Source organism: Phocaeicola coprophilus DSM 18228 = JCM 13818 (assembly GCF_000157915.1).
GTDB classification, from domain to species: Bacteria; Bacteroidota; Bacteroidia; order Bacteroidales; family Bacteroidaceae; genus Phocaeicola; species Phocaeicola coprophilus.
In genome coordinates this window covers 201,280-255,679 of record NZ_EQ973632.1, presented here as the reverse complement: position 1 = coordinate 255,679, position 54,400 = coordinate 201,280, and the positions used below count along the sequence as shown (strand labels likewise).

General features: G+C 49.0%; 41 protein-coding genes and 2 pseudogenes. 17 read left to right on the top strand and 26 right to left on the bottom strand.

Features of this window, described 5'->3' with window-relative positions:
• The 4 genes and pseudogenes from BACCOPRO_RS17960 to BACCOPRO_RS02670 all read right to left on the bottom strand — a co-directional run.
• The coding region (locus tag BACCOPRO_RS17960) for a DUF8426 domain-containing protein (protein ID WP_008140681.1) at positions 1–1,518 on the bottom strand (1,518 nt) is incomplete at its 3' end.
• A gap of 1,041 nt (positions 1,519–2,559) precedes the next feature.
• Complete coding sequence (locus tag BACCOPRO_RS18260; protein ID WP_258460219.1) at positions 2,560–2,952, bottom strand: (deoxy)nucleoside triphosphate pyrophosphohydrolase; 393 nt, start codon at positions 2,950–2,952, stop codon at positions 2,560–2,562.
• Positions 2,953–3,699, bottom strand: a pseudogene (locus tag BACCOPRO_RS18455) (MBL fold metallo-hydrolase); the annotation flags it as partial. It lies immediately after the preceding gene.
• A 14-nt stretch (positions 3,700–3,713) separates the two neighbouring features.
• Positions 3,714–4,232, bottom strand: coding sequence for a pyridoxamine 5'-phosphate oxidase family protein (locus BACCOPRO_RS02670; RefSeq protein ID WP_008140675.1), 519 nt, complete (start codon positions 4,230–4,232; stop codon positions 3,714–3,716).
• 249 nt (positions 4,233–4,481) lie between these two features.
• Here BACCOPRO_RS02670 and bamJ point away from each other — a divergent pair, with 249 nt between their 5' ends.
• Positions 4,482–4,913, top strand: coding sequence for a BamJ family beta-barrel-assembly machinery protein (gene bamJ, locus BACCOPRO_RS02665; RefSeq protein WP_008140673.1), 432 nt, complete (start codon positions 4,482–4,484; stop codon positions 4,911–4,913).
• Here bamJ and BACCOPRO_RS02660 read toward each other — a convergent pair.
• The gene (locus BACCOPRO_RS02660; RefSeq protein ID WP_008140671.1) at positions 4,872–5,720 is read right to left on the bottom strand and encodes a TrmH family RNA methyltransferase; all 849 of its coding nucleotides are present in this window, start codon (positions 5,718–5,720) and stop codon (positions 4,872–4,874) included. The two genes, bamJ and BACCOPRO_RS02660, sit on opposite strands and share 42 nt — an antisense overlap.
• A gap of 124 nt (positions 5,721–5,844) precedes the next feature.
• On the opposite strand from BACCOPRO_RS02660, the gene BACCOPRO_RS02655 reads away from it, so the two are divergent.
• From BACCOPRO_RS02655 to BACCOPRO_RS02635, 5 genes are all read left to right on the top strand, one after another.
• Positions 5,845–6,870, top strand: a complete 1,026-nt coding sequence (locus tag BACCOPRO_RS02655) for a threonine aldolase family protein (protein WP_008140669.1) — start codon at positions 5,845–5,847, stop codon at positions 6,868–6,870.
• A gap of 173 nt (positions 6,871–7,043) precedes the next feature.
• Positions 7,044–7,484 (top strand): MarR family winged helix-turn-helix transcriptional regulator, encoded by a 441-nt coding sequence (locus BACCOPRO_RS02650; RefSeq protein ID WP_008140667.1) that lies wholly within the window; start codon positions 7,044–7,046, stop codon positions 7,482–7,484.
• Positions 7,465–8,781 carry a TolC family protein gene (locus tag BACCOPRO_RS02645; RefSeq protein WP_008140665.1) on the top strand — a complete coding sequence of 439 codons (1,317 nt, stop codon included), beginning with the start codon at positions 7,465–7,467 and terminating at the stop codon, positions 8,779–8,781. The genes BACCOPRO_RS02650 and BACCOPRO_RS02645 overlap by 20 nt, the downstream gene beginning before the upstream one ends.
• 33 nt (positions 8,782–8,814) lie before the next feature.
• On the top strand, positions 8,815–9,885 hold the full coding sequence (locus tag BACCOPRO_RS02640) for an HlyD family secretion protein (protein WP_008140663.1): 1,071 nt from the start codon (positions 8,815–8,817) through the stop codon (positions 9,883–9,885).
• On the top strand, positions 9,882–11,486 hold the full coding sequence (locus BACCOPRO_RS02635; protein ID WP_008140661.1) for an MFS transporter: 1,605 nt from the start codon (positions 9,882–9,884) through the stop codon (positions 11,484–11,486). The genes BACCOPRO_RS02640 and BACCOPRO_RS02635 overlap by 4 nt, the downstream gene beginning before the upstream one ends.
• A gap of 106 nt (positions 11,487–11,592) precedes the next feature.
• On the opposite strand, the gene BACCOPRO_RS02630 is transcribed toward BACCOPRO_RS02635, so the two are convergent.
• The 6 genes from BACCOPRO_RS02630 to tilS all read right to left on the bottom strand — a co-directional run bounded on the left by BACCOPRO_RS02630 (position 11,593) and on the right by tilS (position 20,486).
• Positions 11,593–12,693, bottom strand: coding sequence for a TlpA disulfide reductase family protein (locus tag BACCOPRO_RS02630; RefSeq protein ID WP_040311113.1), 1,101 nt, complete (start codon positions 12,691–12,693; stop codon positions 11,593–11,595).
• A 44-nt stretch (positions 12,694–12,737) separates the two neighbouring features.
• Positions 12,738–13,436 carry an AbgT family transporter gene (locus tag BACCOPRO_RS02625; RefSeq protein ID WP_008140656.1) on the bottom strand — a complete coding sequence of 233 codons (699 nt, stop codon included), beginning with the start codon at positions 13,434–13,436 and terminating at the stop codon, positions 12,738–12,740.
• Positions 13,426–14,148, bottom strand: coding sequence for a DUF5932 domain-containing protein (locus BACCOPRO_RS02620; RefSeq protein ID WP_008140653.1), 723 nt, complete (start codon positions 14,146–14,148; stop codon positions 13,426–13,428). Before BACCOPRO_RS02620 ends, BACCOPRO_RS02625 begins: the two co-directional genes overlap by 11 nt.
• A 132-nt stretch (positions 14,149–14,280) precedes the next feature.
• A complete protein-coding gene (locus BACCOPRO_RS02615) occupies positions 14,281–18,738 on the bottom strand; it encodes a DUF5112 domain-containing protein (protein WP_155819042.1) in 4,458 nt (1,485 codons plus the stop codon).
• A gap of 110 nt (positions 18,739–18,848) precedes the next feature.
• Positions 18,849–19,025 (bottom strand): BF3379 family histone-like protein, encoded by a 177-nt coding sequence (locus BACCOPRO_RS02610; protein WP_008140650.1) that lies wholly within the window; start codon positions 19,023–19,025, stop codon positions 18,849–18,851.
• A gap of 147 nt (positions 19,026–19,172) precedes the next feature.
• Positions 19,173–20,486, bottom strand: coding sequence for a tRNA lysidine(34) synthetase TilS (tilS, locus tag BACCOPRO_RS02605; protein ID WP_008140648.1), 1,314 nt, complete (start codon positions 20,484–20,486; stop codon positions 19,173–19,175).
• 88 nt (positions 20,487–20,574) lie between these two features.
• Here tilS and BACCOPRO_RS02600 point away from each other — a divergent pair, with 88 nt between their 5' ends.
• The gene (locus BACCOPRO_RS02600; RefSeq protein WP_008140646.1) at positions 20,575–20,970 is read left to right on the top strand and encodes a DUF2721 domain-containing protein; all 396 of its coding nucleotides are present in this window, start codon (positions 20,575–20,577) and stop codon (positions 20,968–20,970) included.
• 35 nt (positions 20,971–21,005) lie between these two features.
• Here the strand turns inward: BACCOPRO_RS02600 and BACCOPRO_RS02595 are convergent, their stop codons facing one another.
• The 7 genes and pseudogenes from BACCOPRO_RS02595 to BACCOPRO_RS02565 form a co-directional block, all read right to left on the bottom strand.
• Complete coding sequence (locus BACCOPRO_RS02595) at positions 21,006–21,962, bottom strand: tetratricopeptide repeat protein (RefSeq protein WP_008140644.1); 957 nt, start codon at positions 21,960–21,962, stop codon at positions 21,006–21,008.
• Between the two features lie 181 nt (positions 21,963–22,143).
• The gene (locus BACCOPRO_RS02590) at positions 22,144–22,818 is read right to left on the bottom strand and encodes an ABC transporter ATP-binding protein (RefSeq protein WP_022277441.1); all 675 of its coding nucleotides are present in this window, start codon (positions 22,816–22,818) and stop codon (positions 22,144–22,146) included.
• A gap of 112 nt (positions 22,819–22,930) precedes the next feature.
• Entirely contained in the window at positions 22,931–25,243 is a 2,313-nt protein-coding gene (locus BACCOPRO_RS02585) for an ABC transporter permease (protein ID WP_008140638.1), read from the bottom strand.
• A 322-nt stretch (positions 25,244–25,565) separates the two neighbouring features.
• A complete protein-coding gene (locus BACCOPRO_RS02580; protein ID WP_008140635.1) occupies positions 25,566–27,971 on the bottom strand; it encodes an ABC transporter permease in 2,406 nt (801 codons plus the stop codon).
• Between the two features lie 26 nt (positions 27,972–27,997).
• On the bottom strand, positions 27,998–30,373 hold the full coding sequence (locus BACCOPRO_RS02575; RefSeq protein WP_008140633.1) for an ABC transporter permease: 2,376 nt from the start codon (positions 30,371–30,373) through the stop codon (positions 27,998–28,000).
• A gap of 25 nt (positions 30,374–30,398) precedes the next feature.
• Positions 30,399–31,649, bottom strand: a complete 1,251-nt coding sequence (locus BACCOPRO_RS02570) for an efflux RND transporter periplasmic adaptor subunit (protein WP_008140632.1) — start codon at positions 31,647–31,649, stop codon at positions 30,399–30,401.
• Between the two features lie 26 nt (positions 31,650–31,675).
• Positions 31,676–33,132, bottom strand: a pseudogene (locus tag BACCOPRO_RS02565) (TolC family protein).
• Between the two features lie 194 nt (positions 33,133–33,326).
• Here BACCOPRO_RS02565 and BACCOPRO_RS02560 point away from each other — a divergent pair.
• The 3 genes from BACCOPRO_RS02560 to BACCOPRO_RS02550 are packed head-to-tail and all read left to right on the top strand — an operon-like array spanning position 33,327 to position 37,323.
• Complete coding sequence (locus BACCOPRO_RS02560) at positions 33,327–34,694, top strand: sigma-54-dependent transcriptional regulator (protein ID WP_040311075.1); 1,368 nt, start codon at positions 33,327–33,329, stop codon at positions 34,692–34,694.
• Complete coding sequence (locus BACCOPRO_RS02555; protein WP_008140624.1) at positions 34,691–35,974, top strand: sensor histidine kinase; 1,284 nt, start codon at positions 34,691–34,693, stop codon at positions 35,972–35,974. Before BACCOPRO_RS02560 ends, BACCOPRO_RS02555 begins: the two co-directional genes overlap by 4 nt.
• Positions 35,971–37,323, top strand: a complete 1,353-nt coding sequence (locus BACCOPRO_RS02550; RefSeq protein WP_040311074.1) for an MATE family efflux transporter — start codon at positions 35,971–35,973, stop codon at positions 37,321–37,323. Before BACCOPRO_RS02555 ends, BACCOPRO_RS02550 begins: the two co-directional genes overlap by 4 nt.
• Here the strand turns inward: BACCOPRO_RS02550 and BACCOPRO_RS02545 are convergent.
• The 7 genes from BACCOPRO_RS02545 to BACCOPRO_RS02515 form a co-directional block, all read right to left on the bottom strand.
• Positions 37,295–38,002, bottom strand: coding sequence for a murein L,D-transpeptidase catalytic domain family protein (locus BACCOPRO_RS02545; protein ID WP_008140620.1), 708 nt, complete (start codon positions 38,000–38,002; stop codon positions 37,295–37,297). The two genes, BACCOPRO_RS02550 and BACCOPRO_RS02545, sit on opposite strands and share 29 nt — an antisense overlap.
• 229 nt (positions 38,003–38,231) lie before the next feature.
• Positions 38,232–40,097, bottom strand: coding sequence for a ribosomal protection-like ABC-F family protein (gene abc-f / locus BACCOPRO_RS02540; RefSeq protein ID WP_008140617.1), 1,866 nt, complete (start codon positions 40,095–40,097; stop codon positions 38,232–38,234).
• Between the two features lie 78 nt (positions 40,098–40,175).
• Positions 40,176–41,000: a DUF3805 domain-containing protein gene (locus BACCOPRO_RS02535; protein WP_008140614.1), complete on the bottom strand. Its 825-nt coding sequence runs from the start codon at positions 40,998–41,000 to the stop codon at positions 40,176–40,178.
• A gap of 62 nt (positions 41,001–41,062) precedes the next feature.
• The gene (locus BACCOPRO_RS02530; RefSeq protein WP_008140612.1) at positions 41,063–41,440 is read right to left on the bottom strand and encodes a VOC family protein; all 378 of its coding nucleotides are present in this window, start codon (positions 41,438–41,440) and stop codon (positions 41,063–41,065) included.
• 13 nt (positions 41,441–41,453) lie between these two features.
• Entirely contained in the window at positions 41,454–42,191 is a 738-nt protein-coding gene (locus BACCOPRO_RS02525) for an MBL fold metallo-hydrolase (RefSeq protein WP_008140610.1), read from the bottom strand.
• Positions 42,192–42,197: 6 nt separating this feature from the next.
• A complete protein-coding gene (locus tag BACCOPRO_RS02520) occupies positions 42,198–43,403 on the bottom strand; it encodes a hypothetical protein (RefSeq protein ID WP_008140608.1) in 1,206 nt (401 codons plus the stop codon).
• Between the two features lie 115 nt (positions 43,404–43,518).
• Positions 43,519–43,896 (bottom strand): RidA family protein, encoded by a 378-nt coding sequence (locus BACCOPRO_RS02515; protein ID WP_008140607.1) that lies wholly within the window; start codon positions 43,894–43,896, stop codon positions 43,519–43,521.
• Positions 43,897–44,222: 326 nt separating this feature from the next.
• On the opposite strand from BACCOPRO_RS02515, the gene rho reads away from it, so the two are divergent.
• Positions 44,223–46,199 (top strand): transcription termination factor Rho, encoded by a 1,977-nt coding sequence (gene rho / locus BACCOPRO_RS02510; protein ID WP_008140606.1) that lies wholly within the window; start codon positions 44,223–44,225, stop codon positions 46,197–46,199.
• Between the two features lie 278 nt (positions 46,200–46,477).
• On the opposite strand, the gene BACCOPRO_RS02505 is transcribed toward rho, so the two are convergent.
• Complete coding sequence (locus tag BACCOPRO_RS02505) at positions 46,478–46,861, bottom strand: DUF3127 domain-containing protein (protein WP_008140602.1); 384 nt, start codon at positions 46,859–46,861, stop codon at positions 46,478–46,480.
• Between the two features lie 186 nt (positions 46,862–47,047).
• Here BACCOPRO_RS02505 and dnaN point away from each other — a divergent pair, with 186 nt between their 5' ends.
• Genes dnaN through BACCOPRO_RS02475 form a run of 6 tightly spaced genes read left to right on the top strand, consistent with a single transcriptional unit; the run spans position 47,048 to position 54,372 of the window.
• Complete coding sequence (gene dnaN / locus BACCOPRO_RS02500; RefSeq protein ID WP_008140600.1) at positions 47,048–48,172, top strand: DNA polymerase III subunit beta; 1,125 nt, start codon at positions 47,048–47,050, stop codon at positions 48,170–48,172.
• Between the two features lie 34 nt (positions 48,173–48,206).
• Positions 48,207–48,983, top strand: a complete 777-nt coding sequence (locus BACCOPRO_RS02495; RefSeq protein ID WP_008140598.1) for a 3'-5' exonuclease — start codon at positions 48,207–48,209, stop codon at positions 48,981–48,983.
• A 5-nt stretch (positions 48,984–48,988) separates the two neighbouring features.
• Complete coding sequence (gene coaBC, locus BACCOPRO_RS02490; protein WP_173585527.1) at positions 48,989–50,179, top strand: bifunctional phosphopantothenoylcysteine decarboxylase/phosphopantothenate--cysteine ligase CoaBC; 1,191 nt, start codon at positions 48,989–48,991, stop codon at positions 50,177–50,179.
• 28 nt (positions 50,180–50,207) lie between these two features.
• Entirely contained in the window at positions 50,208–51,887 is a 1,680-nt protein-coding gene (gene recN, locus BACCOPRO_RS02485) for a DNA repair protein RecN (RefSeq protein WP_008140594.1), read from the top strand.
• A 10-nt stretch (positions 51,888–51,897) separates the two neighbouring features.
• Complete coding sequence (gene rlmB / locus BACCOPRO_RS02480) at positions 51,898–52,650, top strand: 23S rRNA (guanosine(2251)-2'-O)-methyltransferase RlmB (RefSeq protein WP_008140592.1); 753 nt, start codon at positions 51,898–51,900, stop codon at positions 52,648–52,650.
• A 27-nt stretch (positions 52,651–52,677) separates the two neighbouring features.
• On the top strand, positions 52,678–54,372 hold the full coding sequence (locus BACCOPRO_RS02475; protein WP_008140590.1) for a serine protease: 1,695 nt from the start codon (positions 52,678–52,680) through the stop codon (positions 54,370–54,372).
• Positions 54,373–54,400: the final 28 nt, after the last annotated feature.

Sequence of the window (54,400 nt, the reverse complement as noted above, 5' to 3'; positions counted from 1 at the left end):
ACTACCGTTCGGATTTACCAAGAATTCCATATTTGCAAGTTCCGGCATTGACTTAACTTCCGATAGATCCACAGGCGAAGCTAATGTCTCTATCTTCCGGAAACAAATTCTTTCACCATCACTTTCCTTTGAGATAACTGCCAATCCGGAAATCTGTTTGGTAGGATTTGCTTCATAACAAATCACCTTATCTCCTACTCGTGCATCCAGAAAATGCTGGAATACCCGTCGCTTATTCCCCGCTGTATTATAAAGAGTGTAGTCCTGTTCTTCACCGACCATCCAGCCTGTCATACTCCAGATTTTCGGATTGGCACATAGCCACCAATAATTAGAGGCCGTTTCAGGTTCCGTTCTACTTTCCAGCATCTTATTTAAATTTTCTACATAATTCGCATAAGACGTCACATTTGTCAACGTCTTCATTGCAAGAGGTTCCTTTAAAGTCCATTCCCCCACTTTGTCCCATTTTACACTTCTGACATGTCTGTATTCATCTCGGCTCTTGTCATATTCATAATCGCCTGTGACTATTCCCCGCCCGATAATACACCCCCGGCCTTTCTTGGCAAACACCACATCGCCTATATTCATTTCACTGGTAAATTCCCAGGTAGCCAGACTATCATTCCTGTAATCCTTTTCTTCGCCGTATAATTCCTTCATCCGGGTCCTCATATCTTCACGGGTCTCATACAAATCAAAATCACCCATATCATCCCAGCCTAGATACATCTTATTCTTGGCTACACACTCATCCCATTTACGGGCTCCTTCTCCAGGGGAATAAATCCAAGTTTGCACCTTCGTTCCTGGTTCTGGCAACATTTTCGGTTCCGGGTGATAATACCGACCAACAAAATACGCCAAATCCACAACAGCAGTTCTCAGATTTTTATCGGGATAACAATCTTCGGTCAAAACATTATCCAACATTTTTCTGATATCAGCATCCTTCTGCAACACCTTAGCAATCTCATCATATAATTTAAAGACCTCACTCACTTCCTCTGCTCCACTTCCCTTCTTAAGTACCATTGAAGGCATCAGCTCCCTCACCATTTTCCGTGCACAAGAATACTTATAGATATAATATTTATCCGGATATCGAAGCCAAAGGTATGTGGTAATTGCATTTAACGTCTGATAATGTTGCTTACCCTTCCCCCATAGCCTCAATAACTCATCTGCATTTTTTCGAAACTGATTTATCCGAAAGACAACATTCTGATTCTCATCAAATAGCTCTCTAAACATTTCGCGTACTTTTGTTTCATCTAACTCACAAAACTCTTCTAACATATTCCTCGGATAATTATTCATTAAAGTCAGCAAATTTTCCGTCTTACTTAATGCCTGTTTCAGCATACCCTTAAAATTAACAGCTTCAATGTCCCAGTAAGCAAGGAAACACCTTACAGCTTTCCATTTGTAAAGTTCAATAGAAAAATACTCTTTAAAATAGACTTTATACGCTTCAATGATTTTAGCAAGATTGCTTGAACTTATGTTTATCATAATTACTAGGCCTTTAATCCATTACTCTCAGAAATTCTCAAGTCAATATATTCTCCCGAAATTCAGGAACAAAGCAAGCTCCATTGATCTCCCAATAGCAGATTCAAGAAAAACATTCCAGATATACGGTGTAAAATATTCATGATTCAGAATCTATTTTTGCGAATTTAAAGAATAAAAAGCAAATACCCAAACTATTTCTTCTTCTCCGGTTACATACTGGTAAAGAAAGACTTTTGTTGACATTCTAATTTTGCTTATTAAACGCCGATTCATAGCCATAGGAAAGACATATCACATTTGTCAGCCTTATGAACTCCATTTCAATTTGTCATTATGTTAATTCCACCCTTCTAAATATCCCCTATTCATAGAACTTTATTACACATGTTACATATTTTGAATTCTCACAAGTCCGCGAAATATCATTCAGACATATAAAATACAAAATCCGCAACATGCAGATTACAAAAGCCTGCCTTATCAAAACCAGAACAATACATTTTCGCGTAAAAAGCAGAAACAGGAACACTGATTTGGAGTCTGTTTTTTCCCGCTTCCAGCTTTAAAATCCCTTTATTTCAGCTTCCCTCAAAAATGTCGAAGCGTTTTATCCAATATAACGAAAGGGTTATGTAAAACAATTAGGCGCATAGCCACATTTATCTCAGCGTTTTTCATCAAAAGATTCGGCTCGTTACGTTAATAAAGGACTATGATTTAACACAGGAAAAGATTATAACTGTCTTTTTCATCATTTCAAATAAAAGAGCATTAACCTTTTCATCCCGAACGAAGAATCCAAGAGAAATCAAAGTCAGCATTTTTACCTGCATCATCAAATAATGTCAAATTTTCGCTCTCATTTATAGCAAAATAACATTAGTATAACCAACTATTTCTATACTACTTTCAGATATCGCGGCATCACAGGTTTCTCCAGTTTTCAAGTGATGTTCACAGGAAAATCACCATGTGAGGAAACATAATCTACCAGACTATATTCGTCTTTCTTTAACATTGCTTGCTGATTTCAGAATTTCATGCTCCCCTTTTCTTAATCTCCTTCACCACTTCCACATCTGCCGGAAGCCACGCCACACGATCCAGTTCGTCCGCACCCAGCCAGGCAGCACTCTCATGCTCCTTCAGTACCAGACTGCCCGAAACTACGGTACACAGATAACAATGCATCGTAAGGTGGAACGAAGGATAGTCACACTCCACCGTCGTGAGAAAGGCATCCACCCGGATATCCGTATCGAGTTCCTCGCGGATTTCACGCATCAGAGCCTCTTCCCGGCTCTCACCCGGCTCCATCTTTCCACCGGGAAATTCCCAGTAGTCCTTAAACTCGCCGTAACCGCGCTGGGTAGCGAAATACTTCCCGTCGCGGCTCATCACCGCAGCTACAACTTCGATGCGTTTCCTCACCTCACGGCTTTCTCCTTCTCCCGCAATGCTCCAGAATGGGACAGACTTCGCATCGGCAAATTCCTTCATCCGCCAGGCTGACTCGAAACCGCTGGCCACAAAGTGCATGGGAACGAAAAGTCCGACCTGAAACCTGTCAAGAAACTGACGGGCTCCGCGGGTATATCCGTTGCCGATGCGGCCGTCCACGGGAAACATCACCACATCGAAACGGCCGGCAAGTTTACGGATATCTTTCAGCTCGCCCAGAAAACGCTTTTCTTCCCTGGCCGGATCAATATCAACGCCGAAATCGGGACTATAAACCAGCCCTCCCTGATAGTCGTCGGTCAAAAAACGGGCATACCAGTTGTTCAGGTCGCCGGCATGAAAAAGACGCATGCCGCCGGTTTCCACCACCCACGACACACCGCTATCGTTACTTCCCGTAGCCGTCACGCGGAGATGTTCGTTTTCCCACACGGCTCCTTTGCCCAGCCAGGCATCAGCTTCTTCCTTTCCGGCCCGTCGGTGCTTCAGAATGTCTTTCGAAAGAATGTAGCACACGTTTGCTTTCCGGGTTCGCCAGGAAAAGATCTCCCGGTTGAAATGATCTTCGTGGAAATGGCTGGAAAAGACATACAGAGGCTTCGATGACTCCAGGTACCGGGACATGGCACCCGCCGGATCCATCCAGTAATCAAACACGAGAATGCAGCGGTCAGTCTCGAACACGAAACCGCTATGAAACAGATAGGTAAGTTGCATAAGCTGACTGTTTTTTATTCTTCCATGCGTCCATATTTCATTTCTTCCCCCTGCTTGTCATATTGCTTGCGCTTACCCACAGGAGGATCTGTAAGCGTGATACGCACCACCGCCGTACGATGAAGACTCCGGCGAACCGCATCATCGAATGCATCCATGTGTTGCGGCAGGAAACGCTGGCTGATGATACGGAGAGCTTCAATCTTTTCCGCATCCCCGGTCACCAGTTCCGCTCTTCCGAACGCAATAGCCGAACGATACTGGAGAGTGAACGATCCGTCTTTGGGCCCTACCGTAGGAGCACACTTCGTTACGGCCGACAGACATACTTCCGGATGAACGGCAAGAGCATCCAGCTTGTCCCCTTCCGGAGCACAATGGAAATACCAGATGCGGCCGTCCGCACTTGCCAGTGAAAGAGGTACCCCATAAGCCGTTCCGTCAGGCCGGGTGAAACTGACCGTTATATAAGGAGCCTTGCGCATGACTTCCAGCGCCCAGGCACTGTCCATTTCTCTACTTACTTTTCGCATATCACCGTCTTTTGAGAGTTATTACAATACAAAGGTACAATGCGGCCGGGAAAAATCATACAGAAGGGAAAGAAAACACGCATCAGGAAAACACTTTCCCCCACAGGGAAAACGATATTTTCTTCCTGCGAAAAATAATTTCCGGAAGAAACTTCTTTCCGTTAACAGATTTTTGCATAAACCCGGCCTTTCATTTTTGGCGGACCGAAAACGAGCAAGTATCTTTGTGAACACGAAAAAGAAGCGACCATGGAAAAAGACAAAAAACAAGTTCAGACGAAAAACAATCGCAAAGAGTATACACAGGCCAATCTCAACTGGCTGGCCAGCAAGAGCAAAGAAACGGGAGTCAGTCCGCTCCCGAAAGGGATCTGTTACAAATCACTGGCCGAAGGACGGGCTGACGGCAAACATCCCGGCCCACGAAGCATCGTCACCGTCCACTACACCGGCCGTACCATCGACGGAAGAATATTCGACGACACACGGGGAGGAATCCCGGCTGCCCTCCGGTTGAGTGACCTGATCGACGGATGGATCATCGCACTCCAGCGGATGTGCATAGGCGACCGATGGGAAATCTACATCCCTGCCGAAATGGGATACGGCAAATTCTCCCAGCCGGGTATTCCCGGAGGATCAACACTGATCTTCGACATCGAACTGCTGGGCATCGCCTGAAACATTACCGGGAAGCCGGAGCTCCCAGAAAGCCACGGCCGAAGCAGCCGCCACATTCAGTGAATCCACTCCATGATACATGGGAATACGGGCCACGTAATCAGCCCCGTCAATGGCCGTCTGAGGAAGACCGTCGCCCTCCGTACCCATCACCAGTGCCAGACGGGACTCCTGCTTGAGAAGCGGATAGTCCAACGGCACGGAACGGTCGGTAAGGGCCAGAGCAGCCGTCTTGAATCCAAGCTCTTTCAAGCACTCCAGCGGACGGTCGGCCCATGTCCAGGGAACCAGAAACACGGAACCCATAGACACACGTACAGCCCGCCGGTTCAACGGATCACACGAGTCGGGAGTCAGCAACACGGCATCAATTCCCAAAGCTGCGGCCGACCGGAAAATGGCTCCGATGTTGGTGGTATCCACCACCCCATGAATCACCACGACACGACGGGCATCCTTGCACACCTCTGCCACTTCGCGTACACACGGACGACGCATGGCACAAAGCACTCCCCGCGTCAGGGTATAGCCGGTCAGCCGGGCCAGCAAATCCCGCTCACCGGTGTACACGGGAATATCTCCCACCCTGGCAAGGATATCTGCCGCATCTCCCGTCAGATGCCGGCGCTCACAAAGCAGGGACAAAGGCTCGTAACCGGCATCAAGAGCCACCCGGATCACCTTGGGACTCTCGGCAATGAAAACACCTTTTGCCGGATCGAGCCGGTTGCGCAACTGAGCTTCGGTCAAAGCGCTGAACACATCCACTCCCGGATGGTCCAGCGAAGTTATTTCTATCACAGGCATATATTCACAGAATGTCTCTAAACTTTGCAAAGATACGAAAAAGTTATTCCAACCGGCATACACCTGCTGGTTTTCGGCTTTTCTTTGTTACCTTTGCAAGGCTAATCAAACAAAGAAATACAACATGATACATTTTGACACAGACTATATGGAAGGTGCCCATCCGGAAGTGATACGGCGCCTGACCGAAACCAATCTGGAACAGACCGCAGGATATGGAAATGATCCCTATACCGCCCGTGCAAAGGAACTGATCCGCAAGGCATGCGGACAGCCCGGAGCAGCCGTACATTTCCTGGTAGGAGGTACACAGACCAACGCAACCGTCATCGACGGGCTTCTGGCTCACCACGAAGGAGTTCTGGCCGCAGAAACCGCCCATATCAACGTACACGAATCGGGAGCCATCGAAGCCACCGGCCACAAAGTGATTACCCTGCCCCAGCACGAAGGCAAGCTACGGGCCAACGAGGTGAAAGCCTACATCACCGACTTCTACCGCGACGAAACCTATGAGCACATGGTTGCCCCGGGAATGGTCTACATCTCCCATCCCACCGAATACGGCACACTTTATACGCTCGATGAACTGGAGGATCTGAGCCGCGTATGCCGCGAAGCTCATATTCCGCTTTATATGGACGGAGCACGCCTGGGATACGGACTGGCCTCTCCCGGAACAAACGTCACTCTCAAGGACATTGCACGCCTCTGTGACGCATTCTACATCGGCGGGACCAAAGTCGGAACGCTCTTCGGAGAAGCGGTTGTCGCACCCGACCCGAAACGCTTGCCACACTTCTTCCCACTGATCAAGCAACACGGAGCCTTGCTGGCCAAGGGACGTCTGCTGGGTATCCAGTTTGAAACACTTTTCACCGACGGCCTCTACGAGCGGCTCGGAGCACATGCGGTGCGCCTCGCCCTGAAACTGAAGCAGGCTTTCGTACAGAAAGGATACCGCCTGCATCTCGATTCTCCCACCAACCAGCAATTCGTATGCCTGCCCAATGAGACGATTGACCGCCTTGCACAGGAAGCAACTTTCGAACTCTGGGGACCAAGAGGAGAAACGGAAACCGTCGTACGTTTCGTCACCAGCTGGGCAACCCGTGAAGCAGACGTGGATACACTGATCAGTTTACTCTGAAAAACGATTTCTCCCCTTCTCCTCCCTGAAACAGGAACGGAAAAGGGGATTTCCATATTACGGAAATATTGCACGAAAGAAAAAAACACAGTTCCCGGATAAGAATTAGTTTAATATTATACCAAATAATTCAAAAAACACTATCTTTGCACCCATATTCAAGATTAACAGAAATGAACGAGAAAATTACTTCAAGAGAGTGTATCATGCAGCTGATACGCACCCGTATGGCATCACGTCACGCTATGCAACGCCTGCTACGGAACTCCAATGCAGGGATTACCTTCGAAATGTTACAGATCATGAGTTGTCTCTGGAGCGAACAGGGGGTCACCCAGCAGACTCTGGCAGAACGGACTGCCAAAGACAAAGCCTGCCTGACCAGTCTCATGACAAATCTGGAACGCAAAGGATTGGTCTGCCGGCATGAAAATCCGAAAGACCGGCGCAACAAGCTGGTCTATCTCACCGAAAAAGGAGAAGAATTTCACCAAAGGATTGCCCCGCAACTCAAGGAATATTACGACCGCCTGGAAAGAATCCTGGGAAAAGAACAGATCAAGCTGACCGACAAATTATTAAAGGACTTGCAGCATGCCATTGAGACCTATTGATTTTTTGTCAACATTTTTTCTCTCCTTATGCATTCCGTTTACCACCTATGCCCAGCATGATTCCCTCCGGATCAGTCTGGATGAGTTGTTTGCACGGGGAGCGGAACAGCACCTCCAGCTTCATGCCGATCGTCTGAAAGAGCAGATGGCCGAAGAGCGCATACGCGATGCACGAACCGCCCGGATGCCTGATATCTCCATCGGTCTGAAAGGAGGGGTGCTGGGACAACCTGTCGTATGGCAAAGCGGACTGAATGATCCGACCCGCCCCGACACTCCCGACTGGCAACAGAACTACACCGTCGATTTTACCCAGCCTCTCTATCAGGGAGGAAAAATCAAATATTCCATCCGCAAAGCCGGACTGGAGCAGGACATCGCACGGCTTCAGACTGCAACCGACCGGGCAGACATCAAACTGGAACTGCTCGAGCAATATCTGAACCTGTTCAGCCTCTACAAACAGGACCGGGTACTCAACCGGAACATTGAGGAGTCTGAACGCAGGCTCAAGGACATCTGGCGAATGAAGGAAGAAGGCATTATCACAAACAATGACGTTCTCCGGAGTGAAATGCAACTGACCAACGACCGGCTGGCCGTCACCGAAACCCGAAACAATATCCGGCTGGTATCCCAACGGCTGGACATTCTGCTGGGCATGGACGAAAGATTGCTCCTGATCCCGGATACAACCCTGCTGGAACAGACTTTCCAGGCCGGTACCTACGGAGAGTATGTGGACCGGGCATTCCTTTCCGATCCGGCCATGCAGCTCATCCGGAAACAGACGGAACTGGCCGAAAACAACATTGCACTGACACGGGCCGAACAGCTTCCACGGCTTTCACTAACCGCCTCGAATACCCTGGCCCGACCCGTTTCACGCACCATGGCCGACCTTTATAACAACAACTGGAACATCGGACTCTCACTCTCCTATCCTCTTTCGGCGCTCTACCGCAACCGGCACCGCATGAACGAGGCCCGGCAAAACGTACTTCTGATGCGCAACACCGAAGAACAGAAACGGCAAGACATCCGTATGAAAGTACAGGCAGCCCTGCTCAAGCATCACGAAGCTACCGACCGGGTGGAATCCCTGAAACTCTCGGTAAAACAGGCCGAGGAGAACTACCGGATCATGCGAAACCGCTATATGAACCAGCTGGCCATCCTGACCGATCTGCTTGACGCCGACAACCTGCGGCTCAATGCCGAATTGCAACTCACTACGGCACGCACACAGGTCATTTACACCTATTATGAACTTCAACGGGCCATCGGAAACCTGTAACCCCATTCATACCGTTAACAATCAGAAACCGCCATGTCAGTACTCCATTTGAAATACAAGCGTCTGAAGAGACAAAAACGACGCAACATCATCCTGAACATTGTCTGCCTGCTTATCGCCGGATCAGGACTGGTCTGGACGGCCAACTATTTCTGGCGTTACATCAATTACGAAATCACCAACGATGCTTTCGTCGACCAGTACATCGCACCGGTCAACGTACGGGTGGCCGGATACATTCAGGAAGTGAGATTCCGCGAACATCAGTTCGTACACGAGGGTGACACACTCGTCGTCCTCGACAACCGGGAATACCTGATCCGCCAGAAAGAAGCGGAAGCTTCCCTCCTCGACGCACAGGGATCGCGCGACGTGCTGACTTCCGGCATACGGACTTCTCATACCCGCATCGCCGAACAGGATGCCAACCTGGCCGAAGCCAAAGCCAGACTCTGGCAGACCGAACAGGACTACCGGCGCTATGAACGTCTGCTAAAGGAAGAGTCTGTCCCCGAACAACAATATGACCAGGCCAAGGCCAGTTATGAAGCGGCACGTGCCCACTATGATGCTCTTCTGCGCCAGAAGGAAGCTGCCCACTCCCAGTATGACGAAACCAGCAAGAAGCAGGTCGGAGTGGAAGCCGGGATCCTGCGTGCCGAAGCTGCACTTGACCTTGCCAACCTGAATCTTTCATACACCGTTGTCACCGCTCCGTACAGTGGCTATATGGGACGGCGTACCCTGGAACCGGGACAATATGTCAGCGCCGGACAAACCCTGTCGTACATCGTACGTCAGTCGGGTAAATGGATTACCGCCAATTATCGTGAAACCCAGATAGCGAATATTTACATCGGACAGCCTGTGCGCATCAAAGTAGACGGACTTCCCGGAAAGGTTCTGCACGGACATGTCACCGCTATCTCCGAAGCAACAGGCTCCAAGTACTCGCTGGTTCCCACGGACAACTCGGCCGGCAACTTCGTGAAAGTGCAACAACGCATCCCCGTGCGCATCGATCTGGATGAAGCCGACGAAAAATACATGAGCCTCCTGCGGGCAGGCATGATGGTCGAAACCGAAGCTCTGAGAAAGAAATGAAAACAGCCCGTGAACTTGAAATACCTGTCCGTACGTGGGTTCCCGACCGGATAGCCGTCGCTACGGTCTTCCTCATCATGCTTCCCATCGCCATGCTGAACGGAACTTACACCGGTAGCATGGTAGAGGTATCGAACACCCTGGGAGTCTATACCGAAGACATTACCATAGGCTATTATGCGGCATCGGCAGGCATGGCCGTATCTTATCCGATTGTTCCCAAGATTCTGGGAGCCTTGTCCGGCAAATCACTCCTGCTGGCCGATCTGGTCCTCCAGTTTTTCCTGAGCTGGTTCTGTGCCCGTCAGGCCAATATCGACCTGCTCATTGCCGCCAGCTTTGTCATCGGATTTCTGAAAGGTTTCCTGATGTTGTGGGTCATCCGGCGCATCAAGTTTATCTTCAGCCCCAAGGATGTGCGAAGTGAATTCTATGCTTATTTTTATCCGCTGGTATTCGGAGGCGGACAACTCTCCATGGTCATTACTGCTCTGTTGGCCTATCATTACGACTGGAAATACATGTATTACTTCATGATGCTGCTCCTGCTCGTGGCTATCCTGGCGGTCATTCTCTTCTTCCGTCATGACCGTCCTTCACGTCCCATCCCCTGGAAAGAACTTCATCCGCGCGAGATGCTCATCATCGCCACCGGTGTTCTGATGCTTATCTACGTCATCACCTACGGCAAAACTCTCGACTGGATGGCTTCCCGACGCATCTGTACCTATATTGTCATCGCTCCTCTGCTCGTGGCAATATTTCTCTGGGAGCAGTTCCACTCAACCCATCCTTTCGTAAGCCTGAAGCCACTCTTCCAGTGGAAAGCCATTCTGGGTTATTTCTACATGATGATGGTTATGTTCTTCAGTACCTCTACCAGCCTGCTCACCAGCTATCTGACCACCATCCTGCGTGTAGACAATACGCATAGCTACACACTCTATATCTGGCTCCTTCCCGGTTATCTGGCCGGAGCTTTCATCTGCTTCTGGTGGTTCCGGTGGCAACGCTGGCGTTTCCGTTTTCTCATTGCCGGCGGTATGGGATGTTTTGCCCTGTTCTTCGGCATGCTTTATTTCGGGATCTCTCCGGACAGTACCTACGAAATGCTCTATCTTCCCATGTTCCTGCGCGGAGTGGGCATGATGGTTCTGATCATTGCTTTCGCTCTTTTTGCCGTGGAAGACCTTCATCCCAAGTATCTGCTTTCCAATGCTTTTTTCCTGATCACTTTCCGATCGGTACTTACACCCGTCATCGCTTCGGCCTTTTATAGCAACACGCTCTACCGCCTCCAGCAGAAATACATGGTGGAGCTCTCGGAAACCCTGACCGCTACGGACCCGCTGGCCGCAACACGCTGGCAATCGACTCTGGGAAGCAGCCTGGCCCAAGGACATGGCATAGATGAAGCCACCCAGCTGGCCAACAATACACTTTACACCATTCTCCAGCAACAGGGTACGCTTCTGGCTTTGAAAGATATCCTGGGATGGCTTTTTGCCGTAACACTGGTCATTGCGGTTGTGTCACGCTTCATTCCGTTCCACAAGACCGTACGTGTTCCGGTCATCAGAACCGGCGAAGATATGATCTGATCCGCTCCGGAACATACGGACATAAAAAATGCACACAGGCATTTGGGAACATCTTTCCTCACGGAAGCCCGCCCCGCCTGTGTGCCGAATTTAATTTAACAAAGGTTTATTTCATCAATTCAGCCAATTTGGCTTTCAATTCATCACCACGCAGGTTGCGGGCAACGATAGTACCTTCCTGATCAACCAGTACGGTAGCCGGAATCGCACGTACGCCATACAGGGCAGCACCTTCACATTGCCATCCCTTCAGGTCAGACATCTGAGCCCAGGTAATGTTCAGATCCTTGATAGCCTTTTTCCAGCTTTCCAGGTTGTTGTCCAGAGATACACCTACGATACCGAATCCTTTAGCCTTGAATTCATTGTAAGCGGCAACAACATTCGGCATTTCCTGACGGCAGGGACCGCACCAGCTTGCCCAGAAGTCGATCAGTGTATATTTGTTCTTGGAGATAAAGTCAGACAATTTCACGCTCTTTCCTTCCGGAGTATTCATTTCAAAATCAATGAACTTCTTGCCTACCGCGGTCTTGGCTACCGTAGCGGCATGTTCCTTCAGAGCTACCACACCTTCATCGTTGGCATAAGCGGCAGGGATCTTGTTCAGAAGCGGTTCTACCTTTTCGATGTCAAATGAAGATGCGAAAGATACGAGCAGATGTACACCTACCGGAGTTTCGATACAGTCAGAGATTGTCTGATAGACTTTGTCCATTCCCTGTTCCTGCTTTTCGTCCAGAAGAGTCATGAGTGAATCACGTTGTTCGGCGGTCAGTGTAGAATCCTGCTGAGCCTTGGTGTAGATAGCTTTCAGCTCTTCTCCGATAGCCTTGTAAGAGGTCATGAAGTTCTGATAGGTATCATTGCAAGGGGTACCTGAAACCTGGCTGTCCTTTTCATTCAAAGCAACTTTGATGTTTCCGTTTTCAACAAACAACAGGGTCAGCATGCGCTTGTCGTTCTTCATGTAAGTTACATAGCTGCTCTTGACGATTGAGTCGGCCTGACCTTTGAATTCAAAGGTACCGTTCTTTACGATAGCAGAATCAATCTTCACCAGGTTGTTGTTTTCAAAGTTCTGCAAATAAACGGTGTCACCATCGGCAACTCCTTCAACGGTTCCCTGAATGGTATAACCAGCCTGTTTCTGGCAGGCAGCCAGTGTCATCATACCGGCAGCCACCCATAAAATACTTTTCTTCATATCAGTTTTTATATAAGGTAAATAATTTTTCCGGGCAAAGATAATCATTTTCTCCGTACGCTAAACGCCAGCAGGCAACAAAATGTGTAGGTCCAGTAAAGCCACGTCTCGGAAATGCCGGCAAATGCGGCCAGTCCGGTATAATCCAGCACGGCAAAAAACTGAACAACAAAGAATAAGGTAACAAATCCCGGAGCAAAATAGGCAAAACACCACGACATGCCGCGGACGATATCCCGGTCGTTCCGATAAAAATCCGTAGCAGATCCGTAAACCAGTCCGGCCAGCACCAGACCGAAAGCTGTCACACACCAGATTCCTTCCGAAAGAGGAGAACCGGACAAATCGCCTGTAATGCTCCTCACCAGTGTCCACGGTCCCCAGGCCAGGAAAGCAAGAAGCAGGACATATACTCCGAGCGAAACGGCCGTCATCCCCAGCGCACGGCGTTCCTTGCGCGACAGGTGGATGCCTTTCCCCAACAAACGGAGGCAGGCTTCCGGGAAACGGGAATGGATGCACAACCCCAGTCCCAGAAAAAGGATCAGCAGACTGGCCAGCATCGGCGCACAAAGATAATTGTCGTCCGTATAACGAAGTGCCCAGCGAAGCCCCTCCGCGCTCAGAAAGTTCTGCACGTCTTCCCAACCGTAAATGCTTCCTACCCACGAGAGGAAAGCAACTCCCACCGTAAGCAGAAAGAATACCGATGCCGGATGAAAGAAACGGATGCTACTCTTCATCGGGTTCCAGATTATCAATATCCAGGATGCGCAACTGGAATGCACGGGTTACCAGCCGGCAGGCATTCACTCCCGTCCGCTCTTCCGGACGGAACAGACGGCTGACCAGATCGTTCTGTCTCTTTTCGATGGACTTGACTCCGAAAGGCATCCCCTTCAGTCCGGTAATCATTTCTTTCGTATATCCCAGAGCCAGATGGCGCAGAAGACGTTCGTCGTATTCGTCTATATCATAATTGATAATTGTCTCCTGTCTGCGCTGACCGGCCAGCACACTTTGTTTGAAACGTTCCACAATCTTCTCCAGAATCGGATAATTGAAGACAAGCTTCTTGCCGTCCATCACCGCCTGTACATCCGTAGCAGTCAGCAATTCCCCGGTCTTCAGGATGATACCGTCGGCTCCGGCCTCCAGTGCATCTACCCACAACTTTTCGTTAAGCACTTCGCCGGTAAAGATCAGCACTTTCAGTTCCGGACGCTCACGGTGCAGGCGGGCACAGATGTCCACTCCGATGGTGGTCGATCCGCCCAGTCCCAGATCCAAGAGAACCAGATCAGGAGTCTGTTGCTGAAGCAGCTCCCAGAATTCAGCCTCGGTCATGGCCGTACCGATCACCTCGGCATTGGGTATTTCGTGACGGAAGATTTCTTCTGTTCCTTTCAGTTCCAGCTTCACATCTTCCACAATAATAACTTTAAACTTTTCCATTTTTATCTTTAAGTTTTTCCTTACTTCCGCAAAGTTAACGGATAATCCGAAGATACATTCTCCCCTTCTCCATTTTTATCTTCTTTCAGTCCCGGTTTTAAGTTCTTTCACTCTTCATCCTTTTCCACCTTCCTATTCCGTACGTTTCAGGGGCAAGGTGAACCAGACCGAAAAGCCTCCGCCTTCAGCCGGCATGGCATTGATACGGCATCCTCTCCGCCCGGCAAACTCATCGTGATCGCGGATAATTTGCTTGCATACCAGATATTCCGTGCCGGCCAATACCTCAGACGAAGCCGACGGACACATGCGTGCCAGATCGGGATAGAACAAACCGTTCAGCACTTCCTGAGTGAAATTGCGCCGACGGTCTATAAAGTCGAAACGTACAAACTCGCCTTCTTTCCGGATCTTCAGTTCCAGCTTTCCCTCCTGAGCATACCGGAGCGACTCATCCACGAGATTTTCCAGCAGGAAACGAAGCAGGATTTCATCACCCGTCACCGACACCGGCTCAGCTTCTGCTTCCAGTTCCACCCTGAAGGCCAGCTTGCGTACGGCCTTTTCCACATACTTCCGCGTAAAACCGGCCAGACGTTCCACCGGTACTTCTGAACGCCGGAAAGTGATTTCTTCCAGTTGCCGGGAAGCACATGAACTTAACAGGGTAAATATATCCTTATAATAATCCACCAGTTCTGCCACGGTGGTAATCTGTTTTCTTTCTTCCGCTTCAGTGATACCCTTATCTGTGTTCAGGCGGTTCACAATCTGCTGGATGCGGTTTGGATAATAAATTGTCTCATGCTTGATGGTAGAAAGGCAATTATCCAGCACCATATTCTGCACATGAAGCATATTCTCTTCATACGCAACCCGGTTGGATTCATCCTGAGCCAGTTCTATATCATGATACTTCCGGCCGACCTGTACCACCGTCGTATGCAAGGCCACCGCCAGATATCCGGCTACCAGTTCCACCAGCAACGGATCTTCTTCCCGGTTATCGCAACGGATCATTTTCAGAGCCAGCACACCCATGCAATGCCGTTCTCCGCCAATCTCTACCCACAAAGGAAGCAAGGTCCATCCCGTCACGTCGTTCCACATCTGCACCTGCTTTTCAAAACAGCGTGCCATACGTTCCCGGACCACCTCATCGCCCTCGCCCCGGTAGAAGGCATAGTTCAGGATATGCGATTCCTCATCATATACCGCCAGAGCCAGCCCCTCCACGGGAACCAGTTCACAGATTTCGTTGAAGACTCCATCCACCAGCCGCTGGGGAATCTCATCCAACGCCTCGGAGTGAATGACCGACCGGGCAAATATTGCCTCGTTCACCGTAAAGACCTGTTCCATCTTGTAGCGGTAATGCAAACGTCTCCGGAAATAAAGCACATAGTAAACCACTCCGCATCCTGCCACCAGCAGGATGAACAAGGTCAGTGCAATCCATTTGTTACCGGCCGATTGCTGCATCTGAATACAATATTGCTCGAGAGAAGTATCCTTGGTGAGCTGCTTGTACAGAGCCGTATAAATCGTATTGTTATACCGGTAACAATGGAAATCCTTGACGGCCAGGGATGCTACGGCCGCTTCATTGCGCACGTCCAGCAAAATAAAGTAGTCCGTATCGAAACGTCCGGCCAGCCAGTCGCGTTCATCTCCTCCCTCGGAAGTATAGAGACGGAGCAGAGGAACCTTCTTTCCGGAATAGGTCCGATAATGAAGATTCATATAATGCAAGGCACTGTCCGCCAGAGAAAGTGCCTCCCAATAGGCTCCCCGGACATTGCATTCATAAACCATATTCGCATAGTCATTGGCTACCCGCAACAGGCTGTCATATCCGGCAATACTGTCCGGAACAGCTTGTCTTTCATCCACCGGAGCGGAATGCATACATCCTCCTCCCAGGAAAGGCATGAGAACCAGCAAACACATTCCCAGCATTCTTCTGACACCCCGGGGTAACCGGAAATAAAAGCGGCTTCCCTTGCCAGGAGAACTTTCCACCCGGAAAAGACAGACTTCGAACACCGGACTCGTCTTCCGGTATTTCTCAATGATTCCCCGGCAATTCATCAGGCCGAAGCCGTGTCCTTTCTGTTTCTTGAGTTCTCCGGCATCAGCGGCCGTAGCCAGACCGATCTGTCCGGAATCGTAGACTTTTTCATCCTGAATCAGACTGACATCTTCCTTCGAAAGTCCCGGACCGTTATCCGTCACGGAGATCTCCACATACGTGTCCGTTTCCGTTGCCGACACCTCAATGCGCCCTCCTTCCTGCGTATATTTACGGGCATTTTCGGTCAAGGTATTGACCATGAAGAGCGTCAGTGCCTTATCCGCCTTCACCACGGCACCGGTTTCGTGCACGATCAGTTCCTGACGTTTCATTTCAAACGTACGGCGGCCTTTGCTGATCATGAGGAACAGCTCATTCAAGGCAAAATTCTCTATATTCAGACTCAGAGCTCCCTGACGCATCTTGATCCAGCGGGCAAGAATCTCATTATATTCATTGATACGGACAATCAGTTCGTCAATGTAACGGAATTTTCCCCGCTTCACTTCTTCCTCACGGGTATAGGAAGCCGATTGCAACTTATGCACCTCATTGGATACCCGGTCAATGTACGGCAAGATCCCCGTCACGATCGACAGACAGGCCTTCTTGAGTTCATTTCTCCGCTTGTTCTCCACCAGATGCTGCTCGTGAATATACCGTTCCTTGTCCAACCGCCTGCGCTCGTCTTCCAGCGAAACCAGATTCAGTCCGTTTTCCAGTGTCCAGCCGAGATAAGGCAAAAGCAGACGGACCAGTGCCTGCTCTTCCTTACGGAGCTTCTGGGGAAGTACCAGCAAGAGCTTGCCGACCGACTCATTCTTTCCGAGCGGAACCAGATCAAAATCCAGCATGATCTTGTTTTCTCCGGAAGCTTCCGTCACATCTCCGGAAGACTCTTCTTTGAACATTTCCTCATCCTCGTCTTCTTCCTTCTGATTCAACAGAATGGAAACCTCATCCACAGGAAAGATGCCGGACAGTCCCTCTTTCAGTATCTGCCGGAGCACCTCCGTCACTTCTCCGATTCCCTGTGCCTTCACCGGAACACCACCGGTAATCCGGTGACAAAGATCCAGTACCATACGCAATTCAGACAGATAAGCCGTATTCCGTTTACGCCACCGGCGGTTCAGGAAAATAAAACAGACAACGAGGAGCAACAAACCGGCAACCACCAGGGCCAGAAGTACATTCAATTGCTTCGATTCACGTTCCAGAACGGCATACCGGCTCTCCAGTTCCTTGTCCTGACGCGCATAATCCAATATGTCCAGATAAATGTTCCGGTTATAGTCCGATTCCGGTTTGCGGTCCATGGCCGCATACGTCCGGCTTAACTGCTCCCTCAGCCGGGCAATCCATTCCGGTACCGTCTTGATACCTTCATCATTGATCCATTTCAGTTCGATGCATTCCGAAGAAAAAGGCACATAGGTGTGCAGACGGTCCGTCGTATCGGCACAATGATAATATTTTTCATGATGCCGGTTGACGAACTCCAGAGCTTCCGCCAGCATCGGCAAAGCCTTGTCCGGCATTCCGGCAAAGTTATAGCAGGTGGCCAGCGTCCGGTACGCTCCCGAAATCTGATACCAGTCACCATATTGCTTGAAAAGGCGCAAAGCCTCCTCCGCATAGCGCAACGGAAGGCTGTCCACAGGCAGGTCATCCTCATTGACCAGCCTCAACAGACCGGGACTTTTGGCCTCCAATAAAGTACGGTTCCTCCTCATGCAAAGCAATTCAGCCATGGCCTGAAGCGAATTTGCCTCGAAATAAATATAGTCTTTCATCCGGCTGACCTGCAAGCACTGTACCAGACATTCAAATTCACCCAAAGTCACTTCATCGGGAGTCGGTGCCTCATACATTCCCCCTGAACCGCGCATATACACATAATACAACCATTGGGAGGTATCAGCCTTCAACGATTCTTCCGAAATGGCCTGAATGGAACGAAGTGCCGCCTCATCCTGCTGGAGGTAATAATAATACACTCCTGAAACGATATAAAATTCCGAAAGTGCATAATTGAACCGGCGGTTCAGCCGCTCATCCGCCAGTGCCTCATCGTATTCCCGGATCCGCCTGATCCTTCGCAGAGCATTGTTGCGATAATCATAAAATTCCTTGTTCAGGGAAGTACGCTGGCAGACTCTCATCATGCCCACATCAGCAATCAAAGCCTCCACTTCATTCTCGCTTGCCACTTCCGCCCTGCGATATAATCGCGAAGCCTGTTCAAAGTCCATCCGCATAAAGGCACAGAAAGCCATATTGTTCAAGGCTTCTGCACGTTGGGCGGGATGTCCTTCGGCAAAGGAATAGGCTTTTCCTGCCGCCCGGGCAGAAGCGGTCAGATCTTTATACCTTAGTTCATAGGAAAGCGTGTTCAGTGAATCGGCCTCTGCCGAATGATTCTCACGGCCGCCGGCTTTGCCGCACGAGGACAGAAGCAGTCCTATTCCGAGGACTACTCCGCTTACATATCCGAAGAAAACCTTTCTGTTCATTCCCATATTCAGAAAAACAATGCCGGCATATACATATAATAAAGACTGCATCACAACCGGTATGATACCGGAAACGATGCAGTCCTCACTTTAAAGCGTTGGACAAAGTCTTATTTTTTTGATTCTTCCAAAGAAACTTTTCTAAATTCTTTCAACACTTTTTCCAGTTCCAAAGAAGCCTTACGTGCACGTGTTCCAGCTGCCTTGTTTCCTTTTTCTGCCTGCAAAGCTGCATCTTCCAGCAAGCTATTGCTCAGTTCTTTAATTTTAGCAATTAATTCGTTCATAATTCAGATGTTAATATATTAAACATGCCCAAATGTAATACAAATCCGCTAATCTGATACAAACGGCTGTTCTTCTTAATATCTTTTAACACAAAAAGGCAGTTTTTCCCGACTGAATCCTAAGAGATTATACATCCGTACTAAAATTTAAGGAATCAAATCGTTAGATGTTTCTTCAGAGCGTTCCTCACGAACCTGAAGCAACAGCACCCGGCGCGTTTGCCCGGTTACCCGGAAACGCTGGTCGATGCGTTCATTGACCAGCCAGACAATCTCCCCGCCTGAAACCACCACCTGTTGCTTTTCTTTCTCAAAAAGAGACATTTTCCGGTCACGCAGATAGTCGCGCACTTTCTTATAATTCTGCATGCCCAACGGAATGAAACGGTCTCCGGAACTCCACACTCTCAGTTCCAGCGGCCACGTAATCCGGTCGGCATCCAGACACGCCACTTCCTTCTCGCGCGGCAACACGGGAAGATCTTCTACCGGAACGATCCGTTCCTGAAGGACAGACAAGATACTTTTCTCCGCATCTGACCGGAGAAACAGATATTTACGGTCGCGCAACAAAGTCCATCCTGCCCCCTGAAACAAACGTCCGGATTCACCGGAAAGGCTACGCAGGATATCCCTGATCTGGGATGCATTGAATCCTTTCCCGTGCAACAGCTCGAACAAAACCGCCTGGGGCGCCACTTCCTTCAGCAGAGCCGGAATGGAGATCCGTTTTCCGTCCGGACAAACCCGACAACAGGCTTCCTGCATGGCATGCCGGTAAATCTCTGCCACATCATCCAGACGGGAAGCCGTTTCGGCGATCGATTCAGCAACCGAAGGGTTGATTTCACGCAAAGCCGGAAGCACATTCAGACGGATTTTATTGCGTGCATAAGCATCTTCCAGATTGGTACTGTCCGTTACATAAGGCTGTCCCAGCCGATCCAGATAAGTCAGAATGGCTTCCCGACTTACCCCCAGCAAAGGCCGGACAACCGTTCCATTGACCGGTCTGATTCCCCGAAGCCCGTTGATTCCCGTGCCGCGGGTCAAGTTCAGCAACAGCGTTTCCACACTGTCATCCCGATGATGTGCTACGGCTACCACACGGAAACCGCCCTGATCCCGCAACTCTTCAAACCAGCGGTAACGGAGTTCCCGAGCTGCCATTTCGATGGAAATCTTCCGGGAAGCAGCATATGCTCCGGTAGAGAAATGAATCACATGAAGAGGTATCTGCCTTCTCTCGCATAATTGACGGACAAACCGTTCGTCACGGTCGGACTCTTCTCCCCGCAAATGAAAATTGCAATGGGCAGCCTCCAGCCTATACCCCAGCTCCTGCAACACACACAACAAAGCCACCGAGTCAGCTCCCCCGCTCAGTGCCACCAGCACTCTCTCGCCCGAAAGCAATAAGTGCCGTTCTTCAATCCATCGGAAAACTTCTTGTCTAAACATGATGCAAACTTATACTTTTTCCCGGAATAATACGAAAGGTACGGACGAATCTGTGTATCTTTGTCTGCAAATTCTAAACTGATGAATAATGGACGAACTGAATCTTACGACGCCTACCCTGCTTTTCTCAGCCGTATCTCTGATCCTGCTGGCCTATACCAACCGGTTTCTTTCATATGCCCAGCTGGTGCGTACCCTGAAAGAACAATATCTTCAAAATCATTCTGAGATCACAGCGGCTCAGATTGACAACCTGCGCAAACGCCTTTATCTGACACGCAGCATGCAGGTACTGGGTATCTCAAGTCTGTTTTTCTGCGTTGTCGCCATGTTTCTGATCTACATCGGTCTGCACGACCTCTCAGCATATATCTTCGGACTGGCTCTCCTGCTGCTCATCGCTTCCTTGGGAATATCCATCTGGGAAATCCATATTTCCGTCAAGGCACTTGAGATCCATCTGAAAGATATGGAAAACAAATAAAGGCCGCCTTCCAAAGACGGCCCGAGGCCGGAAACTCATTCCGGCCAGCCTTCATCGGGCATAAATGTGGAATCCCGCTCTTCGACGGTTTCATTCTTCTCCAGTCTGGCCAATGCCAGCATGGCTTTTTCGTGTCCCTGAGCCGCAGCCCGGCGATACCACTTCATTGCTTCTTCCTGATTCTTTTCCACTCCTTTTCCCCACTGGTACATTCTCGCAAGGTTATATTGGGCAGGAGCATTTTCCTGAAGAGCCGATTTAAGCATCCATCGGGCTCCCTGAACAATGTCTTTATCTACCCCCTTGCCCCAGCAATACAGATTACCGATGTTATACTGTGCGGAAGAATTTCCCAGATTAGCCGCCTTCTGAAACCAGAACAGGGCTTCTTCATAATTACGAGGTACCCCCAGTCCGTTCCGGTACATGTATCCGATGTTGTTCATGGCATCCGAATTGCCGTGAGCCGCGGCCCGGCGATACCAGTTGAGAGCAGCCTGTTCATTGCGTACAGGTCCCCAGCCGTTCTTATAAAGATTCCCCATTCCCAGCTGAGCTTTCGGATTTCCCCGGAGAGCTGCCCGGTAAAGCCAGTCCATGGCTTCTCCGAAATCCTGACGGGTACCCAGTCCATACGTATACATAAAACCGGCATTGGCCTGCGCATCGACGTGCTCCTGACGGGCAGCCATCAGAAAAAGATTCAAGGCTTCCGGAAGATCTGCCGGTCCTCCTTCACCCCGGTACAGCAGGTCTCCCAGCAGGAACTGGGCACATTTTGCCGTATCCAGGCGGGCCAGCGGGGCAAGTTCCTTGCGGGCATCCGCATAACGGTGCTCCTGATAAGCCAGCATGGCCGAACGATAACGTGCATCAATATCTCCCAGACTGAGCCGGTACAAAGGTTTCCGGAAAAGCCATCCGAAAAGAATAAGCAGGGCTATAACCCCTACAGAAATAATCCCGACGAGCAGAATCCGTTGTTTTTTCATATGCTTAAATGATTAGATTACATTGATAGAGCCTGTTTTTCAAAGACGATTCAAAGGTACTCATTCGATTGATAAAAACAAAATGAAACTGTTATCTTGTTTACTCCCGGCAAAAAGTCTGTCAACAAGGTCAGACCGGGAATCCGGGAACCTTGCTGACAGACTTTCACGGCCATTGAGCTTATAGGGTCACATCCGTCACGACCTGACCGTCGAACAGATTTATGACGCGATCGGCATAGCCGGCATCATGCTGAGAGTGGGTTACCATCACGATGGTGGTTCCTTCCTTGTTGAGTTCGGTCAGCAGATCCATCACTTCCTTACCGTTCTTGGAATCCAGATTACCCGTAGGCTCATCGGCCAGAATCAGCTTGGGATTAGTCACTACGGCACGGGCTATTGCCACACGCTGCTGTTGTCCGCCCGACAACTGCTGGGGGAAATGTTTCACCCGGTGTGCAATGGCCATCCGGTTCATGGCATCTTCTACCCTGCGTTTGCGCTCAGAGGCCGAAACACCCATATACAACAACGGCAACTCAATGTTTTCATACACATTCAGTTCGTCAATCAGATTGAAACTCTGGAATACAAATCCGATTACTCCCTTGCGCAAAGCCGTACGCTGCGCTTCGGTATACGTTGAAACATCCTCCCCGTTCAGGCGGTATTCTCCTCCTGTCGGATTGTCCAGCAGACCTAGAATGTTGAGCAAAGTAGACTTGCCGCAACCGGACGGTCCCATAATAGCCACAAACTCACCTTCCTGAATTTCAATGTTCACATTGTTCAATGCCCAGGTTTCCACCTCATCCGTGCGGAATACCTTCTGTAAATTTACTGTCTTAATCATCATCTTAATTGAATATCTAAAAACCAATAATAATCTTTTTTCCAATCCTTCTGAAGGATTATCTCACTCACAAATTTCTTTTGTACCTGCGCTGTCCCATATCCATCCGGCTTCACTCTCTCTTGATTTCTTCTACCGGATTCAACCACATAATCCGGAGGATCTGCCAGCAGGCAGTCATTCCGATCAGGCAGGCGATTACAAAAAACAGACACACTCCCCATCCCCAACCGTAAACGGACTGCAGACCGGAATCACTCAATGTCTGAATCATAGCAAGCCTCAGCACCGGATAAGTCACAACGAAAGCAACCAGAAAGATCACGACATAACCGCGTGCAAATAATATACCGATATCCCGGGGAGAAGCTCCGTTAATCTTGCGTATGGCAACTTCTTTTCTTCGTGCTTCCGCATCCATTGTAACCGAAGAATATACACTCAGGACAACCAGCAGAACACAGATGAGCGCCAACACTCCCATGGAAGATTTCATCATCCCGATTGTAGCAGCTTGTGTCTGCCGGACATCCGTCAGCCTGTGAATCTCCAGCGGTAATGTCTCCGGAACATACCGGCGACACAACGCAATGACTTGTTCCGTCACCTGATCAACATCGTTTCCGGGTGCAATCTTCAACAGGCAGGAAGCTGCCTGCGAGGAAGGGAAAAACACGGAAAGGTTGGCCTGTCCATCCAGAATTACCTGTTTGTAGAGATCCGGATATACTCCTGCAATCCGATAGCTTCTCCCGTCAAGTACCACTGTTCCATCCGTCTGTTCAGTCTGCAACAGATCTGAAAAGGATTGACAGATATAAACATATCCTTCAGTGTCGGCCTCCATCGGCTTCCCGTTCATCGGAATACGGAAGAAATCAAAATAAGCCGGATCTCCCTGAGCTACGGTAACACTCACCTTTGAATGGTCTGCCTTTTCATAAGATGTATACAGATAAGAGAACTGATTTCTGTCCAAAGTTTCATCACCCAGTGTAACCAGACGTTCAATACCCGGCAGGGCGGTCAGTCCGGAACGAATCTCATCCCAGTTCTGGCGCATACGTTCCGAATTCACCGAAAGGGAAAGACACCGTTCTTCTTCAGCAGGACTCAGAGGGGCATACGTCTTTCCGAAGAGTTCGGCATAAGACAAATGAACCACCATCATAGCTCCCAGGAAAAAGATGCACACTACAAGCTGAATGCCGATCATCAGGGAACGGAAAACATGTTTTCCGCCGGTGACAGGAATCAGACGGATCAGACTGACCTTACGGACCCGCCACACCGGAATCAGCAACAGAGGAATACAAAGCAACAAAGTTCCGAGATAAACAAGGATGTGCAGACGATAGACCGCCGAAGCAGACAACCAGAAAATGTGTTCTGCAGGAAGCCAGGTACGGGCCAGCGGCATTACCACCTCTCCCATCAGCAAGGAAAGAAACCAGGCTATGGTCAGCATGATAAATACTTCAAAAAACAACAACAGAAAAAGGCCTTTTGAACCAGAACCGACACATTTACGCAGCGCCAGTTCCCGCTGACGGACATAAAACTGCTGGAAAGTAAATTTCAGGAAATTGATCAGTCCCGATACCAGAATCAGCGAAGAAATGAAGAGCAGGAAAAACTGAACCAGATCCGTATTCCGGTTTTCTGCCATTTCCTTGAGCGAACTGGCTTCTACGATCATCGTTCCATCTCCACGTACCCAGCTGACTCCTGCCAGATATTTCTCCAACGACTCTGAAGAAACTCCCTCTTTACTCAGGGCATACATCTGCAGCCAGGTCTTCGGCTTCATCTCCAGAGGGAACCAGCATTCCGTTCTCGGAGAACCGCCTTTCTCTTTCTCTGCCACCACATTCACGATGCGATAATCCGTAATACCATTTGCCGGAGTCAGCGAAGCCAGCCGGACAATCCGTCCGACAGGATTCTCACTGCCGGCCATCCGGCGGGCAAAGGAAGTGGAAACAATGATTTCATCTTCCCGTTCCGGCAGACGGGAACCGTAAAGCAGAGGCAGTTTCCAGAAAGGGAAAGTAGCAGGAGTCGCAACTTTATAAGTTACCTTGTACGGCGTTTCGCGCCCGTCCTTTTCCACCACTTCCACCTCCATTTCAGCCTCATAAGAGAAAACGGCCCAACCTTCCAGCATACCGGACGTCTGACTTTTCAGTGCCCGGAAATCTTCCTCCACGCAGGGAACATCACCGGCAAAATCCTTTTTACTGATCATCAGCCTCATAGCCCGTTCACCTCCGATATATTCTTCTTCCTCACCCACTGTATACACAAAACACAGCATGAACGAGAAAGTCAGAATCCCGATGGCCAGACACAAAGCTGAAATCAAATGTTGTGTCTTGTTTTTTCTCAGATTGCGCAGAGCTACTTTCAAATAGTGTAATATCATCTTAACATAATTTGATTCGTTCTTATATAATTTGTTTCTTTCATATTTCTTCCGTTTCTTTCAACAGAATGCATGAAGGAGCTTACTTCTACAAACGATCCGGAGACTTTCTGCAAAGGTTTTGCCTGTATCGTCCTGACAAAACTGTTGTTTCGACCAGATGAAACTTTTGTTTCGACTAGGTGGAACTTTTATTTCATCTTAGTGGAACTTTTATTTCGCCCTGGTGGAACTGTTGTTTCGACCTGGTGGAACTCAAGTTTCGTACTGATGAAACACGCGATTCGTCTGCTCATTGAGCCCGGATCGTCTGCCCGCTCCGTCACTCCCGTTTAATCTCTTCAGCCGGATTGACCCGTGAAACCTGCCAGATGCGGAAGGCTACCGTGATGGCGACAAACAGGGAAACCAGCAGGAAAATACAAAGATAGAACCCTGCCCCGTGATGGAAGAAAACCGTATACATGCCGCTGAGTGCACGCAACAGGAATTCCACCAGCGCAAATCCCAGTACAGCTGTCAAAGCCAGCAGAATGATATAGAAACGCGCGAAGAGCATTACGATCTGCCGTACACCGGCTCCGTTGATCTTACGGATAGCCATTTCCTTCCGGCGAGATTCCGTATCAATGGTCACAGCCGAATAGACTCCCAGCAGTGAAATAACCAGAGCAACCACCGAGAAGAACAGAATAACCCCACGCAACTTGAATTCCAGTACCTGCGATTCACTTATGTCATCCATAAAGGTCCCGATCCGGACTTCCACACTTTCCGGCAGATTCTTCTTCAGGATCGTCCGGATTCCCTCACGTACGGCTTCAGCCTGTCCGTCCTTACACTTCACATAACAATGTCCGCAATAATCATCAAAATCGGTCAGCATAAAAATAAATCCTTCGCTCTCGCGGTATACATTGGTTACAAAAGTCTGACAGACTCCCTTGACCAGATAGGGCGTTTCATCAAAATTATAAAGTGGTTTTCCCAGAACTTCCTTTCCGATCCGTTTGGACAATGCTTCATCTGCCACCAGATCTGCAGGCTCGCGGACTGATTGTCCCGACAACATCGGAATGTGCATGAAGTGGAAGAAACCCGACGTAATGCGCATGACATTTACAGCTACATAACTGTCCCTGTTGCCTTTCTCCGTAAACATACCCGTACTCGACATGCCTTTCAGATAGTTGACATCCGAAGGAAGTACCTCCATTACTCCCGGAAGAACTTCAAACTGATGGATCAGATCTTTCTTCTGGGCCGCATTCATAAAGGAGAAATCCATCGGAACACTCAGAATCTGTTCTTTTTCCCGGATGGTCAGTGTGTTGAACAAAGTGCGTCCTGTCATATCCGATTGCAGGTAAAGAGCGGCTGCCAGCGAAATGAATACCCAGCAGATAAACAGCTGTATGCCCAGCAACATATTCCGCAACCGCCTTTTTCCACTCCGACGCACACCGCTGACCACTCCGGCATGTACAGAAATACGGCGTACCTTCCACACAACAAACAGGCAGAGCAGAGCAGAAACAGCCAGCAGACCTGCCAGATATTCAAAGGTCTGTTTCATCAGCTCAATGGAATCAATCTGTAAGGATATGTCTGTCACTTCCATTTGAAGCCAGGGATCCATGACTTCAATACAGATGCAAGTCAACAGTCCTGCCAGCAATATCAGCAAAGCCGATTGTACAAACAACTGAAGAAAAAGTCCGGAAGCAGTAGCTCCTGTCATCTGCCGGATACAGAACTCACGGACACGGGTCAGGAAAGATCCGACCATCAGATGATAGAAATTAAGCAAAGCCACCAACAGAATCAGCATTCCGGCTATGCCTGTCACCAGAGCTATTACCGGAAGAGCACCTTTCTCCAGAAGTCTGGCTCCCATCGGATAAACGGCCACATTGTAGTCCCTGTCAAAATAATGGTGAGTCACCTTGCTCCTGCGGAATTGTTCATTCAGGTCTTGCGGCGTTACTCCTTCCCGAAGCAGGGCAAACGTTTGCGAACCGATGACCGAATAACGGGCATCGCTCTGTATGATTCCTTCTGAATCGTTCAAGCTAAACATATCCAGACGGCTCAGAAAAGAAATGCTGTTGTTCATCGGAATATCCGCAATGACCGCCTGTACGGTATAGACTATGCCGCCGGTACGGGGAGTGGAATCGGGCGAAGTGGACAGCCGGCGGGTCATCACCAGCTGCTTTCCGATTGCCTGACGGATATCACCATATACCCGTCGTGCCATGCTTTCAGTCACGACCAGTGAGTTTGGTGTCACCTTGGCAACGGCAGCCGAACCGCACAAAACCTGGGGAGCCAGCACCTGAAAAAAGGATGAATCCGTCTCTGCCACATTGAAAGTGTAAGGCAGCTGTTTACCGTCTTTCACCTCCACATTGAAAGGCCGATCCCTATAGGGATGGTCAACCACACAGAAGGCTTCAATCCCGTCCTGCTTCTTCAGACGCAGTTCCTCGGCAAGAGTGACAGGTGTAGACATTGACACCCCCTTGTCATTTTCCTCATAAAGGCTCAGCTCAGCAATCCGGTCATAATTCTCAAAACAATGATCGAGATCGTAGACATAGCGGACCAGGTAAAGGCAAATGCTGAAACACAGCAAGGCTACTCCCACTCCTGCTAAAGAAATCAAATGTTGTGTCTTATATTTCCACAGATTGCGCATGGCAACCTTCAAATAGTGTCTGATCATAATACTTCTTTTTTCTAGTTTTCATTCTATTCACTTCTCATTACATTTGCCGGACTGATGCGGGTTGCCTTACGGACTTGCCAGAGCAAGGTTCCGATGGAAATCAGGCCGACCACAAGCAAAGCCAGCAGGAAAATACCGGCATTCAGTGAAGCCTTGACCACCATATCGAGGGTGTACAGATGGATAACATATCCTGACAAAGGAATGGATATCAGAAATGCTCCGCCCAGAATCAGCAGATATTTCCGGAGCAACAGACGGTAAAGATCCGACAGACGTGCTCCATGTACCTTACGGATCGCTATTTCACGATAACGCTGGCGAATGTCGAACAACGAGATACCGAACAGTCCCAGGCAGGAAACCACAATGGCCATGAAAGCAAATGCACTGTAAAGAACAGCCAGCTGGCGGTCGGCTGCATACATCTGTTTTACCTTGTCGGAAAAAAGTATATACTCAAATTCTTCCATACCATATGCTTCACGCTCCACTTTCTTCAGGTAATCCAGCACTGCCGGCAGACGTCCCGGACGGAAAGAGATGCTGTAGATATCACCTGAAGAGCGTTTCATGACCTGAAATATCATCGGACGTACGCCGGTACTGATATGTCCGTCGTAGTAATCATCAATGACTGCCACAATGGGATGCAGCTTCGGATTGCTGCCTCTTTGCTGGTCAGATTCTGCTATGACATAAGCCCCCTGGCAGGAATCATATCCAAGAGCCTTCAGGCCGGCCCGGTTGACAACGTAATAATCCTCATTTCCCTCATCTCCAGTCAGCGAAGGAAGACTTCCCTCCACAACATGAAGATCATAAAGCCGGAAGAAAACAGGACTGGCATACCATATATGCAGAAAAGCCTTGCGACCGTCCTTTCCGATGAAATTGGTTCCATAGTCACTCGGAGCCAGGCAGGAATAATCCACCATCCAGCAGTCAATATCCGGACATTCTCCCACCATGGCATCAATCTGACGGACCCGGTTCCTGCGGACCTCGATACTTTCCTTATCAGGATAGGAAGAATAATCCTTTGACTCGTGTACAAGACTGGCCACCAGAATATTCTCCGTCCGGTATCCGGGATCCGTGTGCAGCATCAGATCAAGCTGGCGGTTGAAATAGATGGCTATGACAACCAGCAGAAAGGTTACTGTATATTGCAGGAACAGCAGAAACATACGTGCACGTACCGAACGGTTGCCTGTACTGACAGAACGTATGCTGACAGAAGGCTGGATACGGGTAAAACGGAAATAAGGATAAAGAGAAGCCACCAAAGGCAAAAGAAACAGCAGGGCCAGAGAAAGCTGCCAGTCGAATGCCGTATAGGGAAAACTGAACCCAAAGAAGTGTTCCACCGGTATCCGGGTAAGTTCAATCAGTCCCCAGGCAAGCAGGACGGCAAAAGCCGACAGCAGCAGGTTCTCCACAAAAATATGGGAAAACATCCGGAATTTTCCTGCACCGAACACCCTGCGTATGCCGTACTCATGGGTACGCTTGAGCATAAAGATCAAATAAAGATTGATAAAGTTCAGAATGCCTGTCAGCAACAGAAGTACACAGAGACTGATAAAGATACGAAGCTGCGCCCGGTCGCCCCAGACATAAATATGCCCCTCCTCCGTTGTTTTCAGTCCAGACCAATAGCATTCTTTCAGGGGAACCAGACTGAAGGTGTACATACGCGTATCATCCGGCCAGTGCGGATTGACCCGGCGAGGATAACTTCCAATGCGGTTAATCTGGTCCATGTCTGCCCCTGCTACGAAACGATAAAGTTCAAGCGGCATCCGCTCCCAGTGATTAGAAGGAGTGTCAGGCAAGAGAAGATCAAAATTCAGCCAGGCCTTGTTCTCGGGCTTGGCAATCACTCCCTTGACCACAAAATCCTTTCCATTGGAATAACGGATGGTTTTGCCAATGGGATTCTCTTTGCCGAACAGTCTGTGTGCATAACCCTCGGTCAGTATAACCGATGAAGGATCGTTCAGGTCTTGCTCTCCCTGCACCGTACGGAAAGAAAACAGGCGGAAAAAGGTACTGTCCGTAGCCAATGCCGCACAAGAGTAACGGTGACCGTCGCTGATCAGATAATCATTGTCCAGCGGAGTGAAGCGACAAGTTACATCAATCAGCTCCGGAGCAATCAGGATACTGTCCTGATAGACTGAATAAGCTCCCCAGTATGAATTGCCCTCCATATCTACCCGGACTGCATAGACTTCGTTCCGATCCACACAATGCACATCAACCGTATATTCGCGGTGAATGTAACGGAGCAGCACAATACAGCAGGCCAGGCTGAATGCCAGTCCCAGCAGATTAATCAAGGTGTAAGAACGTGCGCGCAGTAAAAAGCGCATTGCATATTGAAATGTTTTCATGAGTTTCTCAATTTATTTTTATCGTTTATTTCACTTCCAGTTCTTCTGCGTCGCCAAAGGTATCATATCCTGTCGTAATAACCCAATCTCCGGGCTGTAAACCTTCGGTAATTTCATATTGCAAGGGATTCTGACGGCCGATGACAACCGGTACTTTCACGGCGCGTGTCTTGTCTTTGTTCAGCTTGTAAATCCATTGTCCGCCGGTCTGCTGATAAAAATTTCCCCTGGGAATAACGACGGCCTGTTCAGGTTGTCCCAGCTCGATCTGTACCCGGAAGCTTTTCCCCAGCCGGACATTGTCGGGCATCTCTCCGGTAAATACCAGATCAACCTCAAAGGTGCGGTCCTTGACTTCAGGAACCACCTTGCTCACTTTCAGCGGATATTTCTTGTCTTGCCAGATAATGGTGGCGGGAAGTCCGGTCGTCACCCGGTCAATATAGTATTCACTCAGCGACGTGTGGATCTTGAACTGATCCAGCACCTTTACTTCCGCAATATTTTCTCCTTCAGCAACCTGCTGGCCGGGAGTCACCTTGACGAAACTCAGCTGACCGTCGAGCGGAGCACGAACCACCAGATCTTCCATCCGCTTCAACGAACGTTCCAGTTTCTTGTATTCCCTTTCCCGGTCGTTGCGAAGCAGTTCTTTCCGGATTACGGTCATGGCTGAATCGCTTCGCAGACTTTCCATCTGCAGGCGGGTTGACTCGGTCTTGTAACGGAATTCATCTTCCGACACCTCCAGCTGGGCCTTACTCCGGATACCCATGGCATATTCTTCTTTCTCCAGTTCAAAATTTTTCTTCAGCTTGTTCAGATCATAAGCCGCCTGAAGAGACTGCTGACGGAGAGTTAAAGTCTTCTGCTCCATCTCCAGAGCTTTCTCCTGATAAGAGATGCGCTGCTTTTCCCATTCGTCCCGCTGATCCTCGATATCGTGCATCAGGTGGGCATTCGACAGGATCAGAATCGTATCGCCCTGTTTCATCAGACTGCCTTCTTCGGCTACAATACGCTCTACATTTCCTGCCTCCCGCGTATTGACCAGCAAGGTCAGTATGGGCTGTACCACTCCTTCCACATCTACATATTCCAGGAAATCGGTGTGTTTCACCTCTTCCATACGTACATTTTCGGCATCAATCCGCAGCCGGTGCGGAGAGAGCGCCAGCACAATGACATACACCAGACCTGCTACTGCCAGTCCGCCTCCGGCCAGGTAATAACGGTAACGGATGTACCATGCTTTCTTTTCCAGTTTAATATCCATAGTCGTTTTTCATTTAATGCAGGTTTTTAAATTTCAGGGAGACACTCGGCCAACGGCAATTTGCGTTGGAAATCGTACTGTGTCATGCTGCGCAGGCCATAATATAAGGTCCAATAGTTCCTCAAGGCTGCAATGTAGTTTCGTCGTGCCGTATCTTTTTCCGTTGTGGCTGCATTCAGGTCAAGTACAGTCGATTTGCCCATCAGGTACATCCGGCGTGCCACTTCATAGCGCCGCCAGGCGGTCTGGTCTGTCTTGGATGCCACACGTACCTGATAAGCCTGCAGATTAAACTGCCGGACCATCTTCCGTACATTGAGTTCAAAGTCTGTAACAGCTTGCCCGACTTGTGTGTTGACCAGTTCCACGTTTGACTTCGCAACACGCACTTTACCCCGTCCGCGTCCCCAGTCAAGAATCGGCAGAGATAAGGTCAGACTGACGTATTGCTGATCCAGGGGATCCCGGAAAGATTCGTTGAACCGTTCAGCAGTCTGCGATAAACCGAACCGCAGATACAGGTCGGCTTTAAGTCCGGCATTGGCCCTTGCCGAAGCCAGCTGACTGCGGCTTTCCAGTTTCTTCCGTTCATAGGAGTCTATTTCGGGACTATGCTCATAGGCCTGCTTCAAGGCTTCATCCAGCGATACCTCAAACTCTGCAACGCTGTCCTCCGGAATCACCTGCAGCTTTTCGTCACCACGTATGCCCAGAAAAGAACGGAAAGTCAGCATAGCGTCTTCCACTTCAATCTGAGCTTTCATGACATTGGTCTCCTCATTCAGCTTGTTGACCTCAAGCTGAAGCATTTCATTTTCCGTAATGTTACCGATGTCATAACGTCCGCGGGCATACCGGTACAAGGTATCTGCCGATGCAAATTTGACCGGGCAATATCCAGATTGGCCTGTGCCGTAGCCAGATCGAAAAACAGTTCACTGGTTTTTGAGGCAATCAGTTCCAGTGTTTCCGCATAAGTCTTCTTGGCTTCCCGGAAGCGGAGAGGCTCAATGCGCCGGTCCCATTTCAGGGAGTTGTACCCAAACAGAGACTGCTGGTAGCCGATAGTGAACGGCTGTGTGTTATACGCTGTTGTTTTTCCTTCCAGCTCATCCATACGCTGCGCCGAGGCCGACAGAAACAGACTTCCTCCCGTAAACCAGATATTCTGGTTGATCTCCAGATTGAGATCGGTGATCAGCTGGTTCTGACGAAGGTAAAGCTCCGTTCCGTCAGGCTGGGTTACCTTATTGATCTGCCGGTTAAGATAAGGAGAAGAACTCAGGTTCACCGAAGGAAGATAATTGGCGCGAAACGAACGGTAGCTCCAATAAGCTGCCCGATAGGTATGACGGGCTGCCTGTGCTTCAGGTGAATGTTCCTGTGCAATCCGGATGGATTCCTGCAAGGTCAGCACCTGCCGTTCCTGCCCCATCAGTACAAGCGGGCAACAAATCAGTAAAACGATCCAATAATTCTTCATACAGTATACTTTTACATACATTTTCATAAAATAGAACTGCGAAAACCGTGCCACAACGATAATTAACTAAAATACAGAAAGTTTCATAAAACCCGCTTTCAAAAAGGTGTGCGGATACGCACAAATTTGGTGCGAATACGCACATACAGCACATGAAAATAAAATGTAACTTTGCGAAGGAAAACCTACAACACATGGAACAAAAAGGAAAAATACTGATTATTGACGACAACGAGGACGTGCTCTTTGCGCTCAACCTGCTGCTGGAACCTTATGTAGAAAAAATTAAAGTAACCACACAGCCCTCCCGCATCGAACATTTCATGACGACCTTTCATCCCGATGTTGTTCTGCTGGATATGAATTTCCGGCGTGATGCCATCAGCGGACAAGAGGGATTTGATTGCCTGGAACAGATCCAGCATCTGGATCCGCAAGCTGTGGTCATCTTCATGACGGCGTATTCAGATACGGACAAAGCCGTCAGAGCCATCAAGGCAGGAGCGACTGATTTTATCTCCAAACCCTGGGAAAAGGAAAAATTGCTGGCAACCCTTTCTTCGGCCATTCAGCTGAGTCTGTCCCGCAAGGAAGTCGGACGTCTGCAGGAACAGGTGAGTGCCCTGAAAGGCGATGAGACCATCCCCGAACTGATCGGTAACTCACCGGCTATGTCGAAAGTCAAGGAAACCATCTATAAATTGTCGGACACTGACGCCAACATTCTGATCCTGGGAGAAAACGGAACGGGGAAAGATCTGGTTGCCCGCCTGCTGAAACACTTTTCGCCCCGGTCAGGAGATGCCTTCATCACCATTGACCTGGGAAGTATACCCGAACAGTTGTTTGAGAGTGAGCTCTTCGGTTATGAGAAAGGTGCTTTCACGGATGCCCGCAAGGCCAAGCCCGGACGAATGGAAGTGGCTTCGGGAGGAACACTTTTCCTGGACGAGATCGGCAACCTGCCACTGGCCATGCAAGCCAAGCTTCTGACAGCTATCGAGAAGCGGTGCATCACCCGTCTGGGCGCAGTCAGTCCCATAGATATCAATGTCCGGTTGATCTGTGCCACCAATGCAAATCTGAGAGAACTGGTAGAGGAAGGAAAATTCCGGCAGGATTTGCTTTACCGCATCAATACCATCGAGCTGCATATTCCTCCGTTGCGTGAACGCGGAGAGGATATTCTCCTGCTGGCCGAACATTTCCTGAACGGATATAACCGGAAATACAAGAAAGAGATACGGGGGCTGACCCGTGAAGCCAAAGCTAAACTTATGCGCTACTCCTGGCCGGGAAATGTCCGCGAACTGCAACATACACTGGAACGGGCTGTCATTCTGAGTGAAAACAACCAGCTTCGTCCGGATGATTTTTTCTTCCCTGCCACGGATAAAAGCCGTAAGGAAGACGAGGATGAAGAACTGAATCTGGAAAAAGTGGAACGCCGTACAGTGGAAAGGGCACTCCGGGCAAGCGGAGGAAACATGAGCCGTGCGGCCGAACTTCTGGGAATCACACGTTATACACTTTATCGGAAACTGGAAAAACTGGGATTATGAAACGCTACCTTTTCTGCCTGACAACGCACATTGCCGGTATTGTTCTGCTGACGGCATGTGCCCTACTGGCCTTCCTTCACGAAATGTGGTTCTGCAGCATTACCGCCGTTCTGCTGACGGTGGGTACCAGCTTCAGCCTCTATCGCATTCAGATGCGGCAGACTTCCATGATACAGCGTATCGTGGAATGCATGAAACGGAACGATTTCAGCCAGACAGCCTCCCCGTCTTTCAGCGACCGGGCTATGCAGGAACTGACCAATGATCTGTCGGAAGTGTTGAAAGGAATCCGCAACCGCATGCTGGATGAGGAAGTGAAACTTCAATATTACGAGAACCTGCTGGACAAAGTAGACACGGCTGTCATCGTGACGGATCATCAGGGACGTGCAGAGTGGATGAACAAGGCCGCCCGTCCCCTGCTGGGAGAACATAAACAACTTCCCGGACAGGTGCTGGAAGCATTGAGAAAAAAACAACAGGTGGCACACCTGACCATTCAGGATCTTCCGATGGATCTGGCCATTGCCTCTTCCGTCATCCACCTGCAAGGAAGAGAACGGTGGATCATCAGCCTGAAGAATATCCATTCAGCCCTGGAACATACGGAAATGGAAGCCTGGCAGAAACTGATCCGGGTACTGACCCACGAGATTATGAATTCCATCACCCCCATCATCTCACTGGCTGAGACTTTGAGCGAGAGAAGCCGGGAGAATCCACACGACGAACGTACCCGAACGCATATACAGAAAGGACTGGAAGTCATTCACCGCCGCAGCAAGGGACTGCTGGAATTCGTGGAAAACTATCGCAAACTGACTCGGATTGCTCCTCCCGTCAGGGAACAGATCTCGGTTCAGGCCTTCTTCGACGACCTGCGGCGGCTCTACCCTTCTCCCCTCTTTCACTTCACAGCACCTTCCGGCCTCACCTTCCTGGCCGACCGGATTCAGATGGAACAAATCTTCATCAACCTGCTGAAGAATGCTTCCGAAGCCTGCATCCATACGCCGGACGCAAGCGTGGAGATCAGTGCCCAGCCCGTCAGAGAAGGCATATCGCTGGTTGTTTCCGATAATGGAGAAGGAATGCTTCCTGAAGTAACCGAACGGATCTTTGTACCCTTCTTCACCACCAAGCCCTCCGGATCGGGCATCGGTCTCAGTCTCTGCAAACAGATCATCACCCTTCATAACGGACGCATCCAGGTACAGTCGCAACCAGGGAAAGGCAGCAAGTTTACCATTATCTTACCACAAAACAACCTGCCTTCATGAACTTTCATCCATCCTCTCATTCCCTGACCAGCGGCAGCATCACCGGAAGTATGCTCCGCTTTGCCTTTCCGCTCATGCTCGGCAATCTGCTCCAGCAATGCTATAACATTGCAGATACCCTGATTGTCGGACGCTTCCTGGGAGCCCAGGCTCTTGCCGCAGTCGGCTCTGCCTATACCCTCATGGTCTTCCTTACCTCCATCTTTATCGGCCTGTGTATGGGAGGCGGGGCGGTTGTCTCCCTGCAGTTTGGCGGCAAAAACTATGCAGGAATCAAACAAAGCCTGCTGACTTCCCTTTTTCTGATCGGAGGAATTACTTTATTGATCAATATCCTGGTGATACTGGGCATCCATCCTATCATCCGACTCTTACAGACTCCACCTGAACTGGAAGAAGTCATGTATGATTATCTGATCGTCATATTCCTGGGATTACCCGGAACCTTCCTCTACAATTACTATGCCTACCTGCTGAGAGCCGTAGGAAACTCTGTGGTTCCCCTGCTCTTTCTGGCTGTTTCCGTGGTGCTCAATATCGGACTGGACTTCCTTTTTATTCTGGGATTTCAATGGGGAGTAACGGGGGTTGCCGTAGCCACTGTCGCTTCACAGTACGTTGCAGCCATCGGGCTTTGCTTTTATACCCTACACCATTTCCCGTTTTTCCGCCTGCAAAGATCAGATTTGCATTACGACCGGAAAAGCCTGCGTGAGATTCTGTCGTTCTCTTCACTGACCTGCATCCAGCAGTCCATCATGAACCTGGGAATTCTGATGGTACAGGGACTTGTCAACAGTTTTGGTACAGGAGTAATGGCTGCCTTTGCCACTGCCGTTAAAATAGATTCGTTTGCTTATATGCCCGTACAGGATTTCGGAAATGCTTTTTCTACCTTCATTGCGCAGAATTTCGGAGCCGGGAAAACCGAACGTATCCGGAAAGGAATCCGCAGTGCCGTTCTTGTCACCACCATCTTCTGCCTGCTGCTTTCCGTTCTTATCACAGGAGCTGCCCGACCTCTGATGCAGCTTTTTGTTTCGGCTCAGGAAGAAGAGATTATCCGCATCGGCATGGACTACCTGTATATTGAAGGAAGTTTCTATCTGGGAATCGGCTATCTATTCCTTCTATACGGATATTACCGGGCTGTACGCATGCCGGGAATGTCGGTGGTTCTGACCATATTCTCACTGGGTACGCGCGTAGCACTGGCCTACATTCTGGCAGCCATTCCGGCAATCGGAGTAAAAGGCATCTGGTGGTCCATCCCCATCGGCTGGGCACTGGCCGATCTGGTCGGATTCGTTTATTATCGGTTTACATCAAACCGTTGTCGTTCAAAATAGAACTCTGTGCCAGATAATCCGGAGTTCCTGCATAGATGAACATCACACTTCCTCCCTTGATGGCATCAATAATGGGACGGGAAAGCTTCTGGGGAACAGCCGGACAGCCGAAACTCCGTCCCAGTCTTCCGCCCCTGCTGGCAACAGCAGGATCGGCATACGCTGCTCCATGCATCACGATGGCCCGCTCCCGGGCTTTGTCATTGACACCTTTCTCCAGTCCATCCAGGATAAGAGAATAACCGTTTTTTCCCTGATAAGTAGTTCCGGTCAGATAAAAGCCCAGGGAACTCTTATAGGAGCCATATTCATTGGAAAAGGAAGTCGCATAGTTTTCTCCACTGTTCTTTCCGTGAGAAACAACCGATGCAAACAGTAACTTTTGCTTTTTCATGTCGAAGACAAACAGGCGTTTCTCGGTCGAAGGCTTGGAAAAATCAATGAGCGTCAGCACATCCCGCTTCCTGTCCTTGATCTTTTTATATCCGGCCACTGCCTGCCGGAAAGCTTCCTGACTCACTATTCCCTCCAGTCCCATTGCCTGGTAAAGACTGACTGATGCATCAGCTTCCACAACAGTTTTCAGGTCATTGCGTTCCGCATCGCGCAAAGGATCGTCTGCCCGAAACAGCATTCCGGGAAGAAAAAAGAAAAAAGCAGATAAGATGATTCGACGCATAAGATAATTTCTTGAAAAATAACGGGTGCAAAGTTACAATATTTTTTCATTCCTTTCTGATTCAGACAGTTAAAAACACTTTCCTTAACATTTCCATTCTGTCCTTAAGAAAAAACGGCCTGCACCGGTTCTTACATTCACTTCAATAAAATAAAAAAAGGATTTCAGCTTCCGGAACGGATCAACCCGTTCGTTCCACTGAAATCCTTTCCTGAAAAGTTTCTTGTCTTTATCCTTCAATTTCGCTCAACTCAAGCCAGCGCATTGTTTTCTCTTCCAGCTCTTCATTGATCAGAGGCAGACGTTTGGAGTATTCCGTCAGTTTCTCCACATCCAGAGTTCCGCTGCACAAAGCGTCCTCCACCTCTTTCTTTTCTATCTCCAGAGAAGCAATGTCCGCTTCAAGCTGTTCCATTTCCTTTCTTTCCTTGAAGGTAAGTTTACGCTTGTCGTTCAGGCGGACTTTCTTCGTCTTGTCTTCCTGAGGCTTGGCTGCCTGTTTCTCGTGAACTTCCTTCTCTCGCTTCCAGTCCCGATAATCAGAATAGTTGCCCGGGAAATCACGGATATCTCCCTGTCCGCGGAACACCAGCAAATGGTCGACCACCTTATCCATGAAATAACGGTCGTGGCTCACCACAATCACGCATCCCTTGAAGCTTTGCAGATATTCTTCAAGCACCTGCAGGGTAACGATATCCAGGTCGTTGGTAGGCTCGTCCAGAATCAGGAAATTCGGATTACGCATCAACACCGTACAAAGATACAACCGACGGCGTTCCCCGCCACTCAGTTTGTAAACATAGTTATGCTGTGTTTCGGGAGTAAACAGGAAATGTTGCAGAAATTGCGAGGCAGTCAGCTTCTTGCCGTTGCCCAGCTCAATGACCTCTGCAATATCTGTAATCACATCGATCACTTTCATCTGTTCATCAAACTGAAGTCCTTCCTGCGAATAATAACCGAACCGTACCGTCTCACCGATATCAAGCGTACCGCTGTCCGGCTTCTCAATGCCCATCAGAATCTTGATGAACGTAGATTTTCCCGTTCCGTTATTTCCCACAATACCCATCTTCTCATAGCGGGAAAAGATGTAGGAGAAATCATTCAGGATCTTCAGATCGCCGAAACTCTTGTAAAGATGATCTGCTTCAAAAATCTTAGAACCGATATAGGAAGCCTTGACATCCAGCTTGACGTTCTGGTCGTAAACCCGCTGCTTTGCCACCTTCTCCAGGTCATAAAAAGCCTCTTCCCGGTAACGGGCTTTATGCCCGCGGGCCTGCGGCATCCGACGCATCCATTCCAGTTCCGTCCGGTAAAGATTGTTGGCCCGGGCAATTTCCGCATTCGTTGCATCAATGCGTTCCTGCCTCTTTTCCAGATAATAGCTGTAATTCCCCTTGTAGGAATAGATCTGCCGGTTATCGATCTCGATAATTTCAGAGCAGACACGGTCGAGGAAGTAACGGTCATGAGTAACCATCAGCAGACTGACCTTCTCATGGTTCAGAAACTCTTCCAGCCACTCCGTCATATCCAGATCCAGATGGTTGGTCGGCTCATCCAGAATCAACAGGTCAGGTTCGGTAATCAAGACATTGGCCAGTGCCACACGCTTCAACTGTCCCCCCGAGAGATACTTGACCTGCTGATTAAAGTCACGTATCTTCAGCTGCGAAAGGATCTGCTTGGCCCGGCGTTCATAATCCCATGCTTTCTCATGTTCCATCCGGTCCAGCAAGTCTTCCAGTCCCGGATGTCCCGGAGTCTCCATGCAGCTTTCGTATTCCTTGATCAGCTGCACCACAGGAGTACCGTGATAGAAGCAGGCTTCCAGCACGGTCAGTTCTCCCGGATAAACAGGGCTCTGCTCCAGATAACCTACCCGCAGATCCCGCCGGAAGGTGATCTTTCCTTCGTCATAGCCTTCTTTTCCGGAAAGGATATTCAGCAAAGTTGTCTTGCCGGAACCATTCTTGGCGATCAGTCCGATACGCTGTCCTTCCGCAATACCGAATGAAATCTGTTGAAACAAAACCAGATCACCGAACGATTTCGTTAATTTTTCTACTTGTAAATAAGGCGTCATTTATTCTATTCAAAAAATTCAGGGTAAATGCTGCCATTCCTGTATTTTCCAGATACCTGAACGGCCTATTTCCCGGAATCAGTCATTCAACACTTTTTCTACTTCCGATTCAATGCGGGCATATTCAGCCTTCAGGTCACACGGTTTTCCGTTCTTCACATAATCCCAGATGAGTGAAAGCGGATAAACCATTACGGAAGAGTCTCCGAAACGCAATGCCGGATACTCTTTCTTTCCGTCAATGACCGTAACCCATTCCATTCCATCCATCTCATTGACCAGGATGGTTCCGAAAGCAATACCAAAACTTTCCCAGGCAGCCCGCTGTCCTTTATTGAAACGGCCGCTGTCCAGCAAACGCTGAATACTTTCCACGTCCTGCTTCATGGCCGTAAAATCTTTAGTCAGCTGTTTCTTGATCGTAGACACCGCCCAATCGTAACATTCATTGATCACACAGATTTCAAGCGCACGCACCGGAATCACCTCTTTCCACAAAGGTTCATTTTCCTCACGTACCTTCAGCGAACGGATAATGTCTTCTGCCATACGGGGACTTTCCCCTTTAGGTACCGTAAAAGAGCATTCCACAGAGATAGTTCCCTTGCCTGTCAGCCAGATATGCGACGTATACCAGGCACCGTTCTCCTGAAATGTTTCTGCCGAATATACACATGCCCAGGGACCTGCCTGCTCACGTCGGGCAGACTGATTCTGCTGAAGTTCGTCCGCCATACAGTCCTGAGCATATTTTGCGGATTTTCCCCGATAAGCGGATATCCGGAAATTTCCATTCCATTTTTCAGGATTATAAAAAAGGAAGCTGTCTTCCTCATCTTCAAACTCACGCCAGTCGTTCGGATATTCCAAAGAAAACCAGGAACCCGGAGAAATGTATTTCATAATGCAATCTATTTTGAATGTTCAGAACAATATTTTATGATTCACGCAGAAGTTTTTCCGACTTATTTTGCCGGAAGAATTTCAATCCAGTAATCATCCGGATCGTTGATGAAATAAAGTCCCATCTGCTCGTTCTCGAAGCAGACGCAACCCATTTCCTTGTGGAACTTACGCACTTCCTCGTAATCACCGTCTACACGCAGGCAGAGATGACTCTCGTTTTCACCCAGTTCATACGGTTCGGAATGATCACGCAGCCAGGTCAGCTCCAGCATAAATCCGCTGCAACCGTCGGTCATATAAACCAGAACAAAAGAACCGTCTTCCGCCTGTTTGCGGTGAGACTCGTGCAATCCCAGAGCCGTTTCATAAAATTTGATACTGCGTTCCAGGTCTGTCACATTGATATTAAAGTGGTCAAATCTTCCTTTTATATTCATCGCTATAATCTTTTTAAATCAGAGTTTCACATTCAATTTCTTCACACTGACCGCGCCGTTCCAGCGCAATCATCCGTGCACCTTCCGCTTCTGCCAACGGACGAAAAGCCGCAGCTCTGGCATAAGCCTCATCAAAATGCATCGGTACAAAGATAAAAGTTTTTATCATTTCCACAAACTGTTGCGGCCCCCGCATGTATTCTTTTCCCAGACGCGGATCGACAGGAAACATCGCTACGTCCACAGTTTCAGTATACTTCCGGATCAACTGCAGTTCCTGAAGAAAGGCATGCTCATAGCCTCTCCATTCAGTTTCTTCACATTCATCCATCCAGTGCCAGTTGTTCAGATCGCCGGCATGAAAGATTTTCCGGCCATCCACTTCCACCAGAAAAGAGATTCCCACATCCGTCGAGCCAAAGGCATGTACCGACAAGCGCTCGTCCGAATAAGAATCTCCCTGCTTCAGCCACACCGCCTCCGCCTGTTCCGCTTCATGCAGGGCCTGAATGTCCTGCGAAAGCAGATACACAATGTCCGGACGCTGAAGGTGCCAGGAAAGAACTTCCGGATTGAAATGATCCGCATGGGCATGACTCGCAAACACATACATACGGCCCGGGCGCTTCAGAAGTTCCCGATGAAGAATGCCGTCTCCATCCGACTCCGAATCCTTCCAATAGTCAAAAATCAGTGTAAAGTCATCACCCAGCAGGGCAAATCCGCTATGATATAAATAAATCAGTTTCATAAAACATTATTTTCCGACAGGCTGTACATAAGCACGGGTCACCTTGTCTATTTCCAGAAACATATAGTTCACCTTACCCGAATGGATCAGTTTCTCATTTTCCTTATAGATGCGTGTAGCATATTCCTTCGACTTCTCGAACAGCAGCCGGGAAACATTCTCCTGCGACTTGCCTATCATGGTGGAGTCCAGTTTCTCTTCCGGGAAGAAGTCATCCAGGTTGACATCACCGATCATAGACGTCTCCAGGAAATGAATATTCCGGTGAGATGCATCCGTGTAATACCCGACAAACATATGTCCGGGCACACGCACCAATACCGGATTCAGGTTGATGGCTTTCAGCAATGAAGCGAAAAGCACACTGCCGTCCACGCAGTTGATCTGTGCCGAAAGCAGCGCATCGTCAAAAGTACGGACACGCTGCGTAAAGACAACGTTCGACGAAAGACTGCTGTTGCTGATGGAACTGTACTTAAACCCACGCTTCTGCAACACATACCACAAAGCATATACCTGCTTGTCTACCAGATCGACACTCTTGCTCTGATATCCCCAGAAACGGTTCACGATACGGGAATCAAGCGCTTCACGAAGAAGACGGTCTATTTGAGGATTGTCTTCATTCACATAAGCTGCAAAAAACTGTCCCGTGTCGTGAAACTTCATCCGGCTGTCAATATAGCCCAACAAACATTCATTGATGCTTCGCACTGAAAATGTATGTACTCCTCCCCGCAGGGCACGTCTGTTCAGTTCGGCTTTCACTGAAACCGTCACCGGTACGGCCTGTTCGTTTTCCCGAAGGGCATCGTAGTTCCAGATTATGTCCGGAAACACCCAATATTCCTTTCCCGACTCCGGAAGAATGAATTCCGATACCGAATATGCAAAGAAAGGAGTTTCGGCCACTTCCACACGAAGCTTACTGTTGGCATGCTCGTTCTTCACGCGAACGGCAATACACGATTTCGGATTGCCCAGATAATTGGTATCCGCAGGAACAATCAGATTAGCATCAGTCGTTGCCGTAGAGAGCAGCGTTACCGGGAAGATATTCCCTCCCAGTTCATTGGATATTTCTATCCCCGAAGAAAACGGCTCCAGCCGATATATATATAAGGAAGAGCCCAGAACTGTCAGAATAGCCAGAAGGCATGTTGCCAGTTTCCATTTGTTCACTGTATTAAACAGCGTCTTGTCCAGTTTCATATATACTTAATTCAAAACAACAACTCTTCAACCCCTAAAAAAATCCGCCTGCAGTCTCTCGTACAATCCCCGACCGGTTACGTTGCCGAAAAGACTACAGGCAGAAATACGGTTGTTATCTTACCGCAATGCTCTCGATTTCTACCAGAGCTCCTTTCGGCAGGCCTTTTACGGCAATTGCAGAACGAGCCGGGCATTCACCGTCGAAATATTTGGCATACACGGCATTCATTTCAGTAAACAGGGACATATCAGCCAGGAAAACAGTTGTTTTCACGATATTAGCAGTGGTCAGTCCTGCTTCAGCCAATACGTTCTTGATGTTTTCGAACACCTGAGTTGTCTGTTCGGTAACACCTCCCTCAACGAACTCTCCCGTAGCAGGATCTACAGGGATCTGTCCGGACAGGAACACCATTCCGTTAGCTTCGATAGCCTGGCTGTAAGGTCCGATGGCAGCCGGAGCCTTTTCTGTAAAAATAACTTTCTTCATGCTTTTAATTATTATTTATAAATAAAACTTTCAACGGCTAAAGTAACACATTTCTTTCAATCAAACGACAGAAGTACAAAAAAAATGGCCAAGAGTTATTCTATTTCACAAAAAACGCGTATATTTGTCCTCGTAAAAGCATAACGACGCTTACACAAGCACATTTATGCTGTATACTCCAACAATTTTTATCAAACAAAGAATTAAAACTATCATTTTAATCAGTAGCCTTTGAAGCGTAAATCCGCACAGAAGCCCTGTGAAGCATGTCCAAATCATGCTGATACGCGTAAGCTGGCTACCTATAAATTCATTACACGATACTTATGTATAATATCATTCAACTAAATGACAAGGATTTATCCGAGTTGCAACAGATTGCCAAAGAGTTGGGTCTGACTAAAACCGAATCCCTCCGCAAAGAAGACTTAGTCTACCGGATCCTGGACGAACAGGCCATTGTCGGTGCCACAAAGAAAGCAGCCTCGGCTAAATCAGGGGAAGAGAAGAAAGAAGGCCAGCCTCGTAAAAGATCACGCATCAGCGTAAAGAAAGAAGGCGATAAGGTGTACACCGCAACCAAAGACAAAGCACAGAAACTGGAAGCAAACACCCCGGCATTACCCGCTCCTGCCCCATTGTTCAAAGACGAACTTCCACAGACAGCTCCCGCTGCTCCTGCAGAAAGTCCAGCAGAAAACCAGGCTCCGGCGGCAGAGGCCACGGAAGAAAAGCCCAAAGCAAAACGCGGCAGAAAACCGGGAAGCAAAAACAAATCAACCCTGATCAAAGAAGCACAAGCCACACAAGCAGAAGAAGAAACCAAAAGCATTCCGGTTCCCGTTGCTGACGATGACATGGAACTTCCGGCACTCGACCTGAGCAACAACAGCGATTTTATTCCTATCGAAGACCTTCCCTCTGAAAAATTTGAATTGCCGTCAGAACTGCTCGGTAAATTTGAAGCAACCAAAGTGGAAGCTCCTGCAGCGCCGGCCAAGGAAAATAAAAACAATAAATTCCAGAACCGCCAGCAACGCCAGAACAACCGGTTCAACAACAAGAACCAGGCGCAAAACAACAATAATAACCAGCCTGCAGCGGCAACTCCTTCCAACAACCCTTCCACCAGCCAGCAGGCCGCACCCCAGCAACCGGAAAAACCGGCAGAAAAGCCTTATGAATTTGATGATATATTGAAAGGTACAGGCGTTCTTGAAATCATGCCTGACGGATATGGATTCCTCCGTTCATCCGACTACAACTACCTTTCTTCACCGGATGATATTTACGTTTCACAGTCACAGATCAAACTCTTCGGACTGAAGACCGGTGACGTAGTAGACGGAACCATCCGCCCGCCCAAGGAAGGAGAAAAATATTTCCCGCTGGTGAAAGTATCCAAAATCAACGGACTCGACCCGAGCCTCATCCGCGACCGCGTTCCGTTTGATCACCTGACTCCGCTTTTCCCCGACGAAAAGTTCAAGCTCTGTAAAGGATACGACGACAATCTCTCGGCACGTGTCGTAGACCTGTTCGCTCCTATCGGTAAAGGACAACGTGCGCTTATCGTGGCACAGCCCAAAACCGGTAAGACCATCCTGATGAAGGACATTGCCAACGCCATTGCAGCCAACCATCCGGAAGTCTACATGATCATGCTGCTCATTGACGAACGTCCGGAAGAAGTAACCGACATGGCACGCAGCGTCAACGCAGAAGTCATCGCTTCTACCTTCGACGAACCGGCAGAACGCCACGTGAAGATCGCCGGAATCGTATTGGAAAAAGCCAAGAGACTGGTAGAATGCGGACACGATGTTGTCATCTTCCTCGACTCCATTACCCGTCTGGCCCGTGCATACAACACTGTATCTCCGGCTTCCGGCAAGGTTCTTTCCGGTGGTGTGGACGCCAATGCACTGCACAAACCCAAACGCTTCTTCGGCGCTGCCCGCAACATTGAAGGCGGAGGTTCACTGACCATTATCGCTACCGCCCTGATCGATACCGGTTCGAAGATGGACGAAGTAATCTTCGAAGAGTTCAAGGGTACAGGTAACATGGAGCTCCAGCTCGACCGGAACCTGAGCAACAAGCGTATCTTCCCGGCTGTAAACATCGTTGCTTCCAGCACAAGACGCGACGACCTGCTGCTTGACAAGACTACGCTCGACCGCATGTGGATCCTGAGAAAGTATCTGTCAGACATGAACCCGATAGAAGCTATGGACTTTGTCAAGGACCGGCTGGAAAAGACAAAAGACAACGAAGAATTTCTGATGAGCATGAACTCATAAATTCCATCAAAGAAACAGGAGGAAAGCCAGACCGGCTTTCCTCCTGTCTCTTTTTTAAGCCTCATAAAGACGCACCGGAATCGTGCGGTTAATTGATACAGAAAGCCAACTTTCCGGCAAAGAGATATCCGGCTGTCACGGCCGGTTTCCGGAAGGCTTCGGGCTTTTTAAAAAACGTTTCGGCGTTTAAACAAAAAGACTTCGGCGTTTTGATGAAAACGCCGAAGTCTTTTTTATCTTCTGTCCGCCTTGAATACAAGCACGTTACGACAGTCTGATCAGAAAGGCAGATCGTCCTTTTCGTCTGAAGACGAGAAGTCTACCGGAGCTGCCGGAGCGGCATTCAGCGGCGGGAAAGGTGCTTCCATCGGAGGCATCTGCTGTGCATCAGCATTCACACGCTCTACCTTCCATGCACGGATACTGTTAAACCAGCGTCCCTGCCATTCACGGGCATCAATATCGAAGAATACATTCAGTTCTTCGCCCACCTGAATATTAAACTGCTGTATCTTGTCTGCACCGAAAACGTCAAAACACATTCTGCGCGGATACTGGTCATGGGTTTCGATGACATACTCCTGCACTTTCCATTCGTTCCCGTTCTTGGAGACACCGCCCCTCGGTTCGAGAACCGCAATTACTTTTCCTGCTAATTCCATAATTCTACGTTTAAATTTGGTTACGAAATTACGCTTTTCTCAAGAAGTAAACTAATTTTTCGACCGTTTTTTTGTGATGCATACGCAATCTTTTCGTAACTTTGGCAGTTAAATAGGGCCAGTCAAAAGCCCTTAAACAGCAACCTGTGAACGAAAAGAACATAGAAATTTAAAACAAATAAAAACATGAAGTTTATTGTTTCAAGTACCGCTTTATTCAGCCACTTACAGGCTATCAGCCGTGTCATCAACTCTAAAAACTCCCTGCCGATTCTGGACTGTTTCCTGATCGAACTGCAGGACGGAACCTTGTCGATGACCGCTTCTGACAATGAAACAACCCTCTCCACTTCCATCGAAGTAAGCGACTACGAAGAAGACGGACGCTTCGCTGTATCGTCGAAGACACTGCTCGAAGCACTGAAGGAAATCCCGGAACAGCCCCTGAGCTTTCAGATCAACTCCAGCAATCTGGAAATTACCGTACAGTATCAGAACGGTAAATACAGTCTGATGGGACAAAGCGCAGACGAATACCCGCAGGCTTCCGAGCTCAACGAAGGCGCCGTACAGGTAGTCATGGGAGCAGACATCCTGACAACAGGCATCAACAGAAGCCTCTTTGCTACGGCAGACGATGAACTCCGCCCCGTCATGAACGGTATTTACTTTGATATTACAACCGAGGACATCACCCTGGTGGCTTCGGACGGACATAAGCTGGTACGCAACAAGACCTATGCTGCTCACGGAGAAGAAAAGGCTGCGTTCATTCTCCCGAAGAAACCTGCCAACCTGCTGAAGAACCTTCTTCCCAAGGAACAAGGCGATGTGCAGATCGGTTTCGACGACCGCAACGCTACTTTCACGCTGGAAAACTACCGGATGGTGTGCCGCCTGATCGAAGGAAGATACCCGAACTACAATTCTGTGATTCCGCAAAACAATCCGCATAAAGCCATTATCGACCGCGCAAGCTTCATCAGTGCCCTGCGCCGTGTTTCTGTCTTCTCTTCACAAGCCAGCAGCCTGATCAAGCTGAGTCTGTCGGAAAACATGATGAAGATCTCGGCACAGGATATCGACTTCTCCACATCTGCCGAAGAAAGCCTGATCTGCCAGTACGACGGAAATGCCATGAGCATCGGATTCAAGTCGTCATTCCTGATTGACATTCTGAACAACATCGCTTCACAGAATGTCATCATCGAACTGGCAGACCCGTCACGCGCCGGTGTTGTCGTGCCCGAAGAACAGGAAGAAAACGAAGACCTGCTCATGTTGCTGATGCCGATGATGCTGAACGACTAAACACAAGAAAACAAACATTGAAACGTCACTGATTATGAAACTCAATCTGAAGAACCCGCTGGTTTTCTTCGACCTGGAAACCACCGGAACGAACATCAATACAGACCGCATCGTCGAAATCTGCTACCTGAAGGTTTATCCAAACGGCAACGAGGAAAGCAAGACCATGCGCATCAATCCGGGCATGCATATTCCCGAAGCTTCATCTGCAATTCATGGAATTTATGATGCAGACGTGGCCGACTGTCCGACATTCAAGGAAGTAGCCAAGGACATTGCACGCGACCTGGAAGGTGCAGACATCGCCGGATTCAATTCCAACCGCTTCGACGTTCCGGTTCTGGTGGAAGAATTCCTGCGCGCAGGCATCGACATCGATCTGACACGCCGGAAATTCATTGACGTGCAAGTCATCTACCACAAACTGGAACAGCGTACCCTTTCGGCTGCCTACAAGTTTTATTGCGGCAAGAACCTGGAGGACGCACACACTGCGGAAGCCGACACACGGGCAACCTATGAAGTGCTGAAAGCCCAGCTGGACCATTATCCGGATGTATTGGAAAACGACATCAACTTCCTGTCTGAGTATTCAAGCTACAACAAGAACGTTGACTTTGCAGGACGTATCGTCTACGACGATAAAGGTGTGGAAGTGTTCAACTTCGGCAAATACAAGGGAATGCCTGTTTCTGAAGTTCTGCAACGCGATCCGGGCTATTACGGATGGGTCCTGAACGGTGACTTCACCCTGAACACCAAGAACGTACTAACCAAAATCAGACTGCGTGAAAGCGGACTGCTGAAATAATTATGATGAAAGGAAAGAAAATCGTCTTAGGTATCACCGGAAGCATTGCAGCCTACAAGGCTGCCGTGCTTACCCGGGGACTGATCAAAAAGGGAGCGGAAGTGCAGATCGTCATCACTCCGGCAGGCAAGGAATTCATTACTCCTATCACGCTGTCGGCCCTGACAAGCAAGCCCGTCATCAGTGAGTTCTTTTCACAACGGGACGGAACCTGGCACAGCCATGTCGATCTGGGCCTGTGGGCCGATGCCATGGTCATAGCACCTGCCACAGCTTCTACCATCGGAAAGATGGCTCACGGCATTGCCGACAACATGCTTGTCACCACATATCTTTCAATGAAAGCTCCGGTATTCATCGCTCCGGCTATGGATCTGGACATGTTTGCCCATCCGTCAACCCAGCATAATCTCGATATTCTCCGCTCTTACGGGAACCACATCATCGAACCGGCTGCCGGGGAACTGGCCAGTCATCTCGTAGGAAAAGGACGAATGGAAGAACCGGAAAAAATCATTGAAGTTCTTGAAAGATTCTTTGCAGGCAAGGAAGACCTGAAAGGACGCAAGGTTATGATCACAGCCGGCCCGACATACGAAAAAATCGATCCGGTACGTTTTATCGGCAACTATTCTTCCGGAAAGATGGGATATGCACTGGCAGAAGTCTGCGCCGGACGGGGTGCAGAAGTCACTCTCGTCAGCGGACCGGTCAGCCTTCAGGTTCACCACCCGAACATACACCGCATCAATGTGGAAAGCGCTGAGGAAATGTATCAGGCAGCAACTGCAGCCTATGCAGATGCCGATGCAGGAATCCTTTGTGCTGCCGTGGCTGACTTTACGCCTGAATGTACAGCCGACCACAAGATCAAACGTGAAAAGGAAGATCTGGTGCTGCGGCTGAAACCGACTCACGACATTGCGGCTGCACTGGGCAAGTCCAAACGTGAAAACCAGCGCCTGGTAGGCTTTGCACTTGAGACCAACGACGAAGTAGCCCATGCCCAGGATAAACTGGCCCGCAAGAATCTTGACTTCATCGTTCTGAATTCCCTGAACGACAAAGGAGCAGGATTCCGGTGTGATACCAACAAAATAACGATCATCGACCGCCAGAATGCCAGCACTTACCCGCTGAAGAGCAAAAAGGAAGTGGCCGAAGACATTATAGACAAACTTGTAACCCTGCTCTGAACAGCCGGGAATAGCTGAACCATTCATCATGTTACAGTCCATTTACATTCAAAACTATGCACTGATCGACAAGCTGGACATCAGTTTCACGTCCGGTTTCTCCGTGATAACCGGTGAAACCGGTGCGGGAAAATCCATCATCCTGGGTGCTATCGGCCTGTTGCTGGGACAAAGAGCTGACGTAAAAGCCATCAAGAACGGAGCTTCGAAATGCATTGTCGAAGCCCGGTTCCGCATTGCTTCTTACGGTATGGAAGAGTTCTTTCTGGAAAACGACATCGAATACGATCCGGAAGAATGCATTCTGCGAAGAGAAGTTTCTGCCAATGGAAAGAGCCGCGCCTTCATTAACGACACACCGGCTTCGCTGGCGCAGATGAAACTGTTGGGAGAAAAGCTCATCGACGTGCACAGCCAGCATCAGAATCTCCTGCTCAACAAGGAAGGTTTTCAGATGAACATTCTGGATATTCTTGCACAAGACGACGCTCAGCTCAGTGCTTATCAGAAGACTTTCCAGGACTACCGGAAGGTGTGCCGGGATCTCGAAGACTTTATCGCACAAGCCGAAAAGAGCCGGCAGGATGAAGACTATATCCGTTTCCAGCTGGAGCAGCTTGAAGAAGCCGACCTGAAGGAAGGTGAACAGGCTTCGCTGGAACAGGAAGCAGAGACCCTCAGCCATTCGGAAGACATCAAGTCAGGGCTTTACAAAGCAGAGCAGACCATCAACGACGATGAACGCGGAAGTCTTCCGCTCATCAAGGAATGTATGCAGACGTTGCAGAACATTTCGAAGGTGTACTCACCTGCACAGGAATGGACAGAACGGCTGAACAGCTGCTACATTGAACTGAAGGATATCTCCCTCGAAGTTGCCAATGCACAGGAGGAAGTGGAATTCAATCCTTCCCGGCTTGACTATGTCAATGAAAGGCTGAATCTCATCTATTCCCTGCAACAGAAACATCGCGTAGACACGGTTGAAGAACTGATTGCGCTGACAGACCGCTATCGGGAACAGCTGAACGCCATTACATCGTTCGATGACCACATTGCCGAACTGAACCGGCAAAAAGAATCCTTATATAATAAGGTAATGGGGCAGGCAGATATACTGACCGGACTCCGCACCCGTTCAGCCCGCCACATCGAAGAAAAGATGCAGTCACTCCTCATTCCGCTCGGCATGCCGAATGTCCGGTTTGCCGTGGAGCTGACCCGGCGCAAGGAACCCGATGCGAAAGGCATGGACAGCGTAGTGTTCCTTTTTTCTGCCAACAAGAACGGAACGCTTCAGAACGTGGCATCCATTGCTTCCGGCGGTGAGATTGCCCGCGTCATGCTTTCCCTGAAAGCCATGATAGCCGGAGCGGTAAAACTGCCGACCATCATCTTCGACGAAATAGACACCGGTGTATCCGGATCCATTGCCGAGAAAATGGCTCTTATCATGCAGGACATGGGACGCCAGAACCGGCAGGTGATCAGCATTACGCATCTTCCACAGATTGCAGCACGCGGCTGTGCCCATTACAAAGTATACAAAGAAGATACGGAAAGCGGAACCAACAGTCATATCTGCAGACTGACGGATGAAGAACGTGTCAGAGAAATAGCCAACATGCTAAGCGGAAGTACCATGACCGAAGCAGCCCTGAACAATGCCCGGGCTCTTTTGGGACTGAACAATAACCCAAACAGATAAATAACTTAATATGATTGAAAAGAACGAAATGATATTCGGCGTAAGAGCCGTCATCGAAGCCATACAGGCCGGAAAGGAGATTGACAAAGTATTGGTGAAGAAAGACATCCAGAGTGATTTGTCGAAAGAACTCTTTGCCGTACTGAAGGATACATTCATCCCGGTACAGCGTGTTCCGGTGGAACGCATCAACCGGATTACCAAGAAGAATCACCAGGGAGTCATTGCCTTTATTTCGCCCATCACCTATCAGCGGACAGAAGACATCGTTCCATTCCTGTTCGAACAGGGAAAGAACCCGCTGCTCATCATGCTTGACGGTGTGACAGATGTACGAAACTTCGGAGCAATTGCCCGTACCTGTGAATGTGCAGGAGTAGATGCCATCATCATTCCGTCGAAGAACAGCGTCAGTGTAAATGCAGACGCCATCAAGACTTCGGCCGGAGCCTTGCATACCCTTCCCGTCTGCCGGGAGAACAACCTGACAAACACTATCAAGTTCCTGAAAGAAAGCGGATTCAAAATCGTAGCTGCTACCGAGAAAGGAGACTATGATTACACCAAAGCCGATTATCAGGGACCGACCTGCATCATTATGGGAGCCGAAGATACAGGCGTGCCTTATGAGCACCTGGCCTTGTGTGACGAATGGATCAAAATCCCCCTTTTCGGAAGCATCGAGTCTCTCAATGTTTCAGTGGCAGCGGGTATTCTGATCTATGAAGCTGTCAAGCAACGCGGCTTCGCCCCGGAAGAATAATCTAACCTTATTTGCATAGAACTGAACATGAAAAAAATTATTTTATTGCTAACCTGCGGTCTGGCTTTCTGCACGGGAACGGCACAAACCCTTCCCAAATGGGCTAACCAAGCGAAGAAAGCCGTGTTCTCCGTCATTACATACAATAAAGACAACAAGATCCTGAACACAGGAAACGGTTTCTATATCGATGAAGAAGGAACGGCTGTATCCGACTATTCCCTGTTCAAGGGAGCAGACCATGCGGTGATCGTAACGGCTGACGGAAAAGAGCTTCCTGTAAGATACATCATGGGTGCCAATGATTTGTACGATGTAATCAAATTCAAAACGGGAGTAAACAAAAAATCAGCCACGCTTGATCCCGCAGTACAAGGAGGAAAAACGGGAGAGCAGATCTATCTCCTTCCCTATTCCACGCAGAAATCTGTTGAAGGACAAACGGGTACAATCACCAAAGTAGACACGATCAGCAACGAGTCGCTTTATTATACCCTGAACATGAAGACGACAGAGAAAACCGTCAGCTGTCCGATCATGAACGCTGAAGGTCAGGTGATCGGTATGCTTCAGAAGAATACGGAAGCAGACAGTCCTGAAAGCTATGCCATCGGTATCAGCTTCGTAAAAGGCCTGTCCATCAGTGCACTTTCCGGAACTGACATGGCTTTGAATTCTATCGGAATCAAAAAAGGACTTCCGGAAGACGAGTCACAGGCACTGGTTTACCTGTACATCAGTTCATCCCAGCTCAATGGAGAAGACTATCTGGAACTGCTGAACGATTTCATTTCCCGCTATCCGAACAATATGGAAGGCTACCTCCGCCGGGCTTCTTTCTACCTGTCTCAGGAAGGCCGTGGTGCAGATGCCGAAAAGGATCTGGAGGAAATGTTCAATGTGGCAACCAAGAAAGAGGAAGCTCACTACAACGCGGCTAAACTGCTGTACGACTACAACCTCAGCCTGGGCGAGAAACAGCCGTACAGTGACTGGAATTTCGACAAGGCCCTGAAGGAAATCAATGAAGCTGTAGCACTGGCTCCCGAAGGACTTTACCTCCAGCTGCAAGGAGACATTTATTTCGCCATGAAGAAATACCCGGAAGCTGTTACAAGTTATGAAGCAGTCAACAAAACAAATATGGCATCTGCTTCCAGCTTTTACTCTGAAGCCAAGGCCAAGGAACTGGTAAAAGCTGATATCAAAGAGATCATTGCTCTAATGGACAGCGCAGTCTCCAAATTCAATGAACCTTACGGAAAGGATGCGGTTCCCTACTTGTACGAACGTGCCCGCTTCCGCTCCGAAGCCGGTATGCATCGGGAAGCCGTAAAAGACTACAATGACATTTATGATGCAGTCTTGGGACAGGTTGGTGCTGAATTCTATCTGACGCGCGTTCATGCAGAGATGCAGTGCCGCATGTACCAGCAAGCCATCAACGATATCAACAAGGCGGTGGAACTGGAACCTCAGAACGTAGAATACTGGCTTGAAAAAGGAGGTATTCACCTGCGCGTCAATCAGCTTGATGAGGCTGTAACCGCCCTTCAGAAGGTCTTGAACCTCGATCCGAAGAATGCAGGAGCTTACCGAATGCTGGGATACACGCAAATCCAGCAGAAAAAGAACAAGGAAGGCATGGCCAACCTGGAGAAAGCCAAGGAACTCGGCGACAAAGTTGCAGAAGACCTGTTGCAAAAGTATAGTAAGAAATAAACAGATTATCTAGAAAAAAAATAACCGG

What these genes read in the sequence shown, in the direction of transcription:
- BACCOPRO_RS02635 (WP_008140661.1), top strand. Translation starts at nt 9,882, where the DNA reads ATGAAAACAGCCCGTGAACTTGAAATACCTGTCCGTACGTGGGTTCCC.
- BACCOPRO_RS02525 (WP_008140610.1), bottom strand. Translation starts at nt 42,191, where the DNA reads ATGAAACTGATTTATTTATATCATAGCGGATTTGCCCTGCTGGGTGAT.
- BACCOPRO_RS02660 (WP_008140671.1), bottom strand. Translation starts at nt 5,720, where the DNA reads ATGCCTGTGATAGAAATAACTTCGCTGGACCATCCGGGAGTGGATGTG.
- BACCOPRO_RS02495 (WP_008140598.1), top strand. Translation starts at nt 48,207, where the DNA reads ATGAAACTCAATCTGAAGAACCCGCTGGTTTTCTTCGACCTGGAAACC.
- BACCOPRO_RS02600 (WP_008140646.1), top strand. Translation starts at nt 20,575, where the DNA reads ATGGACGAACTGAATCTTACGACGCCTACCCTGCTTTTCTCAGCCGTA.
- BACCOPRO_RS02645 (WP_008140665.1), top strand. Translation starts at nt 7,465, where the DNA reads ATGCCATTGAGACCTATTGATTTTTTGTCAACATTTTTTCTCTCCTTA.
- BACCOPRO_RS02650 (WP_008140667.1), top strand. Translation starts at nt 7,044, where the DNA reads ATGAACGAGAAAATTACTTCAAGAGAGTGTATCATGCAGCTGATACGC.
- abc-f (WP_008140617.1), bottom strand. Translation starts at nt 40,097, where the DNA reads ATGACGCCTTATTTACAAGTAGAAAAATTAACGAAATCGTTCGGTGAT.
- BACCOPRO_RS02590 (WP_022277441.1), bottom strand. Translation starts at nt 22,818, where the DNA reads ATGATTAAGACAGTAAATTTACAGAAGGTATTCCGCACGGATGAGGTG.
- rho (WP_008140606.1), top strand. Translation starts at nt 44,223, where the DNA reads ATGTATAATATCATTCAACTAAATGACAAGGATTTATCCGAGTTGCAA.
- BACCOPRO_RS02475 (WP_008140590.1), top strand. Translation starts at nt 52,678, where the DNA reads ATGAAAAAAATTATTTTATTGCTAACCTGCGGTCTGGCTTTCTGCACG.
- BACCOPRO_RS02580 (WP_008140635.1), bottom strand. Translation starts at nt 27,971, where the DNA reads ATGATCAGACACTATTTGAAGGTTGCCATGCGCAATCTGTGGAAATAT.
- BACCOPRO_RS02610 (WP_008140650.1), bottom strand. Translation starts at nt 19,025, where the DNA reads ATGAACGAATTAATTGCTAAAATTAAAGAACTGAGCAATAGCTTGCTG.
- BACCOPRO_RS02535 (WP_008140614.1), bottom strand. Translation starts at nt 41,000, where the DNA reads ATGAAATACATTTCTCCGGGTTCCTGGTTTTCTTTGGAATATCCGAAC.
- BACCOPRO_RS02520 (WP_008140608.1), bottom strand. Translation starts at nt 43,403, where the DNA reads ATGAAACTGGACAAGACGCTGTTTAATACAGTGAACAAATGGAAACTG.
- coaBC (WP_173585527.1), top strand. Translation starts at nt 48,989, where the DNA reads ATGAAAGGAAAGAAAATCGTCTTAGGTATCACCGGAAGCATTGCAGCC.
- rlmB (WP_008140592.1), top strand. Translation starts at nt 51,898, where the DNA reads ATGATTGAAAAGAACGAAATGATATTCGGCGTAAGAGCCGTCATCGAA.
- recN (WP_008140594.1), top strand. Translation starts at nt 50,208, where the DNA reads ATGTTACAGTCCATTTACATTCAAAACTATGCACTGATCGACAAGCTG.
- tilS (WP_008140648.1), bottom strand. Translation starts at nt 20,486, where the DNA reads ATGTTTAGACAAGAAGTTTTCCGATGGATTGAAGAACGGCACTTATTG.
- BACCOPRO_RS02615 (WP_155819042.1), bottom strand. Translation starts at nt 18,738, where the DNA reads ATGAACAGAAAGGTTTTCTTCGGATATGTAAGCGGAGTAGTCCTCGGA.
- BACCOPRO_RS02630 (WP_040311113.1), bottom strand. Translation starts at nt 12,693, where the DNA reads ATGAAGAAAAGTATTTTATGGGTGGCTGCCGGTATGATGACACTGGCT.
- BACCOPRO_RS02555 (WP_008140624.1), top strand. Translation starts at nt 34,691, where the DNA reads ATGAAACGCTACCTTTTCTGCCTGACAACGCACATTGCCGGTATTGTT.
- BACCOPRO_RS02560 (WP_040311075.1), top strand. Translation starts at nt 33,327, where the DNA reads ATGGAACAAAAAGGAAAAATACTGATTATTGACGACAACGAGGACGTG.
- BACCOPRO_RS02570 (WP_008140632.1), bottom strand. Translation starts at nt 31,649, where the DNA reads ATGGATATTAAACTGGAAAAGAAAGCATGGTACATCCGTTACCGTTAT.
- BACCOPRO_RS02585 (WP_008140638.1), bottom strand. Translation starts at nt 25,243, where the DNA reads ATGATATTACACTATTTGAAAGTAGCTCTGCGCAATCTGAGAAAAAAC.
- BACCOPRO_RS02620 (WP_008140653.1), bottom strand. Translation starts at nt 14,148, where the DNA reads ATGGAAAAGTTTAAAGTTATTATTGTGGAAGATGTGAAGCTGGAACTG.
- BACCOPRO_RS02550 (WP_040311074.1), top strand. Translation starts at nt 35,971, where the DNA reads ATGAACTTTCATCCATCCTCTCATTCCCTGACCAGCGGCAGCATCACC.
- BACCOPRO_RS02505 (WP_008140602.1), bottom strand. Translation starts at nt 46,861, where the DNA reads ATGGAATTAGCAGGAAAAGTAATTGCGGTTCTCGAACCGAGGGGCGGT.
- BACCOPRO_RS02545 (WP_008140620.1), bottom strand. Translation starts at nt 38,002, where the DNA reads ATGCGTCGAATCATCTTATCTGCTTTTTTCTTTTTTCTTCCCGGAATG.
- BACCOPRO_RS02625 (WP_008140656.1), bottom strand. Translation starts at nt 13,436, where the DNA reads ATGAAGAGTAGCATCCGTTTCTTTCATCCGGCATCGGTATTCTTTCTG.
- BACCOPRO_RS02655 (WP_008140669.1), top strand. Translation starts at nt 5,845, where the DNA reads ATGATACATTTTGACACAGACTATATGGAAGGTGCCCATCCGGAAGTG.
- BACCOPRO_RS02515 (WP_008140607.1), bottom strand. Translation starts at nt 43,896, where the DNA reads ATGAAGAAAGTTATTTTTACAGAAAAGGCTCCGGCTGCCATCGGACCT.
- BACCOPRO_RS02595 (WP_008140644.1), bottom strand. Translation starts at nt 21,962, where the DNA reads ATGAAAAAACAACGGATTCTGCTCGTCGGGATTATTTCTGTAGGGGTT.
- dnaN (WP_008140600.1), top strand. Translation starts at nt 47,048, where the DNA reads ATGAAGTTTATTGTTTCAAGTACCGCTTTATTCAGCCACTTACAGGCT.
- bamJ (WP_008140673.1), top strand. Translation starts at nt 4,482, where the DNA reads ATGGAAAAAGACAAAAAACAAGTTCAGACGAAAAACAATCGCAAAGAG.
- BACCOPRO_RS02530 (WP_008140612.1), bottom strand. Translation starts at nt 41,440, where the DNA reads ATGAATATAAAAGGAAGATTTGACCACTTTAATATCAATGTGACAGAC.
- BACCOPRO_RS02670 (WP_008140675.1), bottom strand. Translation starts at nt 4,232, where the DNA reads ATGCGAAAAGTAAGTAGAGAAATGGACAGTGCCTGGGCGCTGGAAGTC.
- BACCOPRO_RS02575 (WP_008140633.1), bottom strand. Translation starts at nt 30,373, where the DNA reads ATGAAAACATTTCAATATGCAATGCGCTTTTTACTGCGCGCACGTTCT.
- BACCOPRO_RS02640 (WP_008140663.1), top strand. Translation starts at nt 8,815, where the DNA reads ATGTCAGTACTCCATTTGAAATACAAGCGTCTGAAGAGACAAAAACGA.